This is a genomic window from Streptomyces sp. R-74717, assembly GCF_047305335.1.
GTDB lineage: Bacteria > Actinomycetota > Actinomycetes > Streptomycetales > Streptomycetaceae > Streptomyces > Streptomyces atratus.
Genome location: NZ_CP102361.1, coordinates 8183015 through 8239921, shown reverse-complemented (window position 1 = coordinate 8239921; position 56907 = coordinate 8183015). Strand labels below are relative to the sequence as shown.

Below are 56907 nucleotides of genomic sequence, written 5' to 3'. Positions count from 1 at the left end.
GGCTCGCCCCCGGCACCCCCACCCCGCGCGATGTCATCGCCACGGCCTGCTTCGCGCACAGTGCCCGCCTCACCGCGAAGGCTGCCGATGCCCTGGGTCAGAAGGACGTCGCGGATCACTACCACCGGCTGGCCGACGACATTCGTCGCACGTTCGCCGAGCACTTCGTCACCGTCGAGAATGCCGCTGCCGCACCTCCTGCCGCGCGTATCGCAGGGGACACCCAGACCGGCTATCTCGTCGCCCTCGCCTTCGAGTTGCTGCCCGCGGACCTCGTCGATTCCGCCGCACACCGCCTCGCCGAAATCGTCGAGTCGGCCGGACCCGCCCTCCTGACCGGATTCCTCGGGGTCGCGCTCGCCGCGCCCGTCCTCGACGCCCATGGGCGGGCCGACCTCGCCCATGCGCTCCTGAACCGTGACGAAGTGCCGTCGTGGCGGTTTCCGCTGCGGCACGGCGCCACCACGATCTGGGAGCGCTGGGACGGGTGGACCCCCGATACCGGGTTCCGCGCGCCCTCGATGAACTCCTTCAACCACTACGCGCTCGGCTCGATCGGCGAATGGCTCTACCGCGGTGTCGCCGGCCTCGATCAGGCGCCGGACTCCACCGGATACCGGCACCTGCGGATACGGCCCCGCCCCGGTGCCCTGCGCCACGCGAGCGCCCGCCACGAATCGGTCCGCGGCACCGTCGAGGTGACCTGGGAGAGGCACGGCGACCGGCTCGCCCTGCGCGTACTGGTACCGCCCGGCTCCACCGCCGATGTGTACGTGCCCACCACGGACCCCCGCTCGATCCGCGAATCGGGCGTGGCCCCGAGGGCCGACGACCGCCACATCACGCTGCTCGCGACCGCCTCCGACCACGTTCTCTACCGCGTGTCCTGCGGCACCTACCGCTTCACCGCGACTCATCCACCGGCAGACGGCCACGCCGGTACATCTGTGGCGGACCGGCCCGAGCCATCGCTCACCCCGAGCCGACGCACATCAGGACCGGCGGCGAAACCATCGCCCGCTCGTTCGCACGAGGAGGACACACCATGACGACGGGTTCTCACAGCCGGCCGGGCCGGAGCGCGGTCGGCCGCCGGGGATTTCTCCGTATCGGCGGTGGGGTCGCGGCGCTCGCCGCCCTTCCCCCCGCACTGACCGCCTGCTCCGATTCGAGCAGCGGCTCCGGCAAGCTGCGCATCGTCGGCGTCGCCGACCAGCAGAAGCCGATCGAGGAACTCGTCGCGCTGTACCGCAAGTCCCACCCCGACGACGAGTTCTCCACCTCCTTCGCGCCCACGGACCAGGTACAGACAGTGGTGCGCACCCAGCTCGCGGGTGGCAACGCCCCCGATGTGCATGTGCTCTATCCCGGCAGTGGCAGCGCCATGTCCATGGTCGAGCTGGCCAGGGCCGGGCTGCTCGCCGACCTCGGCGACCAGGCATGGTCCAAGGAAGTCCCGGCGAACTTCCACCCCGCGTACCGGTACAAGGGCAAGACGCATCTGTATTCGGCAGGAAGCAGCGCCATCGGCGCCATCTACAACAAGAAGGCCTTCGCCGAGGCCGGCGTCGAGCCCCCGAAGACGTGGAGTGAACTCCTCGACGTCTGCGCAAAGTTGAAGGCCAAGGGCGTGATACCGATCGCGCTCGGCGCGCAGACTCCCTGGGTGACCCAACTGATCACCTACGCGCTGGTCCCCAATGCCGTCTACGCGAAGAACCCCGGTTTCGACGCCGAGATGGCCGCCGGGCGGGCGCACTTCCGCGGCTCCGGGTGGGCCGACGCGATGGGCAAGTACCAGGAGTTGCAGCGCCGGGGGTTCTTCAACGAAAACCCCAACGGAACGACGTACGAGCAGCAGACATCCATGGTCGCAAGTGGCAAGGCGGCGATGGCTGTCCAGGTCTCCGCCGTGCTCGCCAACTTCCGTCAGGCCACCCGGGCACCCGACGACCTCGGCATGTTCCCGTTCCCCGGCGGTGACGACGCCTCGAACCTGTGGATCCCGGCAGGCATCGTCGTCGGCCTCGGCGTCTCCGCACGGTCCAAGAAGGCAGCAGGGGCGAAGGCGTTCATCGAGTTCCTCGGGAAGCAGGAGAACGTCGACCGCTGGGCGCAGTCCGTTGCCGCGATCCCGTTCAAGCGCGATGCGTCCACCAAGATCGACCCCGTCCTCAATGACTTCCTGCCCATCATCGACGACAACCGGGCCGTCCCCTTCATGGACCAGAGCTGGCCCAACGCCGAGGTGCAGCCCGCCCATTTCGCCGCCGTACAGAACCTGCTCGCAGGAAAGACGGACGTCGACGGCGCCCTGGGACAGATGGACGAGGCCTACGGGAAGAAATCGTGACGACCACGTCCGAGAAGGCCGCCACCGGCACGGTCGGCAAGGCCGGAGGCGGGCCGCGGACCGGCTCCGGCCGCCCGGTCCGGGCCCGCGATCACACGGTCCCACCGTGGATCTTCGTAATTCCGGCGCTCGTCGTCTACGGCGTCGTCGTCCTGTACCCGAGCCTCGCCGGGGTGATGTACGCCTTCACCGACTGGTCCGGCATCGGCGGCTTCTCCTTCACCGGCCTGAACAACTTCCGGACCCTGCTCGACGACAGCCGGGCACTGGGGTCCGTCAGCAACACACTGCTGCTCACCGTCGCCGTGGTCGTCGTCCAGAACGGCGTCGGCCTGCTGCTCGCGCTCGGCGTCCACGCCGAGATCAAGTCCCGTGCGCTGCTGCGGCTGATCTTCTTCGCGCCCGCCGTCGTCAGCCCCGTCATGGTCGCGATCCTGTGGAAGTACGTCTACAACCCCGAGAACGGCGCAGGCCTCAACGGTGTCCTCGGCGCGGTCGGACTCGGCGGTCTGCGTCAGGACTGGCTCGGCGATCCCTCGCTCGCCCTGTGGTCCGTCGCGGCGATGGTCGTATGGCAGTACGCCGGATACTCGATGGTCGTCTTCCTCGCCGGCCTGCAGGGCGTACCCGCCGAACTGCACGAGGCCGCGAGAATCGACGGCGCCGGCTCCTGGCAGCGCTTCCGCCATGTCACCTGGCCGCTGCTGGCCCCGGCTCTGACGATCAACCTGATGCTGTCGACCATCGGCGGTCTCAAGCTCTTCGACCAGGTCTACGCCGCCACCAACGGCGGCCCCGGCACCTCCAGCGAGACCCTGTCGACCGTGCTGTACAAGGAAGCGTTCGTCTACGGGAAGTTCGGCTACAGCACCGCCGTCGCCCTCGTCCTCGCGCTGTTCGTCGCCGCGGTCTCCCTGGTCCAGCTCCGCTGTCTGCGCGCGAGGGAGGTCACCGCGTGATCACCGAAACGTCCCGCGGACCCGCGAAAGGGAAATCCGAACACAGGGGCCGCAGGCCACGGTTCGGGCGGTACGCCCTCGAACTTGTCATGATCGCGGTCGCCGTCGTGTTCCTGTTCCCGGTGTACGCCCTGATCACCCTGGCGATGAAGGACCCCCAGCAGATCTCCGACTCGCCCCTCTCGCTGCCCTCCCCACCCACCTTCGCCAACTTCGGCAACGCCTGGTCCTCCGCGTCGCTGGGGCCCGCCCTGCTCAACAGCACGGTCATCACCGCTGTCAGTCTGCTGATCCTCGTCGTCCTGGGTTCCACGGGGGCCTACTACCTCGCGCGTCGCGCCCGCGGCATCGGCTACGGCCTGTACATCCTGTTCCTGCTGGGCATCGTGCTGCCCTTCCAGCTCGGCATGATCCCGCTCTACAGACTGGTCGACGATCTGGGCTGGCTCGGCACTTACCAGGGCATGGTGCTCTTCTACACGGGCATCCAACTGCCGTTCACCGTCTTCCTCTACACCGGATTCATCCGGGCCCTGCCGCAGGACTACGCACAGGCCGCGCTCATCGACGGCTGCAACCACCGGCAGGCGTTCACCCGGATCGTCTTCCCTCTGCTGCGCCCCATCACCGGCACCGTGATCATCCTGAACGCCGTGTTCATCTGGAACGACTTCTTCACCCCACTGCTGTACCTGGGCGGTTCCGACAAGGAGACCGTGCCCGTCGGTGTGTTCGCGTTCGTCGGCCAGTACGTCTCCGACTACGGACTCGTCTTCGCCGGACTGGTGCTGGCCGCCCTGCCGATCCTGGTGGTGTTCGTGGTCCTCCAGCGATATGTGATCAAGGGCTTCGCGGGCGGTCTCAAGGGCTGAGGGCATCTCATGACACACCCGGAGCACCCACCACTCCCCCCGAGCATCGCGGCGGTGCTCGCCCAGCCCCCGCGTGCCTTCTCTCCCACCGCCATCTGGTGGTGGAGCGGGGAACGGCTCGACCGTGCGCGGCTGCGGGCGCAGCTGGAACGGTTCGCGGAGGGCGGGGTGCACAACCTCGTGCTCCTCAACCTGGCGCCGTCGGGCCCTCTGTTCGGTTCCGACGCCGACGACCCGCCTTTCATGTCCGACGCGTGGTGGGCCCTGCTCGACGGCGTGTGCGACGACGCCCGCGAACTCGGCGTCAGCCTGTGGTTCTACGATCAGCTCGGTTTCTCCGGTGCCGACCTCCAGGCGCGCCTCGTCGACGAACAGCCCGCCCACGCGGGACGCCGGCTCGACCGTCTGCGTGCCGTCGTCGACTCCACAGCGATACGGACCGGAGAACTGCGGTGCCCCCCGGACGGCCGGCCGCTCGCGGGCCGCGCCGAACCGGTCGACGCCGACGGCCGGACAGTCGGCCCGGCAATCCCGGTCGCGGTGGCCGACGGAGTCGTACGGGCGCCGGGTCCCGGACGCTGGCGCCTGACGCTCCATCATCACAGGCCGCTCGGCTTCGACTACCTCGGTACTCGGGCGTGTGCAGCGCTGCTGGACCGGGTGCACGGGGAGTTCGAGCGCCGGCTCGGCGACCGGCTCGGGACCGTCGTCGTCGGCTCGTTCCAGGACGAGCTGCCTTCCCTGCCCACCTGGTCCACCGGTTTCGCCGACGCCTTCGTGCGCCTTCGCGGGTACGACATCACTGCACGGCTCGACGCCCTGTACGACGACAGCACGGATCCGGACGCCCACCGGGTCCGGCGCGACTTTCAGATGACCCGTGCCGAGCTGGCCGAGGAGGCGTTCTTCCGGCCGCTGGCCGCCTGGCACGACCGCCACGGCCTGCTCATCGGCTGCGACCAGCAGGACCCGGCCCGTGCCGGACACCCCGTCGCAGGCGTGGAGTTGTACGCCGACTACGCCCGCACCCACCGCTGGTTCTCGGCCCCCGGCTCCGACCACCACGGGGACGCCCGCATCCATTCCTCGCTCGCCCACCTCTACGGCCGCCCCCGCACCTGGATCGAGGCCTTCCACTCCACCGGCTGGGGCGGCACACCGGAGGAGACCCTCGACTGGCTGCTGCCGTGGCTCCGCGCAGGCGCGACCCTCTACAACCCGCATGCCGTCTACTACACGACCAAGGGCGGCTGGTGGGAGTGGGCGCCACCCGCAACCGACTGGCGTCAGCCGTACTGGCACCACCACCGCGTCTTCGCCGACGCCGTGACCCGGCTGTGCGCGATCCTGAGCCTCGGCCACCACCTGTGCGACATCGCGATCCTGCTTCCCACCACCACAGCCCAGGCCGGTACCGCTCTGGACGGGGTCACGGATGCTGCGGCGCGGGCCCAGTCGACGTATCTCCAACTCACCGGTGAAATGGCCTGGTTCCGTACCCGGCCGGGCATCATGGACCGTCTCGGTCTCGACGCCGACGTCATCGACGACGCGTCCCTGGCGCGCGCCCGGATCGCTCCGTCCGACGGCGGTGTACGGCTGAGGGTCGCGGACGAGGCGTACACCACGGTCGTGCTGCCCTCGTGCACCGTCCTGGAACGGGAAACAGCACGCCGACTCATCGAATTCGCCACCTCCGGTGGGACGTTGATCGCGGTCGGCACCCTTCCCGAACACGTCGTCGGCCCCGCATCGGCGACCGTGCTTGCCGAGCTGCGCGCGTGCTTCGCGGACGGCCGGGCCATTGCCGTCCCCATGACGGACGATCCGTCCGACTCGCTCGCCACGGCGCTCGCTGGGGCGCACCCGGTGGTCCGGGCCCCGGTCCCCGCACTCGCGCGCCGTGTGGGCGGCGCCACGGTGGTGTTCCTGACCGCCGCCGCCCCACGGGCAACCCGGGCGGCCGTCGCGGCCCCCGACGAGCGGGGCGCCGCACTGGGCTGGCTGGATGCCCGATACGACTTCGATCCGGACCGCTACGCGCGCGGCGCACGGGTGCGGGTGCGGGACGTGGTGGGCCCGGCGGTCCTGCTGGATCCGTTCGGCGGCGCTCCCCGGACGCTTTCGGTGCGGCCCGCCGATGACGACGTCCGGGCCGTGGAGGTCGATGTCCCCTTCGATACGGGCCCCGCAGCGGTGCTGGTCTTTCCGGCGGGGACCCGAGGGGCGGCCATGCCCATAGCGGCCGACGCACCCGGCACACCCGCACCGGACGTCACCACCATCGAGATCCCTCCGGACGCGGACTGGGACATGACGCTCGTGCCGACCCTCGACAACACCTGGGGCGACTTCGCCCGCCCCGCGACCGGCCCGCCCGCCGGCCCGGCCGTCACCGAATGCCGGACCTTCCGGCACCGCGTGGAAGAGGACGGGGAGGATGGCGTACGCGAGGGATGGGCCGTGCCGGACCGTGCCGATGAGCCGGTCGCGGCCACGGTCCACGCGACGTTCGGCCCACACGCGGTCCTGCTCGGCGACGGCCCCGGCCACGACGTCCCGTCGGCCCTCGAATGGTCCGACACCCTGGGCGTGTACAAGGACCCGATCCACCGCGCCGTTCTGGGGCCCAAGGGTCATGTGCCGGAGGAGTTCGTACACATCGGCCCCACCGCCGCCGAAGAGCTGGTACGGCTGCGCATGGAACTGCACCTCGACGAGGCCTTCGACGGACACCTCGCTATCGGGGCCGCGGCGGCGAAGCGGGCCCGGCTCGACGGGGCCCCCGTCGCCCTGGACGACGGGGGCCACCTTGCGATGGGCCCGGTAGGAGTGGCAGCGGGCCGCCGTCTGCTCGAACTGGAGCTGACACCTGATCAGGACTGTGATCTGCGCGCGCATGTGGCGCTCGTACGCGATCCGGAGCGCTACCGGCGTCCGGAATGGATTCATGCCTCCGGGACGATGGGCACGGCGCTGTATCTCTCGGCCCTCCCCGTCCGGGCCGTCGTCCAGGTGGCCGCGCGCGTGCCCTGCGTACTGCGCGTCAATGGACAAGTGGTGGGCAGGCAGGGCGGATTCGACCCGTACGCCGAACACGCGATCCCGCGCGTGCGGCGGCATGACGTGGCGGTGGCCCTGCGCATCGGTGACAACGACATCACGGTGGAGACGTCCGGGGGCGGCGACCGCGCGGTCCTGGTGGATGCGGTTTTCGACGACGGGAACGGCAACCGTGTCGCGACCCTGCACAGCGACGCCCGCTGGTGGGCCGAGAGCGCGGAGGGGCGTGTGCCGGTCGCGGTACGTCGCGAGCCGGTGGGTGACCCGGCCGCCCTGCATCTGCGCCGCCGCCCTCATCCGCTGCCGGGCGCCGCCTGGCTGGAGCCGACCGCGGACGACGGCACGGTGGTGCCGGTCCGGTTCGCGGTCCCGGGGCGCCGGGGCGCGGTGGAGTGGCTGTGGTGCGAACTGCCTCCGGGCGCCGCCCGGTTGACTGCGCTCGTGCGCGGCGAGACGACTGTCTTCGTGGACGGCTCCGAGTGCACCGGGTCCGTCACCACCGTCGACGCGCGGGACGTACTGACCGTGACCGTCGGCCTTTCGGCCGGTGACCCCTCCGGGCCCCGGACCGCGGCCCTGCGCGTGCGGACGCGCCCCGGGTACGAGGGTGGCGCCGCGCTGGCCGGTCCCGTGCGCTGTGAAGTGGGGCCCGGGCGGATTCGCGTCGGCGACTGGGAGACGCACGGCCTCGCCGAGTACAGCGGCGGTGTGCGGTACCGCCGGGTGGTGACCGTGCCCGCCGATGTCGGGCATGTGTCGCTCGACCTCGGACGGGTCCGCGGGACGGCGGAGGTGCGAGTCGGTGGCGTCGCCGCGGGGGTGCGCGTGTGCTCGCCGTACGTCTTCGATCTGACAGGTCTGGTCGGGCCCGGCGCCAATACCCTCGACATCACCGTGTTCGGAACGCTGGCACCGCACCTGGACGCGACGAGCCCGACCCACTTCGTCTTCCCGGGCCAGCGTGTCAGCGGTTTGCTGGGTCCCGTGCGGCTGCGGGTCGGTGGTTCCTACGGGGGTCAGGGGCAGCATTGACACCGTCCTGACCTCCCCGTGTCGACGTCGTCCCGACCACCCCGCTTTCGTCGCCCCGACCACCTCGTCAAGAACGCGTGAAGAGATCACCGTTTCGCGCCAAGAACGCGCCATCGGCTGCCGTCACCGGCCGGAAGCGGGAACACCCTGAGCGGACCCGATCAAAGGACCGCGAAGCACATGTCTCTTCTGACCTCAGACCCCTGTACGGCACCGAGTGCCGAGGAACCCCCCGATACCGGGGCCCGCCACAAGCTCACCACCCTCACCGGCCTCGCCGCGCTCTCTCTCGACGCAATGGCCTCGGTGGCGTACGGGCCCGAGGCGATCGTTCTGGTCCTGGCAGCGGCCGGCGGCCACGGGCTCGGCTTCACGCTCCCCGTCACGCTGGCGATCGCCGTCCTCCTGGCCGTCCTCGTGGCCTCGTACCGCCAGGTCATCGCGGCCTTCCCGGACGGTGGCGGAAGCTACGCGGTCGCCAGGGCCCACATCGGCCGCCGCACCAGCCTCGTCGCGGCCGCCTCGCTGGTCCTGGATTACGTCCTCAACGTCGCGGTCGCCGTCACCGCCGGAGTGGCCGCGCTGACTTCGGCCTTCCCCGGTCTGTACGACGAGCGGCTGTGGCTCTGTCTCGGCGTGCTGGTCCTGATCACCGCAGTGAATCTGCGCGGGATCGTCGATTCCGCGCGTGTGTTCGTCGTGCCGACCGCGGTGTTCATCGGGTCGATCCTGGCGTTGATCGCAGTAGGTCTCTTCCGGTCCGCGCCGGTGAGCACCGAGGCGGCCGCCGGCCATGCCTCCGTACTCGCCGGCAACGCCACCACGGTCGGTGCGCTGCTCCTGCTCAAGGCCTTCGCCTCGGGCTGTTCGGCGCTCACCGGTGTGGAGGCGATCGCCAACGCCGTTCCGTCCTTCCGTGCCCCGGCCGTCCGCCGCGCCCAGCGCGCGGAGGTCGCACTCGGTGCACTGCTGGGTGTGATGCTGATCGGTCTGTCCGTGCTGATCTCCCGGTTCGGGCTGCAGCCGGTCGAGGGCGTCACCGTGCTGGCTCAGCTCGCCGACGCGTCCTTCGGGCACCATCTCGCCTTCTATGTCGTCCAGTTCGCCACCATGGTGCTGCTGGCACTCTCCGCGAACACGTCGTTCGGCGGTCTGCCGGTGCTGCTCAAGCTGCTGGCCCGCGACAACTACCTGCCGCATGTCTTCGGGCTCAAGGCCGACCGGCAGGTCCACCGCCACGGAGTCCTCACGCTCGCGGCCGTATCCGCCGCGCTGCTGGTCTTCTCCGGGGGCGACACCAATACCCTCGTCCCGCTCTTCGCGATCGGCGTCTTCGTCGGCTTCACCATCGCCCAGACCGGGATGGTCATCCACTGGCGCGGTGTGCGCGGGCCCAAGTGGGCGGGCAAGGCGGCGCTCAACGGTCTGGGCGCGCTCCTGACCGCGGTCGGCGCGGTCGTGGTCACGGCCACCAAGTTCCACGACGGCGCCTGGCTGATCGTGGTCGCCCTGCCGTTGCTGGTCGCCGGCTTCGAGTGTGTCCACCGCGCGTACGCCAGGATCGGCGAGCGGCTGGGCGTCGGCCGCATCCCGGAGCCACCGCACCGCGACCGCTCGCTGGTCGTGGTACCGGTCTCCTCCCTCACCCGGCTCACCAGCGAGGCCCTCACCGCCGCCGTGTCCCTCGGCGACGAGGTCCGCGCGGTCACGGTCTGCCACCCCGATGCCGAGGACCGCGTCCAGACCGAAGCGCTGGAACGGGACTGGGCGCTGTGGAACCCGGGCGTCCCTCTGGTGCGTGTGACCTCGCAGCGCCGTTCGGTCGGCCGCCCGGTCGCCGCGTATGTACGCGAGGCGGCGGCCGCTGATCCGGGCGTACGGATCACCGTGCTCATCCCCGAGGCGGAACCGGCCCACATGTGGCAGCGGCTGCTGCAGAACCAGCGAGGCGCGGTCGTCGCGCACGCCGTTCGCCACGAGACGGACGCGGTGATCTGCCGACTGCGGTTCCGGCTGTTGGATCCGCCCCTGAAGGTGTGAGCGGCTGCACGACTGTGAAGGACGACGTGCCGCGGCGGTTGTCGCGGTCGCCCTTTCCGGAGAAAGGTCATTCGACTCCGCCCCGGCCGGTCTGCGTGAGGAAAGAACCACCACGCCCGGGGTCACACCGTGTAGTACATCAACTACGCGTCCGGTGCGCAGGAACTCACCGCCCGGCCGACTCGACGCAGTGTGTTTTCGCGACAGGGCCGGCCGAGACGGAAGGCCTCGACGCAGACAGTTTCGACTCCGTCCACCCGCAGTACTTCCGCCACGAGAACGGGGTCGAGCTGCGGGTCTTCGGTGAGGATGCGGCGTAGGTGGCGGTGGCGTCCCGGGACGGGACAGCAGCAGTTCACGCACCGGGGCGCCCGCCGAGCGGCGCCCCGTGCGCAGCGAACGGCGGCCGCCTGCCTCCTACTGCTCTCCTGTCAGCATCGGCAGCAGCAGCGCCGCGGACCAGCTGAAGTTGGGCGCGTTGAGCGGCGCCCCTGTGGTGGGGTCGTAGTTCTCCATGATCGGTCCGTTGCCCGCGAGGCCCGACGCGTGGTTGAGGAGCTGGTTCGTCAGGGCGTCCGCATCCTTGGCGTAGCCGTAGCGGCGCAGGCCGCCGAGGGCGAAGTATGCCTGGTCGAGCCAGACGGGGCCGCGCCAGTACGCGGTCGGCGAGAAGTAGGGGGAGCTCTTCGCCACGGTCGGGAACGGGACGGTGGTGGCGAACTCCCCCGGGTCCGTCAGCTTGTCGCGCACGGCACGGGCCTGCGCCTCGGACGCTGTGCCGGTCCACAGCGGGACGGCCCCCTCGATGCCGCGGCCGCGGGCCGTGAGCGGTGCGCCGGTGTCGAGCGCGGTGTCATGGAACCAGCCGTCCGCGGGGTCGTACATCGTCGCGCGGACGGCGGCGGTCGTGGCGGCGGACCGCTGCTTCCACCGTTTGGCGTCGGCGCCGCGGCCCAGCGTGCCCGCGATGCGCGCCAAGTAGCGCTGGTCGGCGGCGAGATAGGAGTTCAGGTCGACGGACTCCTGGTTGAGGGAGTAGCCGAGGAGTGTGCCGTCGGCCGCTCGGTTGGTGACGATGTCGGTGCCGAGGGCGGCGTCGAAGCGGGGCGCGTTGTCCATGCCGCTCTCCCAGGCCGCGGCGAGCCGCCGCTCTTCGGGCGAGTTGTTGGCGGGGTCGGCGGTGGCGCCGTACTCGGCGAGGCCGTCGTGGTCGTGGTCGCGGTTGCGGTACCACCAGGCCTGGTAGGCGGTGAGTTTCGGGTACATCTCGCGCAGGAAGGCCTTGTCCCCGGTCTTCGCGTACACCTCCCAGACTGCCCAGGCGGCCAGCGGGGGCTTGGAGTTGCGCTCGTTCCAGTTGCCGCCGCCGCGCGAGGGGTCGTTGTAGAAGATGACGTCGGGGATCATCCCGGCATCCTGCGGGCGGGTAGCGGAGTCGGGGCCTATCTGCCAGTCGAACATGGCGCGGATCTGCGACTCGGCCAGCTCGGGCGCGAAGCGTGCCGTGCCCACAGCCTGCTTCCAGGTGTCCCAGGCCCAGATGCCACCGGTGAACCACTTGTAGGAGATCGACGGAGTGATGCCGTCGTGTTTGATCTGCCCTGCCGCGCCTCGCCAGTTGGTGACGAGGGTCTCCAGCGACTTCACGGCCGTGCGCCGCCGATCCGCCGGCACGCCCTGGGTCACCCCGGCGACATAGCCCCGCCAGCGCGCGTCGGAGGCGGAGACGACGGCATCGGGGTGTGCGAGTACGTCACGGACCTTCGCCTTCTCCTTCGCGCGCTCGGCTGCGGTGAAGGTGTAGGACTCGGTCCAGTCGAAGCTGTGCGAGCGGCCCGGCGCGAGGGTCACTGGTTCCACGGCCTCGGTGCGGTACGTGTCGCCGTCCACCGTCGTGCGGACGGCGTCCTTGTGCGTGACGTCGAAGCGTTCCGTGCCGTCGGTCAGGTAGTCCCAGGTCTCCCGGACCTTCGCGAAGCCGACGCCGACTCCGGAGCCGGTGGCGGTCAGCGAGGGCGCGTCGCGCATCGGCCGGTCGGCGGGCCGCAACAGGCTGCCCGTCCAGTCGGCACCCAGCGTGCGGGGCGCCGGGCCGGTGTTGCGGACCTCGGCCCGCACCAGGGCGCTGCGGTCGGTGGCGAAGCGGAGTTCGAGGGTGAGGCGCAGGCCGCGGCCGAGGTCGTACGACTGTCGGAGCCGGCCTGGGAGAGAGGTGAAGCGTGGCACGCCTCCCCCGGCCAGGTCCAGGGTGCGGCCGTGTTCGGTGAGGCGGATGCGGCTGAAGGACTTGCTGAGCCACCAGGGGTATTCCTGTGCGATGTAGAGGGGCCCGGAGAAGCCGCCGTAGGCGTCCTTGTCGCCGGTCTTCGGCAGGGCGTAGGCGTGCCAGGCTCCCTGGTCGGCGAAGACGGTGACGGGGTTGTTGTCCTCGTCGTCGCCCGGCTGGGCGGCAGCGGGGGTGCCGTGCAGGTCGAGGACGTCGGCGTACGAGGAGGGTCGCTTCGGGTGCGGATGGGCGGAGGCCGTCTGCGGCACGGCGAGGGCGCTGCCGGCGAGGAGGAGTGCGGTCAGGGCGCACAGGGGCCGGTGTCTGGTCACTGGTCGGTCTCTCCAAGGGAGTCGGTGGCGATGCGCAGGACTGCGGCGCCGAGCGGGCCGAGGCTGATGTGGTCGCGGACGGCGGCTCCGGTGAGCAGGTCGGTGCCGCCGTCCGCGTAGGGGCCGGTCAGTTGCGTCCGCGTGTCGTGGTCGCTGTGATTGAGGACGAAGAGGTACGTGCCCTGCGTGCCGGAACGCACGGTCGCCTCGACTCCCTCGGGAACGTCGAGCACGGGGCGTACGCCCGCTGCCCGCAGCACGTCGTCGAGCACGGCTGCGATGCCGTCTCCGAGGTGGGCGCTCACGTACCAGGCGGTGCCGGCGCCGTGGGGGCGGCGGGTGACGGCGGGGCGGCCGCTGAGCTCTCCGGACGCGTACGAGTCGACGACCTCGGTGTCCGGGGCGTCGGGTTCGATCCACTCGCTCCACCGGGTGGCCTCGGCACCGGAGTCGAGACGCACCGCCTCCCCGTCGGGGATCGGCCAGAACTCGTCGACGGACACGCCGAGTACGTCGCGCAGCGGTCCCGGTGCGCCGCCGTCGTGGATGTGGTCGTGGCCGTCGACGACGCCGCTGAAGGGGCCGCACACGAGGTGGCCGCCGCCGTGTACGTAGGCGGCGATGCGTACGGCGTTCTCGGGCCGCAGAAGGTGGAGGTTGGGTGCGAGCACCGCCCGGTAGCCGTCGAGGTCCGCGTGCGGGGGCACGAAGTCGGCGGTGACGGCGCGGGTGTGGAGAGCCGCGTACCAGGGGCGCAGGAGGTCGGGCCAGCGCATGCGGGCGGAGGGGTGGTCGTCGGCCTCCAGGGCCCACCAGGAGTCCCAGTCCAGGACGATCGCCACGTCGGCCCGGGTGGTGGCGCCGGTGACTTCGCCGAGCCGGGCGAGTTCGGCACCGAAGCGCACGGTCTCGCGCCAGCCACGGGAGGCGGTGCCGCGGTGCGGGAGCAGCGCGCTGTGGTACTTCTCGGCGCCGGCGCGGGAGGCGCGCCACTGGAAGTACATGATGCCGTCGGCGCCGCGGGCCAGGGCCTGGAGGGACCAGAGCCGTTGCAGGCCGGGCTTCTTGGGGACGTTGACCGGCCGCCAGCTGACGGCGGACGGCGCCTGTTCGAGGAGCAGCCAGGGCCGGCCGCCCTTGAGGGAGCGCATCAGGTCGTAGTTGAGGGAGGCGTTGACGTGGGCGCGCGGGTCGGCGGGGTCGGGGTAGGCGTCGTCGGAGACGAGGTCCTCGTGCTCGGCCCACTTCCAGTAGTCGAGTGCCTTGAACATCGACATGAAGTTGGTGGTGGCCGGGATGTCCGGGCTGAGTTCCCTGAGTGCCTCGCGCTCGGCGCGGTGACATTCGAGGAGGGCGTCGGAGCAGAAGCGCCGCCAGTCCAGGAGCTGCGTCGGGTTGACGGGCCCCGGAGCGGTGCGCGGCGGTTCGATCTCGTCGTACGTGCCGTACCGCTGCGACCAGAAGGCCGTGCCCCAGGCGTGGTTGAGGCCGTCGATCGTGCCGTATCGGTCGGTGAGCCAGGCGCGGAAGTGGTCGGCGGAGCGCGCGCAGAAGCACTCGGTGACATGGTCGCCGTACTCGTTGTGGATGTGCCACAGAGCGAGGGCCGGATGGTGTGCGTAGCGTTCGGCGAGGGCTCGGGTGAGGCGGAGGGCGGCGGCGCGGTACACGGGCGAGGACGGACAGTAGTGCTGGCGCGAGCCGAATTCGAGGCGTACGCCATCGGCCGTGACCGGCAGGATCTCGGGGTGGGCGCGGACCAGCCACGCGGGCGGTGACGCGGTCGCGGTGGCCAGGTCGACGGCGATGCCATGGGCGTGCAGCAGGTCGAGGAGCCGGTCGAACCAGGCGAAGTCCCATGCTTCCGGACCGGGTTGGAGCCGTGCCCAGGAGAAGACACCGACGGTCACCATCGTGACGCCGGCCTCGCGCATCAGCTTGGCGTCCTCGGCCCAGACGTCCTCGGGCCACTGTTCGGGGTTGTAGTCACCGCCGTAAAGGATGCCCGGGACGCGGGTCAGGCGGCTCATCCCTTCACCGCCCCGCCGAGGAGTCCGGCCACGAACTGCCGCTGGAAGAGAAGGAAGAGGGCCATCAGGGGAAGGGTGGCGAGGAGCGAGCCGAGCATCAGTCCTGAGTAGTCGACATGGGAGAGCCCCGTGAGGGTGTTGAGAGCGACGGGCACGGTGTATTTGTCCTCGGAGTTGAGCATGAGCAGCGGCCAGATGAAACTGTTCCACTGCGCCATGAACGTGAAGATGACCAGGGCGCCGAGCTGTGGGCGCACGCACGGCAGCACGACTTGGTAGAAGGTGCGCAGCTCGCCGGAGCCGTCGATACGGGCCGATTCGAGGAGCTCGTCGGGGAAGTCGACGAAGCCCTGCCGCATCAGCAGGATTCCGAAGGAGTTCGCCAGGAACGGCAGGACGACCGCTTGGTAGGAGTCGATCCAGCCGACGCTCGCCATCATCTGGAACAGCGGCACGAGCAGCACCTGGAACGGGATCATCATCGTGGCGAGCACGGCGCCGAGCAGCAGACCCCGCCCACGGAAACGGTACTTGGCGAGACCGTAGCCGCACATGGCGGAGATCAGCGAGCTGAGCACGGTGTGCACGACGGCGATGCCGACGCTGTTGATGAGGACCCTCCCGAAGCCGATGGTGTCCTGGAGCCGCGCGAGGTTGTCGAGCAGAGCGCCGCCGGGCAGGAGCGGCGGCGGTGAGCGGAACAGGTCCGACGTGGAGTGCGTCGCGGCGATCGCCATCCAGAGGAACGGCACCAGGCTGACGACGGCGCCGGCCGCGAGGAACAGGCGTACGGCGTAGCGGCCGGCGCGCCGGGCCGGGTGGACACGTACGGGGGCCTGCTGGAGGGCGGTCACCGGCGGCGCTCCCTTCCGAAGGCGACGTACTGGAGGGCGGAGATCGCGGCGATGAGGGCCACGACGACCCAGGCGATGGCGGCGGCGTAGCCGAAGTCGAACTGCTGGAAGCCGACTTTGTAGAGGTAGACGACCGGGGTGAGGGTCGCGTCGTCGGGGCCGCCACGGGTGAGGACGTAGTTCTCGTCGAAGAGCTGGAGTGTCCCGATGGTGGAGGTGATCACGCAGAACAGGACGACCGGGCGCAGCTGCGGCAGGATCACTCGGGTGTACGTGGAGAGGGTGGTGGCGCCGTCGATGGAGGCGGCCTCGTACTGCTCCTTGCCGATGGACTGGAGTCCGGCGAGCAGGATGACGGCGTTGTAGCCGGTCCAGCGCCAGGTCAGGGATGCGATCAGCGAGACGCGGGCCCAGGTGGGGCTGTTGAGCCAGTCGGCCTGGCCGATGCCGACGGCGCCGAGTATCTGGTTGACGAGGCCGCCGTCGGTCTTGAGCAGGACCTGGAAGACGACGGCGTACGCGACGAGTGTGGTGACGGCGGGCAGGAAATAGACCGCTCGCCAGGTGCCGCGGAAGCGCAGCCAGGACTGGTTGAGCAGGACGGCGAGGACGAGTGCCAGGCCGATCATCACGGGGACCTGCACGACGAGGATGGTCCCGGTGTTGAACAGGGACTCCAGGAACGCGGGGTCGTGGATCATGCGCCGGTACTGGTCGAGTCCGACCCAGTGGGTGGCGCCGGCGTCCTCGGTGGTGAAGCTCTGCAGGAGGCTCGCGCCCAGCGGATAGGCGAAGAAGAGCGCGAAGAGGGCGGCTGCGGGTCCGGCGAAGATCCAGGCGGTGGGGCGTCGGCGCCTGCGGCGTGCCCCGGCCGGGGCCCGGACGGGGGCGACCGGCCGGTCGTAGGTGGTGTGGACGGCCATCGGGCTACTTCACCCTTTCGCGGCCGGTGGCCGTGGCGAGTTGCCGCGCGGCCGAGTTCAGGGCGGCGCGCGGGTCCTTGCCCCGGAGCATCACGCCGGTGACGGCGGAGATCATGATGTCGGAGGCCTTCGCGTCGTCCTTGTTGTTCTCGACCGGCGGGATGTTGTGGGCGAGCCGGGCGAACACGTCGAGGGCCGCCTGTCCGCCGAAGTACTCCTGCTTCGCGCTCAGATACGGGTCGTCGAGCGCGGGCAGATAGGCGGGGAACAGGCCCTCGTGCTTGAGCATGGAGACCTGGTTCGCCTTGACGGTGAGCAGGAACTGGATGAACGCCCAGGCCAGACGGGGGTTCTTGCTCTGCCCCGGGACGCAGAGCGTGGAGCCGCCGATGTTCGAGGTGCGGATGCCGTCGGCGGTGAATCCGGGCAGCGGCACCACCCCGAACCTTCCCTTCAGCTCGGGCATCTCGTCGCTGAGCGTGCCCGTCCACCAGGCGGCGGTGGGCGTGGTGGCGGCCTTGCCCTCCTTGGTGCCGGTGATGAGCCCGTCCCAGCCCTTCTCGTAGTCGACGAGACCCTTGTCGTGCAGGGTCTTCATCAGCGTCAGGGCCTTGACGGCCTCCGGGGTGTCGACCGCGACCCGGCCGCCCTTGAAGTAGGACTGGCCCTGCTGCTGGAGCAGCATCGGCAGGATCCCGGCGTCCGTGGAGTCCATGATGAGCAGCTTGCGGCCGGTGGCCTTCTTGATGCGGACGCCCGCCGCTATGTAGTCGTCCCAGGTCAGCAGCGACTTGGGGTCGACTCCGGCAGCGCGGAAGTGGTCCGCGCGGTAGTAGAGCGCGCAGGGGCCGATGTCCCAGGGCAGGGCGAAGACCGCGCTGTCCTTCCCGGTGACGGTGCGCCACGCGGCGCGGTCGAAGTCGCCTCCGTAGCGGCCGCCGAGGCTCGTCAGGTCGTAGAAGCCGCTCGGGAAGTTGCCGATGTAGCGCGGCATGTAGCTGCCCTCGATCGTGAGGACGTCGGCGAGGCCCGAGCCGCCGCGCAGGCCCACGGTGATCTTGTCGTAGGCGTTGTCGTAGCCGATGTCGACGATGTCGACGGTGGTGCCGGGGTGACGCTTCTCGAAGGTGCGGGCGAGTCGCTTCATGGCCTTGGCGGCCACGTCCCACGACCAGACGGTGATCTTTCCGCCGACCTTGCCCCCTTCGTCATCCCTACTGCCGCCGATGTCACGGGCGTCTCCGCCGCCCGCACCGCCCATGGCACATCCGCTGACCAGTGACGATGCCGCGGTCGCGAGACCTGTGGCCAGAACAACCCGCCGGGTGGGCCTTGTTGACACTCTTGCCTCCTGGAGCCTGAATGCCTAATGCTGTATTCAGAACACTGAATGACGGAGCCCGCCGTCAAGAGGTGTACACCCAAAGACTTTTGTTGCTGTGGTTCATGACTGACCTGACCGAGTCGGCTCACGCGAAAGGCGCGGCATGACGTCACCCCAGGAATCCGTCCCCCCCTACACCCACCCCTACATCCCGAACGCGGTCCCGGCCGTGCGGCAGGCGATGCTCGAGGAGATCGGCGCGGCGAGCGTCGAGGACTTCTACGCCGACATCCCGGACGGCATCCGGCTACACCGCCCCCTCGACCTGCCGGCCCCGCTGCGTTCGGAAGCCGAACTCACCCGCCACATGGAGGAGTTGCTCAGCCGCAACACCTCGACGCGCCAGGCGCTCAGCTTTCTCGGCTCCGGCTGTTACCAGCACCACGTACCGGCGGTCGTGGACGAGGTGGTCAACCGCAGCGAGTTCCTCACGGCGTACGCGGGCGAGCCCTACGAGGACCACGGCCGCTTCCAGGCACTGTGGGAGTACCAGTCGATGATGGCCGAGCTGCTCGACGTCGAGATCGTCAACGTCCCGGTGTACGACGGCTTCCAGGCCTCAGGAACCGCCCTGCGCATGGCCGGCCGGATCACGGGCCGCCGCCGCGTGCTCGTCGCCACCGCGATCGACGCCGACAAGCTCTCCCGCATATGTGACTACGTACGCCCCGACCACGACGTGACGGTGATCCCGGTCGACCCGGACACCGGCTGCGCCGACCTCGACGCGGTGCGTGAAGCGCTCGCCGCCGGCGACACGGCGGCGGTGTACGCGGACACGCCCTCCGCGCTCGGCATCGTCGACGAAGCGCTGCCCCGCCTCGCCGAACTGACCCACGAAGCAGGGGCGTTGTTCGTCGTGGGCTGCAATCCACTCACACTCGGCGTGCTCGCGCCGCCCTCCGCGCACGGCGCCGACATCGCGTGCGGCGACATCCAGCCGCTCGGCCTCCACCAGAGCTTCGGCGGCGGCAACGCGGGCTTCATCGCCACGCGCGACGAGGAGACGCTGGTCGCCGAGTACCCGTCGCGCCTGTTCGGCCTCGTGCCGACGACCGTCGAGGGCGAGTACGGCTTCGGCGACGTCGCCTACGAGCGGACCTCGTTCGCGTTGCGCGAGGAAGGCAAGGAGTGGGTCGGCACGGCCGCCGCGCTGCACGGCATCGGTGCCGGGGTCTATCTCGCGCTGATGGGACCGCAGGGCATGCGGGAGATCGGCGACACGATCCTCGCGCTCACCGCGTACGCCCGCAGGCGCCTCGCCGAGGTGCCCGGCATCGAGGTCCCGTACGGCGACGCCCTGCACTTCGCCGACTTCACCGTCCGCTACACGGGCGGCAAGACCGCCGCCGAGATCCGCACCGGCCTGAAGGAGCGGGGCATCTTCGGCGGCGTACCGACCGGCGGGCACGAGGCCACGTACTGCGTCACCGAAGTCCACACCAAGGCCGACATCGACCGGCTCGCCGCAACCCTGGAGGAGATCGTCAAGTGACCGCCCCGCACGCGCCCGTGTCCGTCTCCCCCGAGGAGGCGCGCATCGCCGACAAGCCGCGCCTCCGCCGTTTCCAGCAGGCATCCTGGGACGAGGAACTGATCTTCGAGCTCGGTTCGCCGGGCGAGCGAGGCGTCCTCGTACCGGTCCCGGACCCGTCCATCGGGAAGGCCGAGATACCCGCCGCCCTGCGCCGCGCCGAGCCGCCCGCACTGCCGGAGATGTCCCAACAACAGGTCCTGCGCCACTACTTGCGCCTGTCGCAGGAGAATCTGGGCGCCGATCTCAACATCGACGTCGGCCAGGGCACCTGCACCATGAAGTACAGCCCCAAGGTCAACGACCAGTTCGTCCGTGACCCGCGGATCTCGGCGCTGCACCCCCTCCAGGACGAGGACACGGTCCAGGGCGTCCTCGGGATCATCCACAGCCTGGAGCAGCTCCTGAAGGAGATCTCCGGCATGGACCGGGTCTCGCTCCAGCCGGGCGCCGGGTCCGCCGCGATCTACACGAACGTCGCCATGATCCGCGCCTACTTCGCCGCGCGCGGGGAGCTGGAGCAGCGCGACGAGGTCATCACGACGATCTTCTCCCACCCGTCGAACGCGGCTTGCGCGAAGACGGCGGGCTTCAAGGTCATCACGCTCCACCCGGACGCGGACGGCTACCCGGACATCGAGGCCCTCAAGGCGGCGGTCGGCCCGCGCACGGCGGCGCTCCTCATCACGAACCCCGAGGACACGGGCATCTACAACCCGCGCATCGAGGAGTTCGTACGGATCGTGCACGAGGCGGGCGGCCTGTGCTCGTACGACCAGGCCAACGCGAACGGCATCCTCGGCATCACGCGCGCCCGGGACGCGGGCTTCGACCTGTGCCACTTCAATCTGCACAAGACGTTCTCGACGCCGCACGCGTGCGGCGGACCGGCGGCGGGTGCGTGCGCGGTCTCCGAGGACCTCGCCCCGTATCTGCCGCGCCCCACCGTCGAGTTCGACGGTTCGGTGTACCGCCTGGACGACGACCGGCCCGAGTCGGTCGGCAAGATGCGGCCGTTCTACGGCGTCGTGCCGAACCTGGTCCGTGCCTACGCCTGGATCATGTCGCTCGGCGCACAGGGCCTGCGGGCCGCCGCGGAGACGGCCGTCCTCAACAACAACTACCTGCTCCACAAGGTCCGGCAGATCCCGGGCGTCTCCATCCCCTACGCGGCGGGGCGCCCGCGCGTCGAGCAGGTCCGCTACAGCTGGGAGAAGCTCCACGAGGACACCGGCCTGCACTCCGAGGACATCGGCCTGCGTGCCGCGGACTTCGGTACGCACTACTGGACCAGCCACCACCCGTACGTCGTGCCGGAACCCATGACGCTGGAACCGACCGAGTCCTACACGCGCGCCGACCTCGACGAGTACGCGGCGATCCTCGCGGAGATCGCCCGTGAGGCGTACGAGGACCCGGAGACCGTGCGAACGGCGCCGCACCGCTCGACCATCCACCGGGTCCGCCCGGAAGCCCTGGACTCCCCGGCGACCTGGGCGGTCTCCTGGCGCGCCTACCGCCGCAAGGTGCTCGGTGAGGCCGGCCGGTGACGAGGATCGGCCTGGTGGTCAACCCGGTCGCCGGCCTCGGCGGCCGGGTGGGCCTGGGCGGTACCGACGGCCCGGACCGGACCCGTGTGGCACTCTCGCTGGGCGCACGCCCCTTGGCGGGGGCGCGTGCCGCTGCGGCCTTGGGTGAACTTGCGGCGCGTTCGGGGAAGTTGGCAGGGGTCGGGCGTCCTGCGTGGGACGGGCGGGAGCGCACACCCCACCCCGTGCCCGGCCGCCGGGCCGACGCCACCGGGGATCCCGCGCCGGATGGGCTCAGCGACACGCAGGCCGGGGCGGCGGCCACCGCTCCGGTCGGTCCCCCGCCTGGCTCCGGACTCCTCGTCGTGACCGCGGCCGGTCCCCTGGGCGCTGACTCCGTCGCCGCCGCAGGGCTTGCGGGTCGGGTCGTGTACGCCGCCGGCGCCGGGCGGGACACCTCGGCCGCGGACACGGCCGCCGCGGTGCGGGCCGTCGTCGCCGAGGGCGTCGACCTCCTGCTCTTCGCCGGCGGCGACGGCACCGCGCGGGACGTGCTCGGCGCCCTCCCCGACGTGCCCTGCCCGGTCCTCGGCGTACCGACCGGCGTGAAGATGCACTCGGCCGTCTTCGCCATCAGCCCGCGCGCCGCGGGTGAGGTCGCGGCGGCGTGGCTCGCCCGCAGGAGCACCGTTCGACTGCGGGACGCCGAAGTGATGGACCGGGACGAGGACGCCCTGAGCAAGGGCCGCGTCGCCTCACAGCTCTTCGGGTGGCTGCGCGTTCCCGACGTACCGGCCCGCGTACAGCAGCGCAAGACCGGCAGCACCGCCACCGCGCCCGAGGCGGTCGGCGGCATCGCGACCGACGTCGCCGAGCGCGTCGGGGACGGGCTGCTCGTGCTCGGCCCCGGCAGCACCACCCGGGCGGTCGCGGCGACGCTCGGCGCGGACGTCTCCCTCACGGGGGTCGACGTGCTCCGCCTGCGGCCCGGCCACCGGCCGCGAATCGTGGCCCGCGACGCGGGCGAGGACATGCTCCTCTCCGTCGGCCCGGCCTGGATCGCCCTCTCCCCCATCGGCGGCCAGGGATTCCTCCTCGGCCGCGGCAACCAGCAGATCTCACCGCGCGTCCTGCGCGCGGCGGGCGGCCGCGAGCGCCTGCTCGTGCTGTGCACGGAACAGAAACTGGCCGCGCTCGGCGGCCGCCCTCTTCTCCTCGACACCGGCGACGACGCGCTCAACGCGGAGCTGTCCGGCCACCTGCCCGTCATCACCGGCAGGCGGCGCACATCGCTGTACCGCCTGGCCGGATGACCCGTCATGCCTCCCATCACCCCCAGAAGGAGCCCAAGATGATCTCTCTTGACGGCAAGCGTGCCATCGTGACCGGCGGCGGAGCCGGAATCGGCCGCGCCACCGCCCAGGTCCTCGCGGAGCTGGGCGCGCGCGTGGTGATCGCCGACATCGACACGGACGGCGGCGAACGCACCGCGAAGGACACCGGAGGGACCTTCGTACGCTGCGACGTGTCACGGCGCGAGGACTGCGAGGCCGTCGTGCACACGGCGCAGGAGCAGTTCGGCGGCGTGGACGTCCTCTTCAACAACGCCGGCATCATCCGCCGCTCCACGGTCTGCGAGATCACCGAGGACGACTGGGACCTGGTGATGGCCGTGAACATCCGCTCGGTGATGCTGATGAGCCGCCTCGTGATCCCGGGGATGGCGGCCCGGGGCGGCGGCTCCATCATCAACACCGGTTCCGGATGGGGCATCCGCGGTGGCGGCCGGGCCGTCTCGTACTGCGCGTCGAAGGGCGCCGTCGTCAACATGACCCGCGCCATGGCCATCGACCACGGCCCCGACAACATCCGCGTCAACTGTGTCTGCCCCGGTGACACGGCGACCGGGATGCTCGCCGAGGAGGCCCGCCAGCTCGGCGAGAGCTCCGACGCGTTCTACGCCGACGCCGCCGACCGGCCGCTCGGCCGGATCGGGCAGCCCCGCGACATCGCCCAGACCGTGGCGTTCCTCGCCTCCGACGCCTCGGCGTTCCTGAGCGGGGCGATCATCCCGGTCGACGGCGCCGGTACCGCGTGACCCGCCGGTAGCAGATAATCGACCGGACCGAAGGGGAGGGCAGCCTCACATGCCAATCGAAAATCGCCCGCTGCGCGAACAGGTCAAGGAGGAACTGATCAAGCGCCTCGGGCGCGGCACGATCGCGACGAGCGAGCCGATCAACGAGGGGCAGCTGGCCACCGAACTCGGCGTCAGCCGCACTCCGCTGCGCGAGGCACTGATCACGCTGGAGCGCGAGGGCGTCATCACCAGCGAGCGCGGCAAGGGCTTCCGCTTCACGCCGCTCAGCGCGCAGGAGTTCCGTGACCTGTCCGCGATCGTCGCGACGCTGGAGGCGCTCGCCCTGGAGTCCAGCGATCCCGAGCACCTGGCGGCGACGGCCCCCCGCCTCCTTGAGGAGGCGCGTGCGTTCTCGGCCCCGCAGGCGCCGCACGACGTCATAGAGCGTTACGACGACGCGTGGCACGACCTGCTCCTGTCCGGCTGCACGAACAACCGCCTGATGAAACTGATCACCTCTCTGAAGGTGACGATGCACCGCTACGAGCGGGTGGCCCTGGGCGACCAGGACATCCTGGAGCGTTCGGCGGTGGAGCACGAGCGGATCGCCGAGTGCCTGCAGCGCGGCGACCTCGACGCGGCCGTCGCGGCGCTCAAGGAGAACTGGAACAGCGGGATGCACCGGATCCTGGAGCATCTGAAGGACTGACCGCGGGCGGCGGGACCCTGACGGGGACAGCACAGACGCAGTGGTGCGGGTCGAGCCGCCAAGGCTTGACCCGCACGGCTCCTCCGGGGTCCCCTCACCGTGAAACGGAACCCATCCGTCGACCCGACGCGCGGCCCAGGGGCTGTGACCGCATGACTCTGCAGAGCAGCGCCACCAACCCACCCAACCGCGGCCCGGGAAGCCGTCTCGCCCGGTCTCTCCTGCCAACGCACCACGTTCGATGCGCGAGCGGAGAGACGCGCGCCGGCCGTCATGAGTCGGCTCGGCCTTCATGCCGGGTGTTGCTGACCTGCGCGAACAGCAGCACCCGGCGGAGCCCATACCGCGTCCAGCGCCTCACAGCGCAAGAAGAACCTTGGCGGCACGCAGCGGGCCCAGGAGTAGGGGGATCGCGTCAAGCCGTTGCTCGCTGCCGGCGCCTCCCGCCTTCTCCGCGTAGCGACCCAGAGACCATCCGTATCAGTTCCTTGGCCAGGTTCCGGTCGCTGTTCGGGTAGCAGCAGCCTCCGCGTTCCCCCGGACCACGACATCGACTTGATGTGGTCCAACCCCGCAACCCCTACCGGTCGATGCCACGGCCTCCACCCCCGCACCCCACCAACGCAGCCGTCAGATTGCCCTGGTGGGTGAAGGCGGCCCAGTGCTGGAGGTGGTGGAGGTCGGGGCGGGTGGCCTCCTGGCGGAGGGGGTCGTCGAGGGTGGCAGGCGGCACGCAGCGCGGCCGTCTCCGCCCCGGCCCACGGCAGGGTGAGTTCCGGGCCGGCGACGAGGACCTGCGGTCCGGCGGCAGGAGGCATCCGGCGCTCGGCGGTCGAGCCGCCGCCCGGGTCAGCATTGACCAGCCCAAAGACGGTTACGCGGAACGACAGCCGCACATAGGCTGTCCTCCCGTCAGATGTCCGCTGACCTGGCAGAATGCAGCCCTGGAGCCGATCCGGCAGAGCTAGGAGCCGCCCCGTGTTCTATTACGTGCTCAAATACGTCATCCTCGGGCCGCTTCTCCGGCTGTTCTTCCGCCCCAGGATCGAGGGCCTGGAACACATCCCGGAGGACGGCGCGGCCATCGTCGCCGGTAACCATCTGTCGTTCTCCGACCATTTCCTGATGCCCGTGATCCTCAAACGGCGCATCACGTTTCTCGCCAAGGCGGAGTACTTCACCGGACCGGGGGTGAAGGGGCGGCTGACCGCCGCCTTCTTCCACAGCATCGGGCAGATTCCGGTGGACCGGTCCGGCAAGGACGCGGGGCAGGCGGCGATCCGCGAAGGGCTCGGGGTGCTGAGCAGGGGTGAGCTGCTGGGGATCTACCCGGAGGGCACCCGTTCGCACGACGGCCGGCTGTACAAGGGCAAGGTCGGCGTGGCCGTGATGGCGATCACGGCGCAGGTGCCGGTGGTGCCGTGCGCGATGGTCGGTACGTTCGAGATCCAGCCGCCGGGACAGGTCGTCCCACGCATCAAACGGGTCACCATCCGCTTCGGTGAGCCGCTGGACTTCTCCCGCTACGCAGGTCTGGAGAACCAGAAGGCGGCGATCCGGGCGGTCACCGACGAGATCATGTACGCGATTCTCGGCCTCTCCGGACAGGAGTACGTCGACGAGTACGCGGCCAAGGTGAAGGCCGCGCAGGCCGAGCAGGCAGGGCAGTCGAAGAAGTTCCCGAAGCTGCGACGCTGACGGCGAATCCGCGCTGGGTGAACTCCACTGGTCCGGGCGACGACCTCGTCCTAGCGTGCCTCTCATGAGCAGGGGAAGCGCATGGGTTCTGGGAGCGACGGGACAGATCGGACGGGTGGCCGTGCAGGCCCTCGTCGAGGACGGCTGGGAGGTGACGGCCGCTTCACGCGGCGGCGGCCGGGACACGCGGTGGGACGGCGCGGTGCGCACGACGGCTCTCGACCGGGACGAGGACGGGGCGCTGGCGGCGGCGCTGGGTGACGGTTGTGACGTACTGGTCGACATGGTCGCGTACGGCGCGGATCACGCCCGGCAGCTGACCGGCCTCGCGGATCTGATCGGTTCGGCGGTGGTCATCTCCAGCGGTGCGGTGTACGAGGACGATCAGGGGCGCAGCTTCGACACACAGGGCGAGCCCGACGGAGCTCCGCGGTACCCCGTGCCGGTCCCGGAGACACAGCGCACCGTGCCGGCCGGCGATGCCACGTACGGGACGCGGAAGATACAGCTGGAGCAGGATCTGCTCGCGGCGGGGGACGCGCTGCCTGTGACGCTGTTGCGTGCGGGGGCGATTCACGGGGCGTACTGCCGCTCGCCCCGAGAGCTGTACTTCGTGAAGCGGCTCCTGGACGGCCGGGGACGGCGGGTCCTCTCGTACGGCGGGACGTCCCGTTTCCACCCGGTCCATGTATCCAACCTGGCCGAGCTGATCCGGCTCGCCGCCGGGCGGCCCGGTTCGCGGGTGCTCAATGCCGGGGATCCGCAGGCGCCGACGGTCGCGGAGATCGGCGAGGCCGTCGACGCGGTGCTCGGCCGGAGGACCGAGACCCTGTTGATGGCCGGCGCACCCGGGGACGACGGCGTCGGCTCGACGCCGTGGAGCGCCGCCCATCCCATCGTGTACGACATGACGGCCGCCGAGCGGGAACTCGGGTACCGGCCGGTGACGGGCTATGTGGAGTCGCTTCCGGAAACGGTCGAGTGGATCGGCGCGCAACTGGAGGGCAAGGACTGGACGGAGGCCTTTCCCGTCATGTTGCGGGCATACGGGAAGAAGCTCTTCGACTACGCGGCGGAGGACGCCTGGCTGGAGACGTACGACCGGAAGGCCTGAGGCGGAGCCCGTACGCGAGAACGGGCGGCCGGTGGTTCGAAGCCACCGGCCGCCCGTGCCCGTGAGGTGTGACCGTTACGGCTTGGGTGTGGCGTGCGGGGCGCACGTCACGTCGCTGCGGTCGGTCCTGCCGGTGAGCAGGTAGGTGTCCACCCGCTCGTTGATGCAGGGGTTGACCAGGCCGGTGACACCGTGCGAACCGGCGTCCCGCTCCGTGATGAGGCGCGAGCCCTTGAAGCGCTTGTGCAGTTCGACAGCGCCCTGGTACGGGGTGGCGGCGTCACGCGTGGACTGCACGATCAGCACCGGCGGCAGGCCCTTGCCGGTCTTCACGTTCAGCGGGGTCTGCTGCTTGGCCGACCAGGTCGCACAGGGCAGGTTCATCCAGGCGTTGGCCCAGGTCATGAACGGGTAGTCCTTGTGCAGCCGGGTGTTGTCGCGGTCCCACTTCTGCCAGCTGGTGGGCCACTTGGCGTCCGCGCACTCGACCGCCGTGTACACGGCGTTGCCGTTCTCCGAAGAGATGTTCCCCGCGATGTCCGACATGGTCGGTCCGGCGGCCTTGACCAGCGCCTGGGTGTCGCCGCCCAGGTAGTCGCTCCAGGTCCGGGCGACGCGCGCCCAGCTGGAGTCGTAGTAGGGCGCGCTCTGGAAGAAGCCGATGAGCTCGGCGGGGCCGACGACACCACCGATCGGGTTCTGCTTCGCGGCGGCGCGCAGCTTCAGCCACGCCTGCTCGACCTTCTCGGGGGTGTTGCCGATGTGGAAGACGGAGTCGTTCTCGGCGACCCATGCCTTCCAGTCGTCCCAGCGCCCCTGGAAGGCGATGTCCTGGTTGAGGTTGGCCTGGTACCAGATGTTGTCCTTCGCCGGGTCGACGACACTGTCGACGACCATGCGGCGGACATGGGTCGGGAAGAGCGTGCCGTAGACCGCGCCCAGATAGGTGCCGTAGGAGACACCCAGGAAGTTGAGCTGCTTCTCACCGAGGGCGGCGCGGATGACATCCAGGTCGCGTGCCGTGTTCGGCGTGGTCATGTGCGGCAGCATGTCGCCGCTGCGTTCGGCGCAGCCGTCCGCGTACTCGGCCGCGAGCTTGCGCTGGGCGCGCTTGTCGGCCTCGGAGTCGGGTACGGGGTCGGCCTTGGGGGCCTTGACGTACTCCTGGGGGTCGATGCAGGAGATCGGCGCGGAGTGGCCGACGCCCCGAGGGTCGAAGCCCACAAAGTCGTAGGCCTTCGCCGCGTTCGCCCAGATCGCGGTCTGATTGATGATGCGCTTCGGGAACGCCATGCCCGAACCGCCGGGGCCGCCCGGGTTGTAGAGCAGAGCGCCCTGTCGCTCGTCCTCCGTGCCGGTGCTGACGTGCCGGTCGACGGCGAGCTTGATCTGCTTGCCGTCGGGCCTGCCGTAGTCGAGCGGCACGGTCACCCAGCCGCACTTGATCGGCTTGGCCAGGGCCCAGTCAGCCGGACAGTCCTTCCAGTCGATGCCGGACCTGGCCGCCCGTGCCGCGGCGACCTGAACGCCACGCGCCTCGGAACCTTGGTGGTGACGACCTTCGGCAGTGGCCGCCGGTGCGGTCACCGCGCCCGCTATGAGCGTGCCCGCGATCAGAGCGCCGGCCGAGCCGAGCACTGCTGTGCGTCTCAAGTGGAACCTCCCCCATATCTGAAGCGCCGCCGGTGGCGGCGCAGTTCATTCGAGACCTCCTGCGGATCTTGTCGTCTGTGAGGTTCCTGAGAACAGGCCACACACTCACTTCTTTACCGAATCGATAACCGGACACCCGTGTCCCGCTGAGCGGTATTCACCCCGCCGGGGTGTCCAGTACGTCGCTCAGTGCGTCGCCCAGGACCCTGCGCAGCAGGCGTGCATCGGGGGCGACCGCTGTCACCAGCACAGCCGGACCGACGAGTGGTGTGAGGGCGGCGGTCGGCCCCAGCAGGCGCGCTTCGGGGCATTTTTCGTCGAACGACGGGTCCACGACGAGGAGTTGCCCGACGGCCCGGTGGCCGCCCAGGACTGCGGCGCCGTCCCAGCCGCCGGGTGCTCCCGGCCCGTACGCCACCTGCTGGTCGATCAGCGGACGGCCGGCGCGGTGCACGGTGAGGCGGCTGGTGAGGGTGCCGGTGCTCTCGCCGTGGCGTCCGAGAATCTGCTCCTCGCGCAGCACCAGCCGTGCGGTGGGGGCGAGTTCGACCCGTGTGGTCATGTGCAGGACGCTGCCGTGCGCCGAGACGAGTTGCTCCGGCAGCCAGCAGAGCGCGGCCCGCTCCCCCACGTTCAACCTGATGTCGTACGTGGCGGGTCCGGCAGCCGCTCCCGGTCCGGGCAGGGCGACGGTAGCCGCGGCCGAGTCGACGGTGAGCCGGGCGTCTTCCTCGACCTGTGTCTCGATGGCGAGCCGGTCGCCGCCGAGCGGCGCGCTCATGGCGCCGACGACGGTGACACGGGCGTTCGGGCCGTTCACGGCCCGGGTCCGGCGCAGGGCGAGCGGCCCGTCGCTCTCCAGCACGGGGAGCGAGGTGACGCCCCGGCTGTCGAGGACCGCGGTGATCCGGGCGGTGGCCTGGACGCTCATGCGATCCAGGCGGCGAGCTGCCCCCGCACCCAGTCCGCGACCGGCCCCACACCTTCCTCCGAGGTGAGTGAGGTGAAGGCCACGGGGAGCGGCCCGCGCTGCTGTGCGGCGTCCTGAGCCATCCGGTCGAGATCGGAGCCGACGTAGGGGGCGAGGTCGGTCTTGTTGATGACGAGCAGGTCGGAAGTGGTGACGCCGGGGCCGCCCTTGCGCGGGATGTCGTCGCCGCCCGCCACATCGATGACAAAGATCTGGGCGTCGACCAGGCCTTTGGAGAAGGTGGCGGTGAGGTTGTCGCCGCCGGATTCGACCAGGATCAGATCGAGTGGCCCGACGGTGTCCTCCAGGTCCTCGACGGCTTCGAGGTTGGCGGAGATGTCGTCCCGGATCGCGGTGTGCGGGCAGGCGCCGGTCTCCACGGCCTGGATGCGCTCGGGCGGCAGGACGGCATGGCGCAGCAGGAAGGCGGCGTCCTCGCGGGTGTAGATGTCGTTGGTGACCACAGCGATGGAGAGCTGGTCGCGCAGGACCCGGCAGAGGGCGGCGACGGTCGCGGTCTTGCCGGAGCCGACCGGTCCGCCGAGTCCGATGCGCAGAGCGCGGCGAGTGCCGTCGGGGCGGGCCGCATCGGCGCTCACGGCGGCGGGCCCGTGCTGGGCGTGATCGAGGTGCATGGTGTTCGGCTCCTGGTTCTTGCAGGTCTACGAGGCGAACAGGCGGACAGGCCATGCCGCGTGCGCCTCGGCGGTGATGTCGAGGAGAGGGGCGGAGGCGGCGGGCAGCGCATCGATGGTTCCGTGCGCCGCAGTGGCGGCCCGTTCGGCGATCCGGTCGAGTTCGGGTGCGAGGCGGGCGAGGACGGCGGTGGCCTCGAAGGGGTCGAGGGAGAGCAGCCGGACGACAGCGGTGGCCGGTCCGCTGACGGTCTCGTAGGCGACGCAGTGCGCAGCGTCCTCGGGCCCGAGTCCCGCCGCGCGTGCGGTGAGGCCGAGCACGACGGGCTGGTGGGCGCCGCGCGGCCGGGCCCGGGCGAGCGCGGCGAGTTCGGGGCTGGGCCAGGTGGCGCGGGCCGCCCGCATCAGCTGCCGGCCGAGCTTTCGCGCGACGGTCCGCAGCGCGGGTGACGGGGTGCGGGCATCGGCGGCCTCGTCGAGCGCGAGCGGGTCATGGCCGTGGGCGGCCGCCGCGGCGAGTGCGGCGGCCGTGAGTCCGGTGGTGTGGAGGCGGCCCCGGCAGAACTCGGCGAGGTCCACGGCGTTACGGATACGTCCTTCCTTCACGGCCGGCTCGGCACCGCCGGAGTGCGCGTGGCCACCGGCGGGGAACCGGCCGTCGGCGAGGACGAGCAGAGCTGCGCGACTCATCACATGGTCCGCATCAGAAGAGGAAGTAGCGCTGGGCCATGGGCAGTTCGGCGGCGGGTGCCGGTTCGACCGGTTCGCCGTCGATCGTCACGGCGAAGCTGTCGGGGTCGACGTGGACCTGCGGCAGTGCGCCGTTCTCCCGCATGTCGGCCTTGGTGACGCCGCGCGTGCTGGTGATCGGAACGAACCGCTTGCCGAGACCGAGGCGTTCGGGGAGCCCGTCCTCGATGGCCGCGTTCGCCACGAAGTTGAACGAGTTGGCGGCGGGCGCCCGGCCGAGTGCGCCGAACATCGGCCGCGGCATCACCGGCTGCGGGGTAGGGATGGACGCGTTGGCGTCGCCCATCTGCGCGTACGCGATCTGGCCGCCCTTGATGACGGTCTGCGGCTTGACGCCGAAGAACGCCGGGTCCCACAGCACCAGATCGGCGAGCTTGCCGGTCTCGACCGAACCGATCTCCCGGTCGAGGCCCTGGGCGACGGCAGGGTTGATGGTGTATTTGGCGACATAACGACGAACCCGGCGGTTGTCCGCCCGGTCGTCACCGGGAAGGAGGCCGCGGCGCTTCTTCATCACATGGGCGGTCTGCCAGGTGCGCAGGACGACCTCGCCGACGCGGCCCATCGCCTGGGCGTCGGAGGAGATGATCGAGATCGCCCCGAGGTCGTGGAGGATGTCCTCGGCCGCGATGGTGGAGGGACGGATCCGGGACTCGGCGAAGGCCAGGTCCTCCGGCACGGCGGGGTTGAGGTGGTGGCAGACCATCAGCATGTCGAGGTGCTCCTCGATGGTGTTGACGGTGTGCGGCCGGGTCGGATTGGTGGAACTGGGCAGGACGTACGGCTCCGAGACCACGGTGATGATGTCCGGGGCGTGCCCGCCGCCGGCGCCTTCGGTGTGGTACGCGTGGATGGAGCGTCCGGCGATGGCCGCGAGCGTATCGGCGACGAAGCCGGCCTCGTTGAGGGTGTCCGTGTGGATGGCGAGCTGCGCGCCGCTCTCCTCGCACACGTTCAGACAGGCGTCGATGACGGCGGGAGTGGCACCCCAGTCCTCGTGGATCTTGAATCCGAGGGCACCGCTGCGCAGTTGGGCGCGCATGGCGTCGCCCGACATCGTGTTGCCCTTGCCGAGCAGCCCGATGTTGACGGGGTAGGCCTCCAGAGCCTCGAACATCCGGGCGAGGTGCCAGGCGCCCGGAGTGACCGTGGTCGCCTTCGTGCCCTCGGCCGGTCCGGTGCCGCCTCCGACGAGCGTGGTGACACCGGCGGAGAGCGCCTGGTCGAGGATGGTCGGCGAGATGAAGTGGACATGGGCGTCGATGGCGCCCGCGGTGACGAACTTGCCGTTGCCCGCGACGATTTCGGTCTCGGGGCCGATGACCAGATCGGGGTGGACGCCATCCATGGTGTCCGGGTTGCCGGCTTTGCCGATCCCGGTGATCCGGCCGTCGCGGATGCCGATGTCCGCCTTGACGATGCCCCAGTGGTCGATGATCACGGCGCCGGTGATGACGGTGTCCGGGGCACCTTCGGCGCGGGTGGTGCGCGCCTGGCCCATCGACTCGCGGATCACCTTGCCACCGCCGAAAACTGCCTCGTCTCCCGCGAGTCCGGGACCGCCCGAGCGGTCCTCCTCGATCTCGACGAGCAGATCGGTGTCGGCGAGCCGGATGCGGTCGCCGGTCGTGGGGCCGAACAGGTCGGCGTAGACCGCGCGGTCGAGCTCAGCCATCGAGGGCACCTCCGGTTTCGCCCCGCAGGCCGGGGACGATGCGCCGTCCGGCGAGGGGGACGAGCTCGATGTCGACGGGCACGCCGGGTTCGAAGCGCACGGCGGTCCCGGCGGCGATGTTCAGCCTCAGTCCGCGGGCGGCCGAACGGTCGAAGTCCAGGCCCGGGTTGGCCTCGGCGAAGTGATAGTGCGAACCGACCTGGACGGGCCGGTCGGCGGCGTTGAGAACGGTGATGCGGGTGACGGACCGGCCCTCGTTGAACGGTACGGGCCCGTCTCCGTACAGGATCTCTCCGGGAATCATCGGTGGCACCTCCCGTCAGACGATCGGCTCGTGCACGGTCACGAGCTTGGTGCCGTCCGGGAAGGTGGCCTCGACCTGGACGTCATGGATCATCTCGGGCACCCCGTCCATGACGTCCTCGCGGGAGAGCACCTTGCGGCCCGATGCCATCAGTTCGGAGACCGTACGACCGTCGCGGGCACCCTCCAGCAGATGGGTGGTGATCAGCGCGACCGCCTCGGGGTGGTTGAGCCGCAGTCCGCGCGCCCGACGCTTCTGAGCCACGTCGGCAGCAACATGGATGAGCAGGCGTTCCTGCTCATGCGGGGTCAGTTGCACGCTTCCACCTCACAGTCCTGTGCCCAGTACCGGCCCTGGGCGCAGCGAGACACTAGCCGCTGTCAACAGACTGTTGAACATCTAACCGGTCTCTCGCGGCGAGGTATTGCACGTTAGAGCCGAAGTTTTTCCGGCGCGTTAACTGATCTTTTGCAGATCCATGGACATCAGGCCGCGCAGGCCGTTTTCCAGCACTTCGGGTTCGGCGTCACCGAACATCGCCAGCTGGGCGATGAATCCCTGGGCGGTGGCGATCAGCGTGCGGGCCACATGATCGGCGGACACATCGGAGCCGAGCAGGCCGATGTCGCGGTAGACGTCGACCAGCTCCGTCCACGCCGCCCGCAAACCCCCGAAGGCCTCGGCGAGCGTGGCAGCCAGCCGCTCACTGCGCAGAGTCTCGGACCACACCTGCACGATCAGCCCGGCATAGGCCTGTCGGCTCATGCCCCGCCCGGTACCTTCGAGCAGCGAGCGGGCAACACGGCCGATCAGCACATCGGGCGGAGGCGGCGGCGAAACACGGGCGGCCTCCTCGAACGCCCGCCTGACGCCGCCGACCGCCTCATCGGCGATGGCCGCGATCAGGTCTTCCTTCCCGCTGAAGTAGCGGTAGACCGCACCCGCCGAAAGGCCGACCTCCTGCAGCACCCCCTGCATCGACGTGCCGTGAAAGCCGTCGCGCGCGAAGCAGCGCGCCGCGCCGTCGATGATCTGCCGACGGCGGGCGTCGAGGTGTTCCTGAGATACACGGGCCATATCGCAAACCTAAAACGAACGTTCCTTCATGGTGCTGCTCGGAAACCCGTTCTCCGGCGTGACCAGCGCTCCCGAGCTGCTGCCCCGGCCGACCGGGACGATCGGACAGCTGATGCCGCCGGGTGCGGGCGGCTCACTGCTGCGGTCGGTCGCCTTCTTCGACGGCAGCGGTGCGGGCGGTGCGCTGCTCACGCTCACACTGTGGGCGGCGCTCGGGCTGACGGCGGTACTCATCGGAGGCCGACGCCGGGCCCAGCACCCGGCCACGCCGGCACCCGGCACCCCGGAGCCGGCCCTGGTGGGCTGACCCCGTTCGAGCATGCCGTGCACCCCCGCCGCAACGGGCGGGGCTGCACGGCATTTCCGCGTTACGGGACGTCAGTGGGACGCTCAGCTGCCCGGCTCGCGGTGCCCCCTGTGTTCCGCCGCGATGCCGAAGCGCCGCCGTTCGCCGGGAGCGGACACGGAGGAGCCGATCGAGGAGACCGAGCTGATCACCTGCTCCTCGGCAGCAGCCTCGTCGTTTTCGAGTCGCTCCAGGTCAGCAGCCGAAACGAGCGCCACGAGCGGCTTGCCGTGCCGCGTCACGACCACTCGCTCGCCGCCGTAGACAACGCGGTTGATCAGTTCGGCGAGCTCAGCTCGGGCTTGCGTCACCGGAATCTCGTAGGCCATGCTCCCCATCATAACCTTCTGTACGTCCTGTACATTTTCCACAGATGCTTGTGCAGATCCCCGTACAGACCCCGGAGGAAAGGCAACGCCATGCTGTTCCGCCCCACCGCCCGTTACGTGCTGCCCGAGTTCACCGAGCGCACGACCAACGGGACCCGCACCCTCGATCCGTACTCCAAGCTGCTCGCCGAACGGATCGTCTTCCTCGGTACGCCGGTCGACGACACCGCGGCCACCGACCTGATCGCCCAGTTCATGTATCTGGAACACGACGCCCCGGACCGGCCCATCTCGCTCTACATCAACTCCCCCGGCGGCTCGTTCGCAGCCATGTCCGCGATCTACGACACGATGCAGTACCTCACCTGCGAGGTGGAGACCTACTGCCTCGGCCAGGCCGGTTCCTGCGCGTCCGCGCTGCTCGCCGCGGGCGCTCCCGGCCGGCGGCACGCACTGCCCGGCGCCAGGGTCGTCGTGCAGCAGCCCGAGCTCACCGAGCCGGTTCAGGGCCAGCCGTCCGATCTGGAGATCGAGGCACAGGAATTGGAACGGGTCCGCAATATGATCACCACTCTGTTGGCCCGTCACACAGGCCGCAGCGCAGAGCAGATCGCCACCGACATCGAGCGTGACCTCATCCTCGACGCGGCAGGCGCCAAGGCGTACGGTCTGGTGGACCACATCATGGAGAACCGGAAATCGTCGCTCCCGCCGCGCAGCGCGAGGTGAACGCTCGATGCAGCCACCGGAGTTGCCGCCGCTCCCCGCACTGACGCGCGCCGAGGGGGAGTTCATCGACTGCTACCTCGAAGTCCTGGACCAACTGGGCCGGATCAACCCGGCCCGCGGCAGCGACACCTACGGCGCACTGCGCGCCGCGCAGGCACTGGCCTCACGGGCGGGCGCGCTGCGGGACGCCCTCGCATTGATGCATGAGCGCGGCGAGGCGCAGATCCACGCCGCCACCTTGGCGCGGGCGCTGCGCGTGCTGGACGGGGAACGGCGGGCCGGACGCGTCACCGTACCCCCCGCTCCTACGAGTTGATCCGCCCACTTCGTCTCCGGCCCCGGCCGGGTACGGCCAACTCCCCCTGCCTTCACCTCCGACGGGGTTCGCTCAACTCACTCCGACCCCGACTCCGACGGACTTCGCTCAACTCCCCTGCGCGACACGCCCGGCAGGCACATCGAAATTCGTAGCTCGTTCGGCGTAGGAGTTCCCCCGCGCGAGCTACATCTCAACTTGCTTTTTTCGCGAGGACAGTGATCGGAATCTTTCATTCCACCCCTGGTACGAGACCGGTCCGAGTGACGTGCACGGTCTTCGAAATCATCACCCCCACCCGAACGGGTCATTCGTGAGGAGACTCACACATCGTCGTTTCCCCTCGGAAATCCGGCAGTCGGTACGTCAAGATCCCTGGGACGACAAGCCCCCGCCACCGCGGCGGGGCGGTCCGGGCGGACGCCGAGTCCTGCCGCCGTCCGGATGCCTGGTCGACAGAAGTGGATCGGCAGGAGTGGAGGACCCGAGCACAACGGGTCGACCGGAACACCGGTCGACCCTCGGGGTGAAGCCGCCGAGCGCGGCCGGGCAACTTCGCCAGCCCGAACCCGACAGGTCATCCTTCACAGGCGGCTGACGAAGGGTTGCGCATGACTGCGCAGGTTCATGTCCCGTCTCTGCTCGCCCGGGCCGGCACGGCCTCGGTTCTGACACTGGCCGCCGTCGGCGGCACCATGCTTGCCCCGGGCGCCACGCCCCAAGCCCAGGCAGCGACCCTCTCGATGAAGGCACTCAACATCGCCGCCTCGAAGAAGGGATCGCCGTACGGGTGGGGGGCCACCGGCCCCAACCGCTTCGACTGCTCGGGTCTGACGGTCTATTCGTTCAAAAAGGCGGGCAAGAAGCTCCCGCGCACGGCCCAGCAGCAGTACAACAAGACCCGCCATATCTCGGCCTCGCACCGGCAACGCGGCGATCTGGTCTTCTTCCATTACGGCCGCAGCATCTACCACGTGGGGATCTACGCCGGTAAGGGCAGGATCTGGCACTCGCCGAGGACCGGCGCGGTGGTCCGGCTGGAGAAGATCTGGACGAAGAGCGTCTATTACGGGCGGGTCCGCTGATGCCTGTCCGGCGGACCGGGCCCGCGCCCCGGCCGTGATCCGAGGGACAGGCCCTGGTCTCCGCCGCTGACCCGCTCGTCACTCAGTGCAGCAGGGGGCCGGACACCAGCACCAGCCCCAGACCGGTGAGCGCCGCGCCGCTGCCGCCCTCGATGGCGCGGGCGGTACGCGGCCGGCGCAGCCACCGGCCCAGCCGGTCCACCATGAGGGCCACGGCGGGGAACCAGATCAGCGCAAGCAGCACCACGATCATTGCGAGCAGCAAGGTCCTCGGGAGCGGCGGCTGCCCGTCGGGAACGAACTGCGGCAGCAGACTCAGGAAGAGCACCGGCGCCTTGGGATTCAGGGCGTTCGTGAGGAAGCCCTGGCGCAGTGCGCGTACGGTTCCCTGCCCTGCTGGTCCACCCTCGGCGCCGCCCGCCCTGCCCGTGGGGCGACGCCGAGCCGCGTACAGGGCGCTGATGCCGAGGTAGAGGACGTAGGCCCCGCCGAGCAGCTGAACGGTGCGGAACAGTACGGGCAGCGTCACCAGCACAGCGGCAAGCCCGGCGACGGCCAGCGCGGTGTGCACGAGGAGTCCACCGGCAACACCCAGCGCGGTCGCCACCCCCGCTGACCGGGAGGCGAGCGCGTTGCGTACGACGACGGTGAAGTCCGCGCCCGGCAGCGCGATCATCCCAGCGGCGACCCCGACGAAGGCAAGCAATTGTGCGTCCATGGGTCCACCCTGGCCCGGCAGAGCCTTTAGCGTGTACTTGCAATCTTCAGGGTCTGCCAAAAGGAACGCTTAATGTATGACCCGACACGGCTCGCGGCGCTGGTGGCAGTCGCGGAGGCCGGATCGATCACCCGGGCCGCCGCCCGACTCGGCTACACCGCGCCCGCGCTCTCCCAGCAGATCGCCAAGCTGGAGCGGGAGGCGGGCGCCGCACTGCTGGTGCGCCACCACCGAGGGGCCCGCCTCACCGCCGCCGGCGAGTTGCTGGTCGGACGCGCACGACGGATCCTCGACGAGATGGACCTGGCCCGCCACGAACTGGCGCGTCTCTCCGGACTCTCCGGCGGACGCCTCCGGGTCGGCACGTTCACCACCGCGGGCATCCATCTGTTGCCGCCGGTGTTGAGCGCCTTCCGTCGCGCCCACCCGGATGTGGAACTGGCGGTCACCGAGTACGAGCCGCCGGACGGGGTGGCTGCGGTGGCCGCGGGCGAGGTCGATCTCGCGCTGACCCATGTGTACGAGCCGGCTGCCGCAGCGGCCTGGCCCTCCGGGGTATTCGCCGAACCACTGCTGGTCGAGGAACTGGTCCTGATCACGGCGGTCGGGCAGATGCTGTCCGAAGGCACCGGGAGACTGCCGGTGACGGAACTGGCGGGGCGCCCGCTGGTCAGCAGCGCGCCGACGCATCCACCGCGTCGTGGGGTGGAGCAGGCGTTGGCCGAAGCAGGGGCGACACCCGCCGTGGTCTGCGAGTCGCCCGGCTATGCGCTGGTGTGTGCGCTGGTCAGCGCGGGCATCGGAATGGCGGTCGTACCGGAGATGGTTGCCGCGATGTCGTCGACGCCATTGTCCGTGCGGCGGCTGGAACCCGCTTCGTTCCGGCGGACGATCTCGATGGTGCACCGCGGCGACCGGGCGAGCGCCGCGGCGGCAACACTCCAGGCGCTGTTGCGCAGTGGGTTCGGGCGGGCGGCCTCGGCGCAGCGCCCGGGCGGCGAGGGCGGGTGATCAGGCGATCGCGAGACGGGGAGGCGACGGATCGGACGGTCGGTCAGCTCTGCACGGGGATGCTCCACGGGAGCGCGATCCAGACCGTCTTGCCTCCGTCGGCAGTGGGGGTGACGGTGAGCCGGCCGCCGCACTCCTTGGCCAGACAGCGAATGATCACCATGCCGCGTCCGTTGTCCTGCTGAACGGCGGCGGGCAGCCGCCGGGGCCAGCGCGGGTGACTGTCCGTCACACCCAGATGCAGTTGTTCCTCCCGCTCCAGCCTCAGGTCCACGGTGAAAGTGGGCGACTGTCCGAAGGTGTGCTGGACGGCGTTGGTCGCGAGTTCCGAGACGATGAGCCGGATACTGTCGGCGAACTCCGTGTCGATGCCCAGACCCCATTCGGTCAGCACCCTTGCCACATATCTCCGGGCCGACGAGACCGAGACCGGATCGCTCGGCAGAGTGACGCTTGCTTCCTGATGGTCTGCCATGGCGAGCCGCCCCTTTCCCACGTGGACCGACCCGCGACCGGTCCCGGTTGTGCTTCGCGCCAGATTGCCACTGATGCTGCCCTCTGTGACGGCGATCCACCAAGATATGCATATATCTGTCGCTCAATGCGGTGAACCCTGCCACGCAAGACCGTATGCGGGCGTCACACTGTCCGCTCGGCAGAAGAGGGAGGGAGGCCGCAGATGCAGCACGGCCCTGCGGTGAGGCGCCGCAAGCTCGGGGAGGAGCTCCGGAGTCTGCGCCATGCGTCCGGACTGACGAGCCGGGACGCCGCGCGGATGCTCGGCTGGCACCAGTCGAAGGTGAGCCGGATCGAGACCGGTGTCAGTGGGGTGCGGCCGGCCGATGTGACCCGGCTGCTTGATGCCTACGGCGTGGACGACACGCAGCTGCGGACGCTCCTGGCGGCGCTGGCGGGTTCGGCGGGCGGTGGCGGCACCGGGTGGTGGCATGCCTATCGCGGTCTGATCCCGCCGCAGTACCGCGACTTCATCAGTCTGGAGTCCCAGGCCCGGACCGCGCGGACCCTGGAGACCTCGGTGGTGCCGGGGCTCCTGCAGACGGCCGACTACGCACGTGCGGTGACCCGGGCCTCGCTGGACGGGTTACCCGCCGGCCAGCTGGACTCGCTGGTGGAGGTGCGGCTCGCCCGGCAGGGGGTACTGCGGACCGATCCGCCGCTGCGACTGAGCGCGGTGCTCGACGAGGCGGTGCTCCGGCGCGAGGTCGGCGGCCGCCGGGTGATGAGAAACCAGCTGCGCCATCTGACTCGCGTGGCTCAACTGCCCCATGTTGAGCTTCAGTTGCTGCCGTTCTCGGTCGGCGGCTATGCCGGTCTCACCGGCCCTTTCGTTATCTTCTCATTTCCGAACACTTCTGATCTGGACGTGGTAGTTCTCGACCATTTGACGAGTAGCCTCTATCTGGAGCGGAAAGAAGACCTTGAGGCGTACAGCTCGGCCTTCCGCACGATGCAGGCGCACGCGCTGTCGCCGGAGCACTCGTTGGACCTCATCGCCGCGATCGACCGCGACGATCGGTGACACCGGACTGCCCGAGGGGGGCTCATGTCGGATTGCCTCGCACAGCACGAGTTACGGTGGCGGCGCAGCAGCCGCAGCACGGGTATGAACAACTGCGTGGAGGTTGCGCCGTTCGGAGACGGGTGGCTGGCCGTGCGGGACTCCAAGGATGTGTCCGGGCCACCGCTGCGGTTCTCGGCGGCGGCCTGGACATCTTTCGTCTCCGGCCTGCACCGGGGTTCGGTCAGCTGACGGGAGCGGTCCGCCGTACGATCGCCACGGCGGTGGCGATCTGCTCCTGGGTCAGATCGGCTCGCGCGGTCAGCCGCAGCCGGGAGACACCGTCCGGCACCGATGGCGGCCGGAAGCATCCCACCGCGATACCCGCGGCGCGGCAGTCGGCCGCCCAGCGCACCGCGGCGTCCGCCGAGGGTGCCCGCACCGAGACCACGGCCGCGTCGGGGCGAACGGCGGTCAGACCGGCCCCGGTCAGCCGCTCGTACAGGGCGGTGGCGACCGCACGGGCCCTGTCGGGGCGTTCCGGCTCGCGACGGATCAGCCGCAGGCTCCCGAGAGCGGCGCCCGCCGCGGCCGGTGCGAGGCCCGTGTCGAAGATGAACGTACGGGCCGTGTTGACCAGGTGTTCGATGACCCGGGCCGGACCGAGGACCGCCCCGCCCTGGCTGCCCAGGGACTTGGAGAGGGTGAGCGTGGTGACGATTCCCTCGCCGCCCGCGAGACCGGCGGCGGCGAGCGCACCCCGGCCGCCTTCGCCCAGCACTCCGAGGCCGTGCGCGTCGTCGACGAGCAGTGCGGCGCCCTCTGTCCGGCAGGCGTCGGCCAGTTCGGGCAGCGGCGCGGCGTCGCCGTCGACCGAGAAGACCGAGTCGGTGACCGCCAGCGCGCGTCGCCCGTGCGCGTGCAGGGCCTTGCGCACGGCATCGGGATCGGCATGCGGTACGACGGCGGTCTCGGCCCGGGAGAGCCGGCAACCGTCCACGATCGAGGCGTGGTTGCCCGCGTCGGAGACGATCAGCGAGCCGCGGCCGGTGAGCGCGGTGAGGGCGGCGAGATTGGCCGCGTAGCCCGATGACAGCACCAGGGCCGCCTCGAAACCGCAGAAATCGGCCAGCTCGCGTTCGAGTTCGGCGTGCAATGCGGTGGAGCCGGTGACGAGCCGCGACCCGGTCGCCCCCGCTCCCCACCTGCACGCGGCCTCGGCCGCGGCGGCGGTGACCTCGGGGTGCCGGGTCAGACCCAGATAGTCGTTGCTCGCGAGGTCCAGCAGTTCTGGTTCGGCGGGCCGGGGGCGGAGCGTGCGGACGAGTCCGGCGTCCGCGCGGCGGCGCGCCTCGTCGTCGATCCAGTCGAACGGGGCGAAGGGCATGAGCGGTCCCTTTTGTAGGCAGCTCACAGAGCCTAACCGGGCACGCAGCAGGTCATGGTGTGGCAATACACACACCCCAGACGGGCTCTGTTGTCCGGTTCCTCCTTGGCTGCGGGCGGTGCCGTAGGCCAGGATCAACGCCATGGACCTCCTGAACACGCTGGTGGACAAGGGACTGCGGCGCGAACTGCCGACCCGCGAAGAAGCACTCGCCGTACTGGCGACCTCGGACGACGATCTGCTCGAAGTGGTGGCCGCGGCCGGAAAGGTGCGCCGTCAGTGGTTCGGGCGGCGCGTGAAGCTGAATTATCTGGTCAATCTCAAGTCCGGGCTCTGCCCCGAGGACTGCTCGTACTGCTCGCAGCGGCTCGGCTCGAAGGCCGAGATCCTCAAGTACACCTGGCTGAAACCGGACGAGGCGTCGCAGGCCGCCGCCGCCGGGGTGGCGGGTGGCGCCAAGCGGGTGTGTCTGGTGGCCAGCGGTCGCGGTCCGACGGACCGGGATGTCGACCGGGTGTCGGAGACCATCGAGGCGATCAAGGAGCGGCACGAGGGCGTCGAGGTGTGCGCCTGCCTCGGTCTGCTGTCCGACGGACAGGCCGACCGGCTGCGGTCGGCGGGCGCCGACGCGTACAACCACAACCTCAACACGTCCGAGGGGACGTACGGGGACATCACCACCACCCACACCTATGCGGACCGGGTGGAGACCGTGCAGCAGGCGCAGGCCGCCGGGCTCTCGGCGTGCTCCGGGCTGATCGCCGGAATGGGTGAGAGCGACGCCGATCTGGTCGATGTCGTCTTCTCGCTGCGCGAGCTCGACCCGGACTCGGTGCCGGTGAACTTCCTGATCCCGTTCGAGGGCACCCCGCTGGCCAAGGAGTGGAACCTCACCCCACAACGGTGTCTGCGCATTCTGGCGATGATCCGGTTCGTCTGCCCGGACGTGGAGGTGCGGCTCGCGGGCGGGCGCGAGGTGCACCTGCGCTCGATGCAGCCGCTCGCGCTGCACCTGGTCAACTCGATCTTCCTGGGCGACTACCTCACCAGTGAGGGACAGGCGGGGCAGGCGGATCTGGACATGATCGCGGACGCCGGTTTCGAGGTGGAGGGAGCGGGGACGACGACGCTGCCTGCGCACCGTGCGCAGGCGGGTGGCGGCTGCGGTTCGCACGACGGCGGGTGTGCACCCTGCGGCGACGCGCCCGCAGATGCCGCTGCCGAGCCGAGCGGGATTCCGGCTGCACGCACGGATCTGGTGGCGGTCCGCCGTCGCGGCGCGGGTACGGATCTCGCCCCCAATGCCTGAGGCCCTCTCCCCGGCCGAACTGCGGTCCCTGGACCGGGACCACGTCTGGCATCCGTACGGCCCGATGCCGGGGCGTCAGGAGCCGCTGGTCGTGGAGTCCGCGTCCGGGGTACGGCTCCGGCTCGCCGAACCGGCCCACGGGCAGCACGAATTGGTCGACGGCATGTCGTCCTGGTGGTCGGCGGTGCACGGCTACAACCATCCGGTGCTCAATGGAGCGGCACGCGGTCAGCTGGACCGGATGAGTCATGTGATGTTCGGCGGGCTCACCCATGAACCCGCCGTGCGGCTGGCCACGCGACTGGTCGAGATCACCCCGGAGCCGCTGCAGCATGTCTTCCTCGCCGACTCCGGGTCGGTGTCGGTCGAGGTCGCGGTGAAGATGTGTCTGCAGTACTGGCGCTCGGTCGGGCGGCCGGCCAAGCAGCGGTTGCTGACCTGGCGCGGCGGCTATCACGGGGACACCTGGCAGCCGATGTCGGTGTGCGACCCCGAAGGTGGCATGCACGAGCTGTGGTCGGGCGTACTGCCCCGGCAGATCTTCGCGGACGAGCCGCCGGCCGGCTTCGACGCGGAGCCGGATGCCGCGTACGTACAACACCTGTGGGAACTGATCGCGGAGCACGCCGACCGGCTGGCCGCGGTGATCGTGGAGCCGGTGGTGCAAGGCGCGGGCGGGATGCGGTTTCACTCCCCCGCCTATCTGCGAGTGCTGCGCGAGGCCTGCGATGCGCATGACGTGCTGCTGGTGTTCGACGAGATCGCCACCGGTTTCGGCCGTACGGGGAAGCTGTTCGCCGCGGAGCATACGGGGATCTCGCCCGACGTCATGTGCGTGGGCAAAGCGCTGACCGGCGGCTATCTGACGATGGCGGCGACGCTGTGCACCTCGCGGGTGGCGGAGGGCATCTCGCGCGGCGATGTGCCGGTGCTGGCGCACGGGCCCACGTTCATGGGTAATCCGCTCGCCTCCGCGGTGGCGTGCGCCTCCATCAACCTGCTGCTCGGCCAGGACTGGGAGAAAGAGGTCGAGCGGATCGGCGGCGGGCTGCGGGACGGTCTCGCCCCGGCGGCGGAGCTGCCCGGGGTACGGGATGTGCGGGTGCTGGGCGCTATCGGCGTCGTACAGCTCGATCACGAGGTGGACATGGAGACCGCGACCCGGGCGGCGGTACGGGAGGGCGTGTGGCTGCGGCCGTTCCGCGATCTCGTCTACACGATGCCGCCGTATGTGACCGGTGACGAGGATGTGGCGCGGATCTGCCGCGCCGTGTGCGCGGCTGCGCGGGAGGGCTGAGATGACGGTTCTGGTGGTGACGGGTACGGGCACGGAGATCGGCAAGACGGTCGTGACCGCGGCCGTGGCGGCGGCGTGCCGGGATCGCAGTGTCGCGGTGCTCAAGCCCGCGCAGACGGGCCTGGCCCCCGGCGAGCCCGGGGATGCCGCAGAGGTGGCACGGCTGGCGGGCGGCCATGTGACCGCGGTCGAACTGGCCCGGTTCCCGGAGCCGTTGGCACCTGCCACGGCCGCCCGCAGGGCAGGTCTCCCGCCGGTACGGCCGTACGAGATCGCCGAGGCGGCCGAGAAGCTGGCGGCTGAACACGATCTGGTGCTGGTCGAGGGTGCGGGGGGACTGCTCGTACGGTTCGACGACGACGGCGCGACCCTGGCCGACGCGGCACGGCTGCTGGGCGCACCGGTCCTGGTCGTGGCGGCGGCCGGACTGGGCACGCTCAATACGACCGCGCTGACCTCGGAGGCCCTGCGGGCCCGGGGGCTGGAGTGCCTCGGTGTGGTGGTGGGCAGCATGCCCGCCGAGCCGGACCTCGCGGCGCGCTGCAATCTGGCGGACCTTCCGGTGGCTGCGGGCGCCCCGCTGCTGGGTGCCGTACCGGCCGGTGCGGGAGCGCTGGCGCCTGCCGACTTCCGTGTCCTGGCCGGGAGTTGGCTGGCGGCGGAACTGGGCGGCAATCGGCCGGCCGATTGAGCGGCTGAGCCGCGCGGGACGGGGGAGAATCGAAGTAGCCGTACCTTTCCGGTCGAGCACCGTGTCGAGGAGGTCCGTCATGCGTCTGCGCAGCACGAAAATCCCGGAGGACGCGGTGCACCACCCCGTCTTCGCCCGGATCTACGCCCGGATGAGCGTGGCCGCGGAGACCGGGGCGGGGCTGGGCGCGCTGCGCTCGGAGCTGCTGGCCGGTATGTCCGGCCGGGTCATCGAGATAGGTGCGGGCAACGGCCTGAACTTCGCGCACTACCCGCCCGCGGTGTCGGAGGTGGTGGCCATCGAACCCGAGCGCAGCCTGCGGCAGTTGGCGGTGCGGTCGGCGCTGCGTGCCGGAATTCCGGTGGATGTGGTGCCGGGCACGGCGGAGGCCCTGCCGGTGAAGAGCGAGGCGTTCGACGGGGCCGTCACATCGCTGGTGCTGTGCACCGTACGGAATGTCGAGCGTTCGCTCGCGGAGATCGTACGGGTGCTGCGGCCGGGCGGCGAGCTGCGCTTCTTCGAGCACGTGCGGGCCGATGACCGGGCCATGGCAGCGACCCAGCGGGCGCTGGACCGTACGGTCTGGCCGCTGGTGACGGGCGGGTGCCACACGGCGCGCGACACCCTGGCCGCCATCGAAAGGGCCGGGTTCACGGTGGAGACCTACCGCAGGGTCAGGATGCCCGACTGGGGAATCCGGCTGCCCACGTCCGCATGTGTGCTGGGCGTGGCGCGGCGGCCGGCCGCGGTCGGCTGACGCATCGGCCACCGCCGCGTACCGGCGGTGTCACAGACTCCACTGGCGCAGTTCGTCGGCGATGACCCGGACGTCCGCCTTGCCCTCCTTCACCAGTCGAGCCAGGTCGCGCACCTGCTCGGGCGAGGTGATGACCTTCAGCCCGGAGGCGACGAGATAGCCGTATGCGACGGCCGAGGAGAACATCGCGTTCGAGTGTTCGAGCGCTGGAACGTGGAGCAGCAACTGCAGAAGGGCAGCTGCCCTGGAGTGCGGGTCGCTGTAGACGGGGCTGCCGAAGATCTCGGCCTCATGACGGGCCACCGCAGCCACGAGCGCACCCCAGTCGACGACCTGCGGATCGCCGGGTGTCTTGTGCTCGGCCACCATGAGCAGCCAGGAAAGGTCGATCTGGAGGTTCAACGCGTGCCTTTGCGCTCCGGGCCGAACTCCTCGGCGAACACCGACTCGTACTGCTTCATGAAGTCGGCCGCGGCTTCGACAAAGGTGTGTCCGACCTCGCCCGCATCCTGTTTCACGAGCTCCTCTATGTAGCGGTTCACACTCATTCCCCTCTGCAACGCGCGCTGTCGCGCGGCCTCGGCGGTGGCCTCGTCCACTCTCACGTTCAGCTGAGTCTTGGGCACAGAAACACGCTAGCGCGGGTGCGCTAGCACCGGCAAGAGGAGCCCTCCGGTGCCCCATACACCGGTCGCCGGTGACCACATGGCGGAATTCGTCCTCCGCATTCTCCGTCGACTCTGCGAGGGCGCCGTCCAGGGCAAGGGGAACGGCACAGCCGGGATGCGGCGGCCCCTCGGAAGCGGATCGCGACGGCCGTGTGCTCCCGCCGGAAAGGCCCTCCCCGGCCTGTCTCGCCTCACGCGCCGTCGTCCTTGCGGTGTTAGAAAGGGCAATGTGGCCAGACGTTTCGGCCGATTCCGGAACGCACCGGTTCGGTCACTCACGGAGAAACACCCCTGGAGCCTCGCCGGGCAGGTCTTCGCCCTGCAGGTGGCTCTGGTGGTGTTCCTCGTGGCGGCCGCGGTGGTGGCACTCCTGCTGCAGTCCCGGCACGACACCAACGCGGAGGCGAGACAGCGTTCGATTGCCGTCGCAGAGACGTTCGCGCACTCACCGGGCATCCTGGCCGCGCTGAAGTCACCCGATCCCTCCAAAGTGCTCCAGCCGCTCACCGAGGCGGCTCGGAAAGCGGCCGGCGTCGACTTCATCGTGGTGATGGACACGAAGGGGATCCGTTACACGCATCCCCAGCCGAGCCGGATCGGGAAGAGGTTCGTCGGCACCATCGGGCCATCGCTGGCCGGCCATGTGTACACCGAGACCGTCAAGGGCCCGCTCGGCCACGAGGTGCAGGCGACCGTCCCCATCTACGGCCTCGGTCACAAGGTCGCGGGCCTGGTGTCGGCCGGCATGAAGGTCGAGAACGTGACCAGCGTGGTGTCCCGGCAGATTCCGATCATCCTCGGCACCGGAGCCGCCGCGCTGGCGGTGGCCACGGCCGGGACGGCGCTGGTGGCCAGACGGCTGCGGCGGCAGACCCACCGTCTGGGCCCCGCCGAGATGACTCGCATGTACGAGCATCACGACGCGGTGCTGCACGCCGTACGCGAAGGCGTGCTCATCGTCGGCAACGACGGTCGGCTGCTGCTGGCGAACGACGAGGCCAGACGGCTGCTGGATCTGCCGCACGACGCCGAGGGGCGGCACGTCTCGGACTTGCCCGGCCTTGATCCCGGCACGGTGGAGCTGCTGACCTCGGGCCGTGCGGCCACGGACGAAGTGCTCCTTGCGGGGGACCGCTTGCTGGTGGTCAACCAGCGGCCCACGGATCGTCACGGTGGCCCCGAGGGGACGGTCGCGACCTTGCGTGACTCCACAGAGCTGCGGACGCTGTCCGGAAGGGCGGAGATCGCCCGCCAGCGGCTGAGACTGCTGTACGACGCCGGGCTCGGCATCGGTACCACCCTCGACGTGGTGAGTACGGCCGAGGAACTGGCGAAGGTCGCGGTCCCCCGGCTGGCCGACTTCGTCACCGTCGATCTGGCCGACCCGGTCCTGCACGGGGACGAGCCGACCAGTACGGGCGCGGACATGCGCCGCACCGCCATCCAGGGCATCCGGGACGACCATCCCCTCTACGAACGCGGCCGCCTGATCGACTTCCTCCCCTCCACGCCGCAGGCACGGGCCCTCGGCAGTGGCCGGCCGGAGCTGGTGCCCGACCTGTCCGCCGCACCCGGCTGGCTCGCCCAGGATCCGGAGCGGACACGCAGGATCGTCGAGTACGGCATCCATTCGCTCATCACAGTGCCTCTCCAGGCGCGGGGCGTCATCATGGGCATGGCCAACTTCTGGCGCTCGGAGAAGCCCCAGCCGTTCGAGGAGGACGACCTGTCCCTGGCCGAAGAACTGGTCGCCCGGGCGGCGGTCAGCATCGACAACGCCCGTCGCTACACCCGCGAGCACGCCATGGCCGTGACTCTGCAGCGCAGCCTGCTCCCGCGGGCCCTGCCCGAGCAGAGCGCCCTCGATGTCGCCCATCGTTACCTGCCCGCGCTCTCCGGGGTGAGTGGCGACTGGTTCGATGTGATCCCGCTCCCGGGCAGTCGGGTGGCGCTGGTCGTCGGGGATGTCGTCGGCCACGGCCTCCACGCAGCCGCCACAATGGGGCGGCTGCGCACGGCCGTGCACAACTTCTCCACGCTCGACCTGCCGCCCAACGAGATCCTCAGCCACCTGGACGACCTGGTAGGGCGCATCGACCAGGAGGAGGTGGAGACGACCGCCGGTGCGGTGATCACAGGCGCCACCTGCCTGTACGCGATCTACGATCCCGTCTCCCGCCACTGCGCCATGGCGCGGGCCGGGCACCCCTTGCCCGCGCTGGTCCAGCCCGACGGCAGTGTGTCGTTCCCCGATCTGCCGGCCGGGCCGCCCCTGGGCCTGGGCGGCATGCCGTTCGAGACCGCGGAACTGGAGCTGGCGGAGGGCGCGCAGCTCGTCCTCTACACCGACGGGCTCATCGAGGACCGCACCCGGGACATCGACGTGGGGATGGAGCTGCTGCGCCAAGCGCTGGCGTCCCATCCCGACCGGCCGCCGGAGGAGAGCTGCCAGGCGGTGCTCGACGAGCTCCTGCCCAGCCGGCCGAAGGACGATGTGGCGCTGCTCATCGCTCGCACACGGGCGATCCCGCCCGACCACGTCGCCGACTGGGACGTGCCGTTCGATCCCGCCGCTGTGGCGGGGATGCGCGCCGCCGCGGCCGAGAAGCTCGACGAATGGGGTCTGTCCGAGCTCGTGTTCGCCATGGAGCTGGTGCTCAGTGAGCTGATCACCAACGCCATCCGCCACGGTTCCGCACCGGTCACGATACGGCTGCTGCGCGACCGCACCCTGACCTGTGAGGTGGCCGACAGCAGCAGTACCTCGCCCCATCTGCGGTATGCCGCGGCGCTGGATGAAGGAGGCCGCGGCCTGTTCCTCGTCGCGCAACTCTCCGAACGCTGGGGCACCCGCTACACCCCCCAGGGAAAGGTCATCTGGGCGGAGCTGGCGCTGCCCCGACCCGATGGGAGCATGGACGGCACGGTGTTCTTGAACATCCTTGACGCGGAACTCTGACGGCCGGATCTGGGCGCGGAAATCGTTCGCCGAGCAGGCCGGCCCTCTGCTTGGCTCGCCCCATGAGTGATCTCCACATCCGCTGCGCCGGCCTCACCGACACCGACCCCGTGTTGCGGTTCTGGCGCGAAGCCGCGGAAGGAACAAGCATCAGCGACGACCACGACGGGGTGGCGCGACTCATCTCAAGGGACCCCGGAGCCCTGCTTCTCGCAGAGCGCGACGGCCTTCTCGCGGGAACCGTCATAGCCGGTTTCGATGGTTGGCGATGCTCCGCCTACCGACTGGCCGTACACCCGGACTGCCGCCGGCAAGGCATCGCCACCGCCTTGATGGCAGCAGCGGAACAGCGGTTCATCTCTCTGGGCGGGCGACGGGTGGACGCCATGGTCCTGGAAGCCAACGAACGGGCGCACCACACGTGGGCTGCGGGTGGCTACCACCGCGAGGATGACTGGCGGCGCTGGGTGAAGCCCCTCACGGACTGACACGATCACCCGAAAGGGCGGACGACTTTGCTGATCCTTTACGATAGGTGGTCTCCTGACCGATTCTTCCGAAAGGTGTGAGCGTCCGCCCATGGGCGAGCCTCCCAGTAGTCGACATCGCCGACATCGAGCGATCCTCCTGCCCCTGCCCGATCATGGGACGGAGGTGAACCGATGACCGAAGTGCTTCTGCTGCTCGTGGCGGTACTGCTCTCGCTCGCCTGCGGCGCCTTCGTCGCTGCTGAGTTCTCTCTGACGACCGTCGAGCGCGGTCAGCTCGAACGGGCCGTGGAGCAGGGTGAGCGCGGCGCGGCGAGCGCCATGAAGGCCGTACGCAGCCTGACCTTCCAGCTCTCCGGCGCACAGCTCGGCATCACCGTCACCAACCTGGTGGTCGGCATGCTCTCCGAACCGTCGATCGCGAAGCTGATCCGCGGTCCGGTGGAGGCCGTGGGCCTGTCCCCCGGCGTGGCGTCCTCCCTGGCCCTCGTCCTGGGAACCGCGCTGTCCACCGTGTTCCTGATGGTCGTCGGCGAACTCGTCCCGAAGAACTGGGCGATCTCCTCCCCGCTCGCCGTGGCGAAGGCCGTGGCGACCCCGCAGCGGGCCTTCACCGCCGTCTTCCGGCCGTTCATCAGCCACCTCAACAACACCGCGAACCGGATCGTGCGCCGCATCGGCCTGGAACCGACCGAGGAACTGGCCTCCGCCCGCAGCCCGCAGGAACTGGTGGCGCTGGCCCGGCACTCGGCCAAGGCGGGCGCACTGGAGGCCGACACCGCGGAACTGTTCGTCCGCACCCTCAATCTGGCGGAGCTCACGGCGGAGAACGTCATGACCCCGCGGGTGCAGGTCACCGCACTCGAGGTGCAGGCGACCGCCGAGGACGTCGCGAACGCCACCCGTGCGACCGGGCTGTCCCGCTTCCCCGTCTACCGGGGCAACCTGGACACCGTCGTCGGCGTGGCACACATCAAGGACGTGCTGGCCATCCCGGCCGAGCAGCGGCCCCGTACACGCGTCGCGGACATGCTGCGCGAGCCCCTGCTCGTACCGGAGACCCTCACCGTGGACCGGCTCCTGGACCGGCTGTCCGGCAAGCTCGCCATGGCCGTGGTCATCGACGAGTACGGCGGGACAGCCGGCGTCGTGACTCTGGAGGACATCGTCGAGGAGGTGGTCGGCGAGGTGCGCGACGAACACGACCCGCACGAGACGCCGGACCTGGCACCGGCGGGTGAGGACGCCGACGGACGGACCCTGTGGTCGGCCGACGGCGCCGCCCGCCTCGATCAGCTGAAGAGAATCGGACTGCGGGTGCCGGACGGACCGTACGAGACGCTCGCCGGACTTGTCGCCACCGAGGTCGGCCGCATCCCTGCCGTCGGTGATTCGATCGAACTGGCCGGCTGGCGGGTCGATGTGGTGGACGCCTCCGGGCGCCGTGCCGCGCGAGCCCTGCTGCATGCGCCGCTGCCCGGCGACGACGAGCAGGCGGAGGAAGCACGATGACCGCCGTCCAGCTCTTCATCGGACTGATGACACTGGTCGTCAACGCCTTCTTCGTCGGTGCGGAGTTCGCGCTGATCTCCGTACGCCGCAGCCAGATAGAACCGGAGGCCGAGAACGGGAACCGGCGGGCGCGAAGCGTCATCTGGGGCCTCGAACACGTATCGGCGCTGCTCGCGGCGGCGCAGCTGGGCATCACGCTCTGCACGCTGGTCCTCGGCATCGTCGCCGAACCGGCCATCGCGCATCTGCTGGAACCCGTCTTCACCGCGGTGGGTGTGCCGCACGGACTGATCCATCCGATCTCGTTCGTGATCGCGCTGTCCGTGGCGACCTATCTGCACATGCTGCTCGGCGAGATGGTGCCGAAGAACATCGCTCTGGCTGAGCCCGTACGGACCGCACTGCTGCTCGGACCGCCGCTGGTGACCCTCGCCAGGGCGCTGCGCCCGGTGATCTTCGCCGTCAACGCCTTCGCCAACGCGCTGCTGAAGCTCCTGCGGGTCGAGGCGAAGGGCGAGGTGTCCGCCACGTTCTCCGACGACGAACTGGCCCGGCTGGTGAAGGACGCCGGGGACGCCGGGCTGGTCGACGACCGCGCGGCCGAGCGGCTGCACCACGCCCTTGAGCTGGGCCGTCGCCCGGTGCGGGATGTGGTGATGCCGGTGGAGCGGGTGGTGTACGCGAGGATCGGGACGACGCCGGAACAGTTGGAGCAGCTCTCGTACGAGACCGGTTTCTCACGTTTCCCGGTGATGGACAGCGAGGAGCGGATCCTGGGTTACCTCCATGTGAAGGACGCCCTGGACGCCGCACCGCGCGATGTGCCGTTCCCCGTGTCGGCAATGCGGCCGATCGCCCGGGTGCGGGCCGCCACACCGCTCGACGACGTGCTGACGGCGCTGCGGCGCAGCCGCACACATCTGGCGGCGGTTCTGGACGAGGACGATCGACTCGCCGGAATGGTCACGATGGAGGATGTGCTGCGCGAACTGGTGGGCCGACCGCAGGCGCGCTGACCGGTGGGCGGGGGCCGCTGGGGGCCGGGTGCGGGTTCCATCGCAGGCAGGCCGACCGGTGGCCGGCGGGGGCGCGGTGCGGGTTCGGCCGCGCCCTCTCGCAGAAGGGGTCGCCACCCGGTGCGGTCAAGCTGACATTCCATGGCAATCAGCACCGCACTATGGTCATTCGCCCTGGTCGTAGGGCTCCTCCCCCTCACTCCGGGCCTCGACGCGGCCCTCATCCTTCGCACCTCGGCGCTCGGTCGCCGCAAGCGTGCACTCGGTGTCGTCCTCGGCATCCAGAGCGGATCCCCGGTCCGGGGCAGGGCGCCCTGACCAATCTCGGTACCTGGCCGACGCCTTCTGGAAAGGGTCGGACCCCACCGCGATACGATCGCATCGCCATGGAAATGAATGCCTCCTACACCAGTCTCGTCACGGTCGGCGACTCGTTCACCGAGGGAATGTCGGACCTGCTGCCCGACGGCTCATACCGGGGCTGGGCAGACGTCCTCGCCGGACGGCTCGCGGTCCGCGCTCCGGGATTTCGGTACGCGAATCTCGCCGTACGGGGCAAGTTGATCGCCCAGATCGTCGACGAGCAGGTTGATGCGGCCGCCGCCATGCAGGCGGATGTCATCACGCTCGTCGGCGGTCTCAACGACACGCTGCGGCCCAAGTGCGACATGGGCGTGGTCCGCGGAAGGCTCGAAGAGGCCGTGGAGCGTCTCGCGCCCTCGTGCAGGAAGCTTGTACTCATGCGCAGCCCCGGTCGCAACGGCCCGGTGATGGAACGTTTCCGTCCTCGGATGGAGGAGTTGTTCTCCCTGGTCGACGAGTTGGCTGCCCGCCACGGAGCGTCGGTCGTCGATCTGTACGGAGCACCGGCCCTGGGCGATCCCCGTCTGTGGGACGTCGACCGGCTGCATCTGACGGCCGACGGCCACCGCCGGGTGGCGGAGGCGGTCTGGCAGACGCTGGGGATGCCACCGGAGAACGACTGGCGGACGCCGCTCCCTGCCGCCGTGCCCCCGAAATGGGCGATACGACGCGTCGACGACCTCCGCTTCGCCCGCCGGCACCTCATACCGTGGATCGGCCGCCGTCTGACCGGCCGTTCGTCCGGAGACGGGCGGACGGGCGCCCAGTACAGCGCCGAACTGGGGAGAGCGTTCTGGGTCACCCCCGTGGATGCCCGTGACCCCGGCCCGGTGGCGACGTGGCGCCAGGTGGATGTGACTCCGCTCTCGTAGCAACCCACAAGCCGGACCGCGGCGCCGGCCTGCACAAGCCGCTTCCGCACCCCGCTCCAGGGGCTTCACCTCCACCCCGCGCCCGCCTACTACGGGGCGGCTTCTTCCACAACAACATCTTCTGACCCGCCGACCACACCAAGCGGCCTGGGTGAGCTGCGAGCAGACGGACGCCGCCCGATGACCTTCGGCATCCCGGCGTGCGCGCCACACGGCGCCGAGCCGGCCACCGGCTCGGGCGGCCGCCACTCCCCTGGGAACGGACATGCCCTTCCTCACCGTCGGTGAAGAGAACGCGGCGCCGGTTCGGCGGGGGCGTCTGGGGCCGCCGTAGGCCGGGGCGGACGGGCCGCACTCCTGCGCACCGGTCGGGGCAGGTTCGGCGGCCTGACGCCACATCAACGAACTGGGCCGGTGTGACGGCCGCTTCTTTCCTCACGGCGCCCTGCGCTGTTCCGGTACTACACAGCACCGGACGCGCCCGTCCGCTCCCGCGATTTCTGCCTATTTTTCTGCCTGGAGACAGAAGCGGTCCGCTGCTTGGCTGTTCGGTGCGGGCGGGAACCCGGGCCTCGCCGAAGCGGTCCGGTTGCGCTCCAGCGAGGTCGCTGCCCGTACGACGAGCCGTCCGGCCCTGCCGGGCACCGGCTGCCGCCTTCCGGGGAGGTGCAGCCGTCCGTCCTGTTCCCGTCCATTGCAGCCCCGGAGCCACCTCCCCTGAGCGGAGAGCAACTTGAGCTTGGTGTTGACGACCGCCTCCGTGCCGGACCGGGACAAGGTCGCGTACTGGAACGATGCGGTGAGCAGGACGCTGGTGCCGATGACGGTCGCCCCGCGGGGCGACGGCCCGTTCGACGGCCGGATCGCCACCGCCCGCCTCGGATATCTCCAGGTCTCCACCATGGAGGCCGACGCGGAGCGGGTCAGCCGCACCCCGGCACTGATCGCCCGATCGTCCGAGGCACTGGTGGCGTTCGGTGTCCAGATATCTGGCACGGCCACCTTCATCCAGGACGGCCGGCGGGCCGAGGTGGGCAAGGGAGACCTGGTGGTGTACGACACGACCCGGCCGTACTCCTTCGACTATCCGCAGCGGTTCGCCACGCACGTCTTCCAACTGCCCCGCCGCACTCTGGGCGTGCCGGAGAGCGACATCCGGCAGGTCACAGGCAACGCCATCGGCACCGGGGACGGCTTCGGCGCGATGCTGCTCCCGTTCCTGGCCACCCTGGCCTCCTCGGCCGACGACTACCCGCCGGCCGTCGCGAACCGGCTGGCCGGCAATGTCGTCGACCTGTTCGCCACCCTGATCGCCGAGCGGGCCCACCCGGGCGGCACGGGCGCGGACACCGCCCGCAGCCACCTGCTGCTGCGCGTCCGCGACCACATCAACCGGAACCTGGGCGACCCGGACCTGTCGCCGGAGAGCATCGCCCGGACGCACCGGATCTCCGTCCGGTACCTGCACCGGCTGTTCGAAGGCGAGGGGACCACCGTCGGCCGACTCATCCAGCAACGGCGCCTGGAGGAGTGCGGCCGGGAACTGTCCTGCCGCGGCAGGACAGCCCCCACCGTGTCCGCCGTGGCCCAGCGGTGGGGCTTCGTCAACCCCGCCCACTTCAGCCGGACCTTCCGCGCCACCTACGGCGTCTCCCCCCGTGAATGGCGCAACTTGCGCACCGCCCAGGACGACGTCGGACAGTCTCCGGCGGGCACGCCGGCGCCGTGGTCCACGGTGGCCGATCGGCCGGGGACTGACCTCCCACATTCCAGGGGGTAGGGTGCCCGCTCGGAGCCGTGCGGCCGCCCTGGGCCAGTGCCCCGGCCCGGCAGCCGCAGCATCGCTTTCTGCCTCTCGACCAGGCACCCCATGCAGCGAACAACCCTTTCCCTTCAAGTTCCCTTGACCCTCGGCAGGAGACCGTGTGACCGACTTCGCCCCTTCGCCCCTTCGGCACCCGGTCCTGGACCACTCCACCCGGGCGTTCGTGGACAGGCACACCTGCCCACCGTGGGCGCGCGACCCGGACCTGGAACAGGTCCGGCTGGACCTGGCCCGTCTGCAGGGCGAGGACGACCTGCTCGACGCGGAGGCCACCTCCACCGAGTGGTTCGCACTGCCGGGCGGGCCGACCGGTCACGTACGGGTGAGAGTGGTCAGGCCCGCCGACAGCGTCGGCAAGATCCCCGTCGTGCTGTTCCTGCACGGGCTGGGCTGGGTCCTGGGTGATGCCGGCACCCATGAGCGCCTGGTGCGCGCGTTCGCCCTCGGTACGGACGCGGCCGTGGTCTTCGTCGAGTACGAGCGCGCCCCCGAGGCGCGGTATCCGGTCGCCATCGAGCAGTGTTACGCGGTCGCGAAGTGGATCTGCGAGCGAGGCGGCGAAATCGGTCTGGACGGGAGCCGGATGGCCGCCGTGGGCGACTCGGCCGGCGGCAACCTGGTGGCGGCGCTGACCCTGCTCGCAAAGGAGCGCGGCGGGGTGCGGTTGCTGCAGCAGGTGCTGCTCTGCCCGGTCACCGACGCCGACTTCGACACCCCCTCGTACCAGCAGTTCGCCCAGGGCTACTTCCTCGGCCGCGAGACGATGCGCTGGTTCTGGGACCAGTACCTGCCCGACGCACGGCAGCGCAGCGAGGTCACCGCATCACCGCTGCAGGCAACCCTGGAGCAGCTCACCGGACTCCCCCCGGCGCTGGTGGTCACCAGCGAGGCCGACGTGGTACGCGACGAGGGTGAGGCCTACGCGGCGAAGCTCCGGGCGGCCGGCGTTGCGGTGGTCTCCATGCGGTACCACGGGACGATCCACGGCTTCATGGTGCTCGATCCGCTGCGCGCCACGGACGCCGCCCGCGCAGCCCTCATCCAGGCCCTCGACACTGTGCATGTCGCCCTGCACCGGCACCGCGGCTGATTCCTTCCGCTCCGGGACAGGTAGACGGAGGTGCGCACAGAGCACATCCCCCGTGCGCGAGCAGGCAGGCGCCTGCGCCCGTACCGGGTCGGCTTGGGGTGCGGCTGCGGGACGGAGAACGGACCGGTACGAGCCGCAGCACACGCCCGAGAGCGAGGAAGACGACGGGGGAACCCTTCAGGACCGTGGTTGTTCATGCCGGGCCTCAGCCAGCCGTCGTCGACACGCCTGCCAGCGGACCGTCTCGCCGACGCGACCCGACGGTCGCTGGAGGACCGATCGCCCCGCCCCGTCGACGTCCAGGTCGTCGAGCTGCGCGAGCTGGCTGTCGACATCGTTCACAACCTGGTAACCGGATTTCCCTGCCCCGCGCTGCGCGCGGCGGTGGGGGCGGTGACCGGCGCGGACGGCGTCATCGCCGCGACGCCGATCTTCAGCGCCTCGTACAGCCTGCCGGCATCGGGGCACATCTGACCGCCCCGGCACCGCTTCAACGCTGCGGCCGGTCCGCTCTGCGCAGGAAAGCACCGCTTGCCGGACGGCCGCCCGCGTCGGCGGACGGTCGCGCAAGGCCGTGAGTGACACGAAGTCATGGACCAGGCCGGGAAACAGGCCGCGACGCAGCGCAGCTGATCGATACTGCTTCCCCTCGTCCCACGTCACGTCGGCCTCCGCCGTGATCACCAGGGCCGGCGGCAGCCCCGTGGGATGCCGAACCCAGGGCATGTCACGGCGGCGGGCGTTGCTCACTCGGCGGGGAGCGAGTCCAGGAGCTTCTGTGCGG

Annotated in this window: 52 protein-coding genes, 2 pseudogenes and 1 riboswitch (2 of these 55 only partly in view); of the genes and pseudogenes, 33 read left to right on the top strand and 21 right to left on the bottom strand. The window is 70.2% G+C overall.

The window, feature by feature from the left end; all coding sequences use genetic code 11:
* The 6 genes from NRF20_RS37855 to NRF20_RS37830 form a co-directional block, all read left to right on the top strand.
* Positions 1-1049 carry the 3' end of a family 78 glycoside hydrolase catalytic domain gene (locus tag NRF20_RS37855; RefSeq protein WP_398630811.1) on the top strand. It extends 1873 nt beyond the left edge of the window, so 1049 of the gene's 2922 nt are visible here — the last part of the coding sequence; the start codon falls outside the window, past its left edge; the stop codon is at positions 1047-1049.
* Positions 1046-2353, top strand: a complete 1308-nt coding sequence (locus tag NRF20_RS37850) for an extracellular solute-binding protein (protein WP_398630810.1) — start codon at positions 1046-1048, stop codon at positions 2351-2353. Before NRF20_RS37855 ends, NRF20_RS37850 begins: the two co-directional genes overlap by 4 nt.
* Positions 2350-3312: a carbohydrate ABC transporter permease gene (locus NRF20_RS37845; RefSeq protein WP_398630809.1), complete on the top strand. Its 963-nt coding sequence runs from the start codon at positions 2350-2352 to the stop codon at positions 3310-3312. Before NRF20_RS37850 ends, NRF20_RS37845 begins: the two co-directional genes overlap by 4 nt.
* Positions 3309-4184 carry a carbohydrate ABC transporter permease gene (locus NRF20_RS37840; protein WP_398630808.1) on the top strand — a complete coding sequence of 292 codons (876 nt, stop codon included), beginning with the start codon at positions 3309-3311 and terminating at the stop codon, positions 4182-4184. The genes NRF20_RS37845 and NRF20_RS37840 overlap by 4 nt, the downstream gene beginning before the upstream one ends.
* A 9-nt stretch (positions 4185-4193) precedes the next feature.
* Positions 4194-8279, top strand: coding sequence for a hypothetical protein (locus NRF20_RS37835; RefSeq protein ID WP_413754028.1), 4086 nt, complete (start codon positions 4194-4196; stop codon positions 8277-8279).
* Positions 8280-8459: 180 nt separating this feature from the next.
* Positions 8460-10319, top strand: coding sequence for an APC family permease (locus tag NRF20_RS37830; protein WP_413754027.1), 1860 nt, complete (start codon positions 8460-8462; stop codon positions 10317-10319).
* A 417-nt stretch (positions 10320-10736) separates the two neighbouring features.
* Here NRF20_RS37830 and NRF20_RS37825 read toward each other — a convergent pair whose 3' ends face one another.
* Genes NRF20_RS37825 through NRF20_RS37805 form a run of 5 tightly spaced genes read right to left on the bottom strand, consistent with a single transcriptional unit; the run spans position 10737 to position 18066 of the window.
* Entirely contained in the window at positions 10737-12917 is a 2181-nt protein-coding gene (locus tag NRF20_RS37825) for an MGH1-like glycoside hydrolase domain-containing protein (protein WP_413754026.1), read from the bottom strand.
* On the bottom strand, positions 12914-14947 hold the full coding sequence (locus NRF20_RS37820; protein WP_413754025.1) for a beta-galactosidase: 2034 nt from the start codon (positions 14945-14947) through the stop codon (positions 12914-12916). The genes NRF20_RS37825 and NRF20_RS37820 overlap by 4 nt, the downstream gene beginning before the upstream one ends.
* On the bottom strand, positions 14944-15801 hold the full coding sequence (locus NRF20_RS37815) for a carbohydrate ABC transporter permease (protein ID WP_398630803.1): 858 nt from the start codon (positions 15799-15801) through the stop codon (positions 14944-14946). Before NRF20_RS37815 ends, NRF20_RS37820 begins: the two co-directional genes overlap by 4 nt.
* Positions 15798-16724, bottom strand: coding sequence for a carbohydrate ABC transporter permease (locus NRF20_RS37810; protein WP_413754024.1), 927 nt, complete (start codon positions 16722-16724; stop codon positions 15798-15800). The genes NRF20_RS37815 and NRF20_RS37810 overlap by 4 nt, the downstream gene beginning before the upstream one ends.
* Positions 16725-16728: 4 nt before the next feature.
* On the bottom strand, positions 16729-18066 hold the full coding sequence (locus NRF20_RS37805) for an ABC transporter substrate-binding protein (RefSeq protein ID WP_413754023.1): 1338 nt from the start codon (positions 18064-18066) through the stop codon (positions 16729-16731).
* A gap of 145 nt (positions 18067-18211) precedes the next feature.
* On the opposite strand from NRF20_RS37805, the gene gcvPA reads away from it, so the two are divergent.
* Genes gcvPA through NRF20_RS37780 form a run of 5 tightly spaced genes read left to right on the top strand, consistent with a single transcriptional unit; the run spans position 18212 to position 23960 of the window.
* The gene (gene gcvPA / locus NRF20_RS37800) at positions 18212-19603 is read left to right on the top strand and encodes an aminomethyl-transferring glycine dehydrogenase subunit GcvPA (RefSeq protein ID WP_413754022.1); all 1392 of its coding nucleotides are present in this window, start codon (positions 18212-18214) and stop codon (positions 19601-19603) included.
* Positions 19600-21192, top strand: a complete 1593-nt coding sequence (gcvPB, locus tag NRF20_RS37795) for an aminomethyl-transferring glycine dehydrogenase subunit GcvPB (protein ID WP_398630799.1) — start codon at positions 19600-19602, stop codon at positions 21190-21192. Before gcvPA ends, gcvPB begins: the two co-directional genes overlap by 4 nt.
* The gene (locus tag NRF20_RS37790) at positions 21189-22484 is read left to right on the top strand and encodes an ATP-NAD kinase family protein (RefSeq protein ID WP_413754021.1); all 1296 of its coding nucleotides are present in this window, start codon (positions 21189-21191) and stop codon (positions 22482-22484) included. Before gcvPB ends, NRF20_RS37790 begins: the two co-directional genes overlap by 4 nt.
* Positions 22485-22522: 38 nt before the next feature.
* A complete protein-coding gene (locus tag NRF20_RS37785; protein ID WP_398630797.1) occupies positions 22523-23269 on the top strand; it encodes an SDR family NAD(P)-dependent oxidoreductase in 747 nt (248 codons plus the stop codon).
* Positions 23270-23318: 49 nt separating this feature from the next.
* On the top strand, positions 23319-23960 hold the full coding sequence (locus NRF20_RS37780) for a GntR family transcriptional regulator (RefSeq protein ID WP_266363717.1): 642 nt from the start codon (positions 23319-23321) through the stop codon (positions 23958-23960).
* Between the two features lie 580 nt (positions 23961-24540).
* Here the strand turns inward: NRF20_RS37780 and NRF20_RS37775 are convergent.
* The gene (locus tag NRF20_RS37775; protein WP_398630796.1) at positions 24541-24693 is read right to left on the bottom strand and encodes a hypothetical protein; all 153 of its coding nucleotides are present in this window, start codon (positions 24691-24693) and stop codon (positions 24541-24543) included.
* A 245-nt stretch (positions 24694-24938) separates the two neighbouring features.
* Here NRF20_RS37775 and NRF20_RS37770 point away from each other — a divergent pair, with 245 nt between their 5' ends.
* Together NRF20_RS37770 and NRF20_RS37765 are read left to right on the top strand one after the other, a co-directional pair.
* Positions 24939-25658: a lysophospholipid acyltransferase family protein gene (locus tag NRF20_RS37770; RefSeq protein WP_398630795.1), complete on the top strand. Its 720-nt coding sequence runs from the start codon at positions 24939-24941 to the stop codon at positions 25656-25658.
* A 64-nt stretch (positions 25659-25722) separates the two neighbouring features.
* A complete protein-coding gene (locus NRF20_RS37765; RefSeq protein ID WP_398630794.1) occupies positions 25723-26772 on the top strand; it encodes an NAD-dependent epimerase/dehydratase family protein in 1050 nt (349 codons plus the stop codon).
* 75 nt (positions 26773-26847) lie between these two features.
* Here the strand turns inward: NRF20_RS37765 and NRF20_RS37760 are convergent, their stop codons facing one another.
* The 8 genes from NRF20_RS37760 to NRF20_RS37725 form a co-directional block, all read right to left on the bottom strand.
* A complete protein-coding gene (locus tag NRF20_RS37760; protein WP_398630793.1) occupies positions 26848-28425 on the bottom strand; it encodes an alpha/beta hydrolase in 1578 nt (525 codons plus the stop codon).
* A gap of 157 nt (positions 28426-28582) precedes the next feature.
* The gene (locus tag NRF20_RS37755) at positions 28583-29356 is read right to left on the bottom strand and encodes an urease accessory protein UreD (RefSeq protein ID WP_398630792.1); all 774 of its coding nucleotides are present in this window, start codon (positions 29354-29356) and stop codon (positions 28583-28585) included.
* Positions 29353-30030, bottom strand: coding sequence for an urease accessory protein UreG (ureG, locus tag NRF20_RS37750; RefSeq protein ID WP_398630791.1), 678 nt, complete (start codon positions 30028-30030; stop codon positions 29353-29355). Before ureG ends, NRF20_RS37755 begins: the two co-directional genes overlap by 4 nt.
* 27 nt (positions 30031-30057) lie before the next feature.
* Positions 30058-30720, bottom strand: coding sequence for an urease accessory protein UreF (locus NRF20_RS37745; RefSeq protein WP_398630790.1), 663 nt, complete (start codon positions 30718-30720; stop codon positions 30058-30060).
* A 13-nt stretch (positions 30721-30733) separates the two neighbouring features.
* The gene (locus NRF20_RS37740) at positions 30734-32455 is read right to left on the bottom strand and encodes an urease subunit alpha (protein WP_413754020.1); all 1722 of its coding nucleotides are present in this window, start codon (positions 32453-32455) and stop codon (positions 30734-30736) included.
* Positions 32448-32759 carry an urease subunit beta gene (locus NRF20_RS37735; RefSeq protein WP_266363700.1) on the bottom strand — a complete coding sequence of 104 codons (312 nt, stop codon included), beginning with the start codon at positions 32757-32759 and terminating at the stop codon, positions 32448-32450. Before NRF20_RS37735 ends, NRF20_RS37740 begins: the two co-directional genes overlap by 8 nt.
* A gap of 15 nt (positions 32760-32774) precedes the next feature.
* Positions 32775-33077 carry an urease subunit gamma gene (locus NRF20_RS37730; RefSeq protein ID WP_189280153.1) on the bottom strand — a complete coding sequence of 101 codons (303 nt, stop codon included), beginning with the start codon at positions 33075-33077 and terminating at the stop codon, positions 32775-32777.
* Positions 33078-33215: 138 nt separating this feature from the next.
* On the bottom strand, positions 33216-33836 hold the full coding sequence (locus NRF20_RS37725; RefSeq protein ID WP_398630788.1) for a TetR/AcrR family transcriptional regulator: 621 nt from the start codon (positions 33834-33836) through the stop codon (positions 33216-33218).
* A 28-nt stretch (positions 33837-33864) separates the two neighbouring features.
* On the opposite strand from NRF20_RS37725, the pseudogene NRF20_RS37720 reads away from it, so the two are divergent.
* Positions 33865-34143 (top strand): annotated as a pseudogene (locus NRF20_RS37720) (ABC transporter permease); the annotation flags it as partial.
* 83 nt (positions 34144-34226) lie between these two features.
* Here the strand turns inward: NRF20_RS37720 and NRF20_RS37715 are convergent.
* Positions 34227-34511: a type II toxin-antitoxin system Phd/YefM family antitoxin gene (locus NRF20_RS37715; RefSeq protein WP_093893440.1), complete on the bottom strand. Its 285-nt coding sequence runs from the start codon at positions 34509-34511 to the stop codon at positions 34227-34229.
* Between the two features lie 93 nt (positions 34512-34604).
* Here NRF20_RS37715 and NRF20_RS37710 point away from each other — a divergent pair, with 93 nt between their 5' ends.
* The 3 genes from NRF20_RS37710 to NRF20_RS37700 all read left to right on the top strand — a co-directional run bounded on the left by NRF20_RS37710 (position 34605) and on the right by NRF20_RS37700 (position 36641).
* Complete coding sequence (locus NRF20_RS37710) at positions 34605-35240, top strand: ATP-dependent Clp protease proteolytic subunit (RefSeq protein ID WP_398630897.1); 636 nt, start codon at positions 34605-34607, stop codon at positions 35238-35240.
* A 7-nt stretch (positions 35241-35247) separates the two neighbouring features.
* Positions 35248-35556: a hypothetical protein gene (locus tag NRF20_RS37705; protein WP_398630787.1), complete on the top strand. Its 309-nt coding sequence runs from the start codon at positions 35248-35250 to the stop codon at positions 35554-35556.
* Positions 35557-35991: 435 nt separating this feature from the next.
* A riboswitch (cyclic di-AMP (ydaO/yuaA leader) is annotated at positions 35992-36164 on the top strand.
* Between the two features lie 3 nt (positions 36165-36167).
* Positions 36168-36641, top strand: a complete 474-nt coding sequence (locus NRF20_RS37700; RefSeq protein WP_398630786.1) for a C40 family peptidase — start codon at positions 36168-36170, stop codon at positions 36639-36641.
* Between the two features lie 82 nt (positions 36642-36723).
* On the opposite strand, the gene NRF20_RS37695 is transcribed toward NRF20_RS37700, so the two are convergent.
* Positions 36724-37359, bottom strand: coding sequence for a LysE family translocator (locus NRF20_RS37695; protein WP_413754019.1), 636 nt, complete (start codon positions 37357-37359; stop codon positions 36724-36726).
* Between the two features lie 72 nt (positions 37360-37431).
* Between NRF20_RS37695 and NRF20_RS37690 the strand changes: the two genes are divergently transcribed.
* Positions 37432-38370 carry a LysR family transcriptional regulator gene (locus NRF20_RS37690; protein ID WP_413754018.1) on the top strand — a complete coding sequence of 313 codons (939 nt, stop codon included), beginning with the start codon at positions 37432-37434 and terminating at the stop codon, positions 38368-38370.
* A gap of 43 nt (positions 38371-38413) precedes the next feature.
* Here NRF20_RS37690 and NRF20_RS37685 read toward each other — a convergent pair whose 3' ends face one another.
* Complete coding sequence (locus tag NRF20_RS37685) at positions 38414-38845, bottom strand: ATP-binding protein (RefSeq protein ID WP_398630783.1); 432 nt, start codon at positions 38843-38845, stop codon at positions 38414-38416.
* Positions 38846-39049: 204 nt separating this feature from the next.
* On the opposite strand from NRF20_RS37685, the gene NRF20_RS37680 reads away from it, so the two are divergent.
* Both NRF20_RS37680 and NRF20_RS37675 read left to right on the top strand, forming a co-directional pair.
* A complete protein-coding gene (locus NRF20_RS37680; protein ID WP_398630782.1) occupies positions 39050-39910 on the top strand; it encodes a helix-turn-helix domain-containing protein in 861 nt (286 codons plus the stop codon).
* A gap of 24 nt (positions 39911-39934) precedes the next feature.
* On the top strand, positions 39935-40141 hold the full coding sequence (locus NRF20_RS37675; protein WP_413754017.1) for a DUF397 domain-containing protein: 207 nt from the start codon (positions 39935-39937) through the stop codon (positions 40139-40141).
* Here NRF20_RS37675 and NRF20_RS37670 read toward each other — a convergent pair.
* Positions 40134-41276 carry an 8-amino-7-oxononanoate synthase gene (locus tag NRF20_RS37670; RefSeq protein ID WP_398630780.1) on the bottom strand — a complete coding sequence of 381 codons (1143 nt, stop codon included), beginning with the start codon at positions 41274-41276 and terminating at the stop codon, positions 40134-40136. The two genes, NRF20_RS37675 and NRF20_RS37670, sit on opposite strands and share 8 nt — an antisense overlap.
* 142 nt (positions 41277-41418) lie before the next feature.
* On the opposite strand from NRF20_RS37670, the gene bioB reads away from it, so the two are divergent.
* From bioB to NRF20_RS37650, 4 genes are all read left to right on the top strand, one after another.
* Entirely contained in the window at positions 41419-42585 is a 1167-nt protein-coding gene (gene bioB, locus NRF20_RS37665) for a biotin synthase BioB (RefSeq protein ID WP_398630779.1), read from the top strand.
* Positions 42578-43882 carry an adenosylmethionine--8-amino-7-oxononanoate transaminase gene (locus NRF20_RS37660; RefSeq protein WP_398630778.1) on the top strand — a complete coding sequence of 435 codons (1305 nt, stop codon included), beginning with the start codon at positions 42578-42580 and terminating at the stop codon, positions 43880-43882. The genes bioB and NRF20_RS37660 overlap by 8 nt, the downstream gene beginning before the upstream one ends.
* 1 nt (position 43883) lies before the next feature.
* A complete protein-coding gene (bioD, locus tag NRF20_RS37655; protein WP_398630777.1) occupies positions 43884-44573 on the top strand; it encodes a dethiobiotin synthase in 690 nt (229 codons plus the stop codon).
* Positions 44574-44652: 79 nt separating this feature from the next.
* Complete coding sequence (locus NRF20_RS37650) at positions 44653-45330, top strand: class I SAM-dependent methyltransferase (protein ID WP_266363634.1); 678 nt, start codon at positions 44653-44655, stop codon at positions 45328-45330.
* A 30-nt stretch (positions 45331-45360) separates the two neighbouring features.
* Here the strand turns inward: NRF20_RS37650 and NRF20_RS37645 are convergent, their stop codons facing one another.
* Entirely contained in the window at positions 45361-45732 is a 372-nt protein-coding gene (locus NRF20_RS37645) for a fic family toxin-antitoxin system, toxin component (protein ID WP_114243309.1), read from the bottom strand.
* On the bottom strand, positions 45729-45956 hold the full coding sequence (locus tag NRF20_RS37640; RefSeq protein WP_030921856.1) for a hypothetical protein: 228 nt from the start codon (positions 45954-45956) through the stop codon (positions 45729-45731). Before NRF20_RS37640 ends, NRF20_RS37645 begins: the two co-directional genes overlap by 4 nt.
* 271 nt (positions 45957-46227) lie before the next feature.
* Here NRF20_RS37640 and NRF20_RS37635 point away from each other — a divergent pair, with 271 nt between their 5' ends.
* From NRF20_RS37635 to NRF20_RS37595, 9 genes and pseudogenes are all read left to right on the top strand, one after another.
* On the top strand, positions 46228-48957 hold the full coding sequence (locus NRF20_RS37635; protein WP_398630775.1) for a SpoIIE family protein phosphatase: 2730 nt from the start codon (positions 46228-46230) through the stop codon (positions 48955-48957).
* Positions 48958-49019: 62 nt separating this feature from the next.
* The gene (locus NRF20_RS37630) at positions 49020-49445 is read left to right on the top strand and encodes a GNAT family N-acetyltransferase (protein WP_398630774.1); all 426 of its coding nucleotides are present in this window, start codon (positions 49020-49022) and stop codon (positions 49443-49445) included.
* Between the two features lie 174 nt (positions 49446-49619).
* Positions 49620-50957, top strand: coding sequence for a hemolysin family protein (locus tag NRF20_RS37625; protein ID WP_413754016.1), 1338 nt, complete (start codon positions 49620-49622; stop codon positions 50955-50957).
* Positions 50954-51973, top strand: coding sequence for a hemolysin family protein (locus NRF20_RS37620; RefSeq protein ID WP_398630773.1), 1020 nt, complete (start codon positions 50954-50956; stop codon positions 51971-51973). Before NRF20_RS37625 ends, NRF20_RS37620 begins: the two co-directional genes overlap by 4 nt.
* A gap of 141 nt (positions 51974-52114) precedes the next feature.
* Positions 52115-52291, top strand: coding sequence for a hypothetical protein (locus NRF20_RS37615; protein ID WP_398630772.1), 177 nt, complete (start codon positions 52115-52117; stop codon positions 52289-52291).
* Between the two features lie 68 nt (positions 52292-52359).
* Entirely contained in the window at positions 52360-53208 is an 849-nt protein-coding gene (locus NRF20_RS37610; protein ID WP_398630771.1) for an SGNH/GDSL hydrolase family protein, read from the top strand.
* 733 nt (positions 53209-53941) lie between these two features.
* Positions 53942-54988 carry a helix-turn-helix domain-containing protein gene (locus NRF20_RS37605; protein WP_413754015.1) on the top strand — a complete coding sequence of 349 codons (1047 nt, stop codon included), beginning with the start codon at positions 53942-53944 and terminating at the stop codon, positions 54986-54988.
* A gap of 145 nt (positions 54989-55133) precedes the next feature.
* Positions 55134-56123: an alpha/beta hydrolase gene (locus NRF20_RS37600; protein ID WP_398630769.1), complete on the top strand. Its 990-nt coding sequence runs from the start codon at positions 55134-55136 to the stop codon at positions 56121-56123.
* A 195-nt stretch (positions 56124-56318) separates the two neighbouring features.
* Positions 56319-56573 (top strand): annotated as a pseudogene (locus tag NRF20_RS37595) (NAD(P)H-dependent oxidoreductase); the annotation flags it as partial.
* A gap of 296 nt (positions 56574-56869) precedes the next feature.
* Here the strand turns inward: NRF20_RS37595 and NRF20_RS37590 are convergent.
* Positions 56870-56907: the final stretch of a helix-turn-helix domain-containing protein gene (locus NRF20_RS37590; protein WP_413754014.1), read on the bottom strand. The gene runs 2221 nt beyond the window's last position; only the last 38 of its 2259 coding nucleotides appear in the window; its start codon lies off the right edge, out of view; it ends in the stop codon at positions 56870-56872.

Excerpts from the sequence above, each read along its gene's own strand:
- NRF20_RS37850 (WP_398630810.1), top strand. The coding sequence starts at position 1,046 with ATGACGACGGGTTCTCACAGCCGGCCGGGCCGGAGCGCGGTCGGCCGC.
- NRF20_RS37835 (WP_413754028.1), top strand. The coding sequence starts at position 4,194 with ATGACACACCCGGAGCACCCACCACTCCCCCCGAGCATCGCGGCGGTG.
- NRF20_RS37830 (WP_413754027.1), top strand. The coding sequence starts at position 8,460 with ATGTCTCTTCTGACCTCAGACCCCTGTACGGCACCGAGTGCCGAGGAA.
- NRF20_RS37820 (WP_413754025.1), bottom strand. The coding sequence starts at position 14,947 with ATGAGCCGCCTGACCCGCGTCCCGGGCATCCTTTACGGCGGTGACTAC.
- NRF20_RS37810 (WP_413754024.1), bottom strand. The coding sequence starts at position 16,724 with ATGGCCGTCCACACCACCTACGACCGGCCGGTCGCCCCCGTCCGGGCC.
- gcvPA (WP_413754022.1), top strand. The coding sequence starts at position 18,212 with ATGACGTCACCCCAGGAATCCGTCCCCCCCTACACCCACCCCTACATC.
- NRF20_RS37785 (WP_398630797.1), top strand. The coding sequence starts at position 22,523 with ATGATCTCTCTTGACGGCAAGCGTGCCATCGTGACCGGCGGCGGAGCC.
- NRF20_RS37780 (WP_266363717.1), top strand. The coding sequence starts at position 23,319 with ATGCCAATCGAAAATCGCCCGCTGCGCGAACAGGTCAAGGAGGAACTG.
- NRF20_RS37765 (WP_398630794.1), top strand. The coding sequence starts at position 25,723 with ATGAGCAGGGGAAGCGCATGGGTTCTGGGAGCGACGGGACAGATCGGA.
- NRF20_RS37755 (WP_398630792.1), bottom strand. The coding sequence starts at position 29,356 with ATGAGCGTCCAGGCCACCGCCCGGATCACCGCGGTCCTCGACAGCCGG.
- ureG (WP_398630791.1), bottom strand. The coding sequence starts at position 30,030 with ATGCACCTCGATCACGCCCAGCACGGGCCCGCCGCCGTGAGCGCCGAT.
- NRF20_RS37745 (WP_398630790.1), bottom strand. The coding sequence starts at position 30,720 with ATGAGTCGCGCAGCTCTGCTCGTCCTCGCCGACGGCCGGTTCCCCGCC.
- NRF20_RS37740 (WP_413754020.1), bottom strand. The coding sequence starts at position 32,455 with ATGGCTGAGCTCGACCGCGCGGTCTACGCCGACCTGTTCGGCCCCACG.
- NRF20_RS37735 (WP_266363700.1), bottom strand. The coding sequence starts at position 32,759 with ATGATTCCCGGAGAGATCCTGTACGGAGACGGGCCCGTACCGTTCAAC.
- NRF20_RS37725 (WP_398630788.1), bottom strand. The coding sequence starts at position 33,836 with ATGGCCCGTGTATCTCAGGAACACCTCGACGCCCGCCGTCGGCAGATC.
- NRF20_RS37715 (WP_093893440.1), bottom strand. The coding sequence starts at position 34,511 with ATGGCCTACGAGATTCCGGTGACGCAAGCCCGAGCTGAGCTCGCCGAA.
- NRF20_RS37705 (WP_398630787.1), top strand. The coding sequence starts at position 35,248 with ATGCAGCCACCGGAGTTGCCGCCGCTCCCCGCACTGACGCGCGCCGAG.
- NRF20_RS37700 (WP_398630786.1), top strand. The coding sequence starts at position 36,168 with ATGACTGCGCAGGTTCATGTCCCGTCTCTGCTCGCCCGGGCCGGCACG.
- NRF20_RS37695 (WP_413754019.1), bottom strand. The coding sequence starts at position 37,359 with ATGGACGCACAATTGCTTGCCTTCGTCGGGGTCGCCGCTGGGATGATC.
- NRF20_RS37690 (WP_413754018.1), top strand. The coding sequence starts at position 37,432 with ATGTATGACCCGACACGGCTCGCGGCGCTGGTGGCAGTCGCGGAGGCC.
- NRF20_RS37685 (WP_398630783.1), bottom strand. The coding sequence starts at position 38,845 with ATGGCAGACCATCAGGAAGCAAGCGTCACTCTGCCGAGCGATCCGGTC.
- NRF20_RS37680 (WP_398630782.1), top strand. The coding sequence starts at position 39,050 with ATGCAGCACGGCCCTGCGGTGAGGCGCCGCAAGCTCGGGGAGGAGCTC.
- NRF20_RS37675 (WP_413754017.1), top strand. The coding sequence starts at position 39,935 with ATGTCGGATTGCCTCGCACAGCACGAGTTACGGTGGCGGCGCAGCAGC.
- NRF20_RS37670 (WP_398630780.1), bottom strand. The coding sequence starts at position 41,276 with ATGCCCTTCGCCCCGTTCGACTGGATCGACGACGAGGCGCGCCGCCGC.
- bioB (WP_398630779.1), top strand. The coding sequence starts at position 41,419 with ATGGACCTCCTGAACACGCTGGTGGACAAGGGACTGCGGCGCGAACTG.
- NRF20_RS37660 (WP_398630778.1), top strand. The coding sequence starts at position 42,578 with ATGCCTGAGGCCCTCTCCCCGGCCGAACTGCGGTCCCTGGACCGGGAC.
- bioD (WP_398630777.1), top strand. The coding sequence starts at position 43,884 with ATGACGGTTCTGGTGGTGACGGGTACGGGCACGGAGATCGGCAAGACG.
- NRF20_RS37650 (WP_266363634.1), top strand. The coding sequence starts at position 44,653 with ATGCGTCTGCGCAGCACGAAAATCCCGGAGGACGCGGTGCACCACCCC.
- NRF20_RS37630 (WP_398630774.1), top strand. The coding sequence starts at position 49,020 with ATGAGTGATCTCCACATCCGCTGCGCCGGCCTCACCGACACCGACCCC.
- NRF20_RS37625 (WP_413754016.1), top strand. The coding sequence starts at position 49,620 with ATGACCGAAGTGCTTCTGCTGCTCGTGGCGGTACTGCTCTCGCTCGCC.
- NRF20_RS37620 (WP_398630773.1), top strand. The coding sequence starts at position 50,954 with ATGACCGCCGTCCAGCTCTTCATCGGACTGATGACACTGGTCGTCAAC.
- NRF20_RS37615 (WP_398630772.1), top strand. The coding sequence starts at position 52,115 with ATGGCAATCAGCACCGCACTATGGTCATTCGCCCTGGTCGTAGGGCTC.
- NRF20_RS37610 (WP_398630771.1), top strand. The coding sequence starts at position 52,360 with ATGGAAATGAATGCCTCCTACACCAGTCTCGTCACGGTCGGCGACTCG.